This is a genomic window from Nostoc sp. LEGE 06077, assembly GCF_015207705.1.
Classification (GTDB): domain Bacteria; phylum Cyanobacteriota; class Cyanobacteriia; order Cyanobacteriales; family Nostocaceae; genus Nostoc_B.
In genome coordinates this window covers 1-57,671 of sequence record NZ_JADEWI010000033.1, presented here as the reverse complement: position 1 = coordinate 57,671, position 57,671 = coordinate 1, and the positions used below count along the sequence as shown (strand labels likewise).

At 40.7% G+C, this 57,671-nt stretch carries 53 protein-coding genes and 2 pseudogenes; 33 read left to right on the top strand and 22 right to left on the bottom strand.

All coding sequences use genetic code 11. From position 1 onward, the window contains the following. Positions 1–27 precede the first annotated feature (27 nt). From IQ244_RS19805 to IQ244_RS19765, 9 genes and pseudogenes are all read left to right on the top strand, one after another. Positions 28–531, top strand: coding sequence for a GNAT family N-acetyltransferase (locus IQ244_RS19805; RefSeq protein ID WP_193897239.1), 504 nt, complete (start codon positions 28–30; stop codon positions 529–531). Positions 532–620: 89 nt separating this feature from the next. After that, entirely contained in the window at positions 621–2,330 is a 1,710-nt protein-coding gene (locus IQ244_RS19800) for a fumarate reductase/succinate dehydrogenase flavoprotein subunit (RefSeq protein WP_193897237.1), read from the top strand. 2 nt (positions 2,331–2,332) lie between these two features. Beyond that, positions 2,333–3,064, top strand: coding sequence for an HAD family hydrolase (locus tag IQ244_RS19795; protein WP_193897235.1), 732 nt, complete (start codon positions 2,333–2,335; stop codon positions 3,062–3,064). Positions 3,065–3,078: 14 nt separating this feature from the next. Continuing rightward, the gene (locus tag IQ244_RS19790) at positions 3,079–3,774 is read left to right on the top strand and encodes an HAD family hydrolase (protein WP_193897233.1); all 696 of its coding nucleotides are present in this window, start codon (positions 3,079–3,081) and stop codon (positions 3,772–3,774) included. A gap of 27 nt (positions 3,775–3,801) precedes the next feature. Continuing rightward, positions 3,802–4,587: a class I SAM-dependent methyltransferase gene (locus tag IQ244_RS19785; protein ID WP_193897231.1), complete on the top strand. Its 786-nt coding sequence runs from the start codon at positions 3,802–3,804 to the stop codon at positions 4,585–4,587. A gap of 12 nt (positions 4,588–4,599) precedes the next feature. Continuing rightward, positions 4,600–5,061, top strand: a complete 462-nt coding sequence (locus IQ244_RS19780; RefSeq protein WP_193897229.1) for a GNAT family N-acetyltransferase — start codon at positions 4,600–4,602, stop codon at positions 5,059–5,061. Between the two features lie 31 nt (positions 5,062–5,092). Beyond that, the gene (locus tag IQ244_RS19775; protein ID WP_053455107.1) at positions 5,093–5,320 is read left to right on the top strand and encodes a 4Fe-4S dicluster domain-containing protein; all 228 of its coding nucleotides are present in this window, start codon (positions 5,093–5,095) and stop codon (positions 5,318–5,320) included. Positions 5,321–5,379: 59 nt separating this feature from the next. Further along, positions 5,380–6,351, top strand: a complete 972-nt coding sequence (locus IQ244_RS19770) for a HEAT repeat domain-containing protein (RefSeq protein ID WP_193897227.1) — start codon at positions 5,380–5,382, stop codon at positions 6,349–6,351. 22 nt (positions 6,352–6,373) lie between these two features. Continuing rightward, positions 6,374–6,502: pseudogene (locus IQ244_RS19765) on the top strand (DUF4058 family protein); the annotation flags it as partial. 4 nt (positions 6,503–6,506) lie between these two features. Here the strand turns inward: IQ244_RS19765 and IQ244_RS33015 are convergent. Continuing rightward, positions 6,507–6,638 carry a hypothetical protein gene (locus tag IQ244_RS33015; RefSeq protein ID WP_265578939.1) on the bottom strand — a complete coding sequence of 44 codons (132 nt, stop codon included), beginning with the start codon at positions 6,636–6,638 and terminating at the stop codon, positions 6,507–6,509. Positions 6,639–6,686: 48 nt separating this feature from the next. Next, complete coding sequence (locus tag IQ244_RS32570; protein ID WP_228059029.1) at positions 6,687–6,944, bottom strand: NUDIX domain-containing protein; 258 nt, start codon at positions 6,942–6,944, stop codon at positions 6,687–6,689. 111 nt (positions 6,945–7,055) lie between these two features. Here IQ244_RS32570 and IQ244_RS19755 point away from each other — a divergent pair, with 111 nt between their 5' ends. Together IQ244_RS19755 and IQ244_RS19750 are read left to right on the top strand one after the other, a co-directional pair. After that, positions 7,056–7,751 carry an HAD family hydrolase gene (locus tag IQ244_RS19755; protein ID WP_193897225.1) on the top strand — a complete coding sequence of 232 codons (696 nt, stop codon included), beginning with the start codon at positions 7,056–7,058 and terminating at the stop codon, positions 7,749–7,751. A 21-nt stretch (positions 7,752–7,772) separates the two neighbouring features. After that, positions 7,773–8,816, top strand: coding sequence for an Mrp/NBP35 family ATP-binding protein (locus IQ244_RS19750; protein WP_193897223.1), 1,044 nt, complete (start codon positions 7,773–7,775; stop codon positions 8,814–8,816). Positions 8,817–8,913: 97 nt separating this feature from the next. On the opposite strand, the gene IQ244_RS19745 is transcribed toward IQ244_RS19750, so the two are convergent. After that, a complete protein-coding gene (locus tag IQ244_RS19745; protein WP_193897221.1) occupies positions 8,914–10,224 on the bottom strand; it encodes a PPC domain-containing protein in 1,311 nt (436 codons plus the stop codon). A gap of 337 nt (positions 10,225–10,561) precedes the next feature. Between IQ244_RS19745 and IQ244_RS19740 the strand changes: the two genes are divergently transcribed. Continuing rightward, positions 10,562–12,577: a serine/threonine-protein kinase gene (locus IQ244_RS19740; protein WP_193897219.1), complete on the top strand. Its 2,016-nt coding sequence runs from the start codon at positions 10,562–10,564 to the stop codon at positions 12,575–12,577. Positions 12,578–12,865: 288 nt separating this feature from the next. On the opposite strand, the gene IQ244_RS19735 is transcribed toward IQ244_RS19740, so the two are convergent. The 4 genes from IQ244_RS19735 to pheT form a co-directional block, all read right to left on the bottom strand. After that, positions 12,866–15,511 (bottom strand): chloride channel protein, encoded by a 2,646-nt coding sequence (locus IQ244_RS19735; RefSeq protein WP_193897217.1) that lies wholly within the window; start codon positions 15,509–15,511, stop codon positions 12,866–12,868. Positions 15,512–15,676: 165 nt separating this feature from the next. Beyond that, positions 15,677–16,990 carry a TldD/PmbA family protein gene (locus tag IQ244_RS19730; protein ID WP_193897215.1) on the bottom strand — a complete coding sequence of 438 codons (1,314 nt, stop codon included), beginning with the start codon at positions 16,988–16,990 and terminating at the stop codon, positions 15,677–15,679. Between the two features lie 260 nt (positions 16,991–17,250). Continuing rightward, a complete protein-coding gene (locus IQ244_RS19725) occupies positions 17,251–18,114 on the bottom strand; it encodes a Tab2/Atab2 family RNA-binding protein (protein WP_193897277.1) in 864 nt (287 codons plus the stop codon). Positions 18,115–18,325: 211 nt separating this feature from the next. Continuing rightward, positions 18,326–20,761: a phenylalanine--tRNA ligase subunit beta gene (pheT, locus tag IQ244_RS19720; RefSeq protein WP_193897275.1), complete on the bottom strand. Its 2,436-nt coding sequence runs from the start codon at positions 20,759–20,761 to the stop codon at positions 18,326–18,328. 308 nt (positions 20,762–21,069) lie between these two features. On the opposite strand from pheT, the gene fusA reads away from it, so the two are divergent. Both fusA and IQ244_RS19710 read left to right on the top strand, forming a co-directional pair. Continuing rightward, on the top strand, positions 21,070–23,073 hold the full coding sequence (gene fusA, locus IQ244_RS19715) for an elongation factor G (protein ID WP_193897213.1): 2,004 nt from the start codon (positions 21,070–21,072) through the stop codon (positions 23,071–23,073). Positions 23,074–23,427: 354 nt separating this feature from the next. Beyond that, entirely contained in the window at positions 23,428–24,324 is an 897-nt protein-coding gene (locus tag IQ244_RS19710) for a bile acid:sodium symporter family protein (protein ID WP_193897211.1), read from the top strand. A 96-nt stretch (positions 24,325–24,420) separates the two neighbouring features. On the opposite strand, the gene IQ244_RS19705 is transcribed toward IQ244_RS19710, so the two are convergent. The 3 genes from IQ244_RS19705 to IQ244_RS19695 are packed head-to-tail and all read right to left on the bottom strand — an operon-like array spanning position 24,421 to position 25,963. Then, on the bottom strand, positions 24,421–24,741 hold the full coding sequence (locus IQ244_RS19705) for a helix-turn-helix transcriptional regulator (RefSeq protein WP_193897209.1): 321 nt from the start codon (positions 24,739–24,741) through the stop codon (positions 24,421–24,423). Next, the gene (locus IQ244_RS19700) at positions 24,742–25,473 is read right to left on the bottom strand and encodes a lipoate--protein ligase family protein (RefSeq protein ID WP_193897207.1); all 732 of its coding nucleotides are present in this window, start codon (positions 25,471–25,473) and stop codon (positions 24,742–24,744) included. A 10-nt stretch (positions 25,474–25,483) separates the two neighbouring features. Next, a complete protein-coding gene (locus IQ244_RS19695) occupies positions 25,484–25,963 on the bottom strand; it encodes a YbjN domain-containing protein (protein WP_193897205.1) in 480 nt (159 codons plus the stop codon). A 262-nt stretch (positions 25,964–26,225) separates the two neighbouring features. On the opposite strand from IQ244_RS19695, the gene IQ244_RS19690 reads away from it, so the two are divergent. Beyond that, positions 26,226–27,278 (top strand): aromatic ring-hydroxylating oxygenase subunit alpha, encoded by a 1,053-nt coding sequence (locus tag IQ244_RS19690; RefSeq protein WP_193897203.1) that lies wholly within the window; start codon positions 26,226–26,228, stop codon positions 27,276–27,278. Here the strand turns inward: IQ244_RS19690 and IQ244_RS19685 are convergent. Next, positions 27,257–27,895, bottom strand: coding sequence for a hypothetical protein (locus tag IQ244_RS19685; protein ID WP_193897201.1), 639 nt, complete (start codon positions 27,893–27,895; stop codon positions 27,257–27,259). The genes IQ244_RS19690 and IQ244_RS19685 overlap by 22 nt on opposite strands. Positions 27,896–28,140: 245 nt before the next feature. Between IQ244_RS19685 and IQ244_RS19680 the strand changes: the two genes are divergently transcribed. The 3 genes from IQ244_RS19680 to IQ244_RS19670 all read left to right on the top strand — a co-directional run bounded on the left by IQ244_RS19680 (position 28,141) and on the right by IQ244_RS19670 (position 29,370). Further along, the gene (locus tag IQ244_RS19680; protein ID WP_193897199.1) at positions 28,141–28,455 is read left to right on the top strand and encodes a hypothetical protein; all 315 of its coding nucleotides are present in this window, start codon (positions 28,141–28,143) and stop codon (positions 28,453–28,455) included. Next, positions 28,445–28,813, top strand: coding sequence for a pentapeptide repeat-containing protein (locus tag IQ244_RS19675; protein ID WP_193897197.1), 369 nt, complete (start codon positions 28,445–28,447; stop codon positions 28,811–28,813). Before IQ244_RS19680 ends, IQ244_RS19675 begins: the two co-directional genes overlap by 11 nt. 80 nt (positions 28,814–28,893) lie before the next feature. Next, positions 28,894–29,370, top strand: a complete 477-nt coding sequence (locus IQ244_RS19670) for a GNAT family N-acetyltransferase (RefSeq protein WP_193897195.1) — start codon at positions 28,894–28,896, stop codon at positions 29,368–29,370. Positions 29,371–29,448: 78 nt separating this feature from the next. On the opposite strand, the gene IQ244_RS19665 is transcribed toward IQ244_RS19670, so the two are convergent. Beyond that, complete coding sequence (locus IQ244_RS19665; protein WP_193897193.1) at positions 29,449–30,264, bottom strand: DUF1838 domain-containing protein; 816 nt, start codon at positions 30,262–30,264, stop codon at positions 29,449–29,451. An 85-nt stretch (positions 30,265–30,349) separates the two neighbouring features. After that, complete coding sequence (locus IQ244_RS19660; RefSeq protein WP_193897191.1) at positions 30,350–31,210, bottom strand: GGDEF domain-containing protein; 861 nt, start codon at positions 31,208–31,210, stop codon at positions 30,350–30,352. Positions 31,211–31,739: 529 nt separating this feature from the next. Here IQ244_RS19660 and IQ244_RS19655 point away from each other — a divergent pair. Further along, positions 31,740–32,063, top strand: coding sequence for a hypothetical protein (locus tag IQ244_RS19655; RefSeq protein WP_193897189.1), 324 nt, complete (start codon positions 31,740–31,742; stop codon positions 32,061–32,063). A gap of 229 nt (positions 32,064–32,292) precedes the next feature. Here the strand turns inward: IQ244_RS19655 and IQ244_RS19650 are convergent, their stop codons facing one another. Further along, on the bottom strand, positions 32,293–33,108 hold the full coding sequence (locus IQ244_RS19650) for a M15 family metallopeptidase (RefSeq protein WP_193897187.1): 816 nt from the start codon (positions 33,106–33,108) through the stop codon (positions 32,293–32,295). A 100-nt stretch (positions 33,109–33,208) separates the two neighbouring features. Between IQ244_RS19650 and IQ244_RS19645 the strand changes: the two genes are divergently transcribed. Beyond that, the gene (locus IQ244_RS19645) at positions 33,209–34,126 is read left to right on the top strand and encodes an AEC family transporter (RefSeq protein WP_193897185.1); all 918 of its coding nucleotides are present in this window, start codon (positions 33,209–33,211) and stop codon (positions 34,124–34,126) included. A gap of 58 nt (positions 34,127–34,184) precedes the next feature. Here IQ244_RS19645 and IQ244_RS19640 read toward each other — a convergent pair whose 3' ends face one another. Next, positions 34,185–34,703: a phosphoribosyltransferase gene (locus IQ244_RS19640; protein ID WP_193897183.1), complete on the bottom strand. Its 519-nt coding sequence runs from the start codon at positions 34,701–34,703 to the stop codon at positions 34,185–34,187. Between the two features lie 69 nt (positions 34,704–34,772). Here IQ244_RS19640 and IQ244_RS19635 point away from each other — a divergent pair, with 69 nt between their 5' ends. The 3 genes from IQ244_RS19635 to IQ244_RS19625 all read left to right on the top strand — a co-directional run bounded on the left by IQ244_RS19635 (position 34,773) and on the right by IQ244_RS19625 (position 42,641). After that, positions 34,773–36,215 (top strand): MFS transporter, encoded by a 1,443-nt coding sequence (locus IQ244_RS19635; protein WP_416209785.1) that lies wholly within the window; start codon positions 34,773–34,775, stop codon positions 36,213–36,215. Between the two features lie 187 nt (positions 36,216–36,402). Next, positions 36,403–37,170 (top strand): class II glutamine amidotransferase, encoded by a 768-nt coding sequence (locus IQ244_RS19630; protein WP_096580561.1) that lies wholly within the window; start codon positions 36,403–36,405, stop codon positions 37,168–37,170. Between the two features lie 1,514 nt (positions 37,171–38,684). Then, positions 38,685–42,641 carry a beta strand repeat-containing protein gene (locus IQ244_RS19625; RefSeq protein ID WP_193897181.1) on the top strand — a complete coding sequence of 1,319 codons (3,957 nt, stop codon included), beginning with the start codon at positions 38,685–38,687 and terminating at the stop codon, positions 42,639–42,641. Between the two features lie 87 nt (positions 42,642–42,728). On the opposite strand, the gene IQ244_RS19620 is transcribed toward IQ244_RS19625, so the two are convergent. From IQ244_RS19620 to IQ244_RS19610, 3 genes are all read right to left on the bottom strand, one after another. Next, positions 42,729–43,514 (bottom strand): FHA domain-containing protein, encoded by a 786-nt coding sequence (locus IQ244_RS19620; RefSeq protein ID WP_193897179.1) that lies wholly within the window; start codon positions 43,512–43,514, stop codon positions 42,729–42,731. A 40-nt stretch (positions 43,515–43,554) separates the two neighbouring features. Continuing rightward, positions 43,555–44,730, bottom strand: a complete 1,176-nt coding sequence (locus IQ244_RS19615; RefSeq protein WP_193897177.1) for a DNA double-strand break repair nuclease NurA — start codon at positions 44,728–44,730, stop codon at positions 43,555–43,557. Between the two features lie 73 nt (positions 44,731–44,803). Then, a complete protein-coding gene (locus IQ244_RS19610; protein ID WP_193897271.1) occupies positions 44,804–45,589 on the bottom strand; it encodes an HAD family hydrolase in 786 nt (261 codons plus the stop codon). Between the two features lie 346 nt (positions 45,590–45,935). Here IQ244_RS19610 and IQ244_RS19605 point away from each other — a divergent pair, with 346 nt between their 5' ends. The 9 genes from IQ244_RS19605 (at position 45,936) to IQ244_RS19565 (ending at position 53,558) form a co-directional block, all read left to right on the top strand. Continuing rightward, entirely contained in the window at positions 45,936–46,481 is a 546-nt protein-coding gene (locus IQ244_RS19605) for a peroxiredoxin-like family protein (RefSeq protein WP_193897175.1), read from the top strand. A 660-nt stretch (positions 46,482–47,141) separates the two neighbouring features. Beyond that, entirely contained in the window at positions 47,142–47,585 is a 444-nt protein-coding gene (locus IQ244_RS19600) for an ATP synthase subunit I (protein WP_193897173.1), read from the top strand. A gap of 60 nt (positions 47,586–47,645) precedes the next feature. Beyond that, entirely contained in the window at positions 47,646–48,407 is a 762-nt protein-coding gene (gene atpB / locus IQ244_RS19595; protein WP_015112743.1) for a F0F1 ATP synthase subunit A, read from the top strand. A 153-nt stretch (positions 48,408–48,560) separates the two neighbouring features. After that, positions 48,561–48,806 carry an ATP synthase F0 subunit C gene (atpE, locus tag IQ244_RS19590; protein ID WP_015112744.1) on the top strand — a complete coding sequence of 82 codons (246 nt, stop codon included), beginning with the start codon at positions 48,561–48,563 and terminating at the stop codon, positions 48,804–48,806. 176 nt (positions 48,807–48,982) lie between these two features. Next, positions 48,983–49,414 (top strand): F0F1 ATP synthase subunit B', encoded by a 432-nt coding sequence (locus tag IQ244_RS19585; RefSeq protein WP_193897171.1) that lies wholly within the window; start codon positions 48,983–48,985, stop codon positions 49,412–49,414. 331 nt (positions 49,415–49,745) lie between these two features. After that, positions 49,746–50,315: a F0F1 ATP synthase subunit B gene (locus IQ244_RS19580; protein WP_193897169.1), complete on the top strand. Its 570-nt coding sequence runs from the start codon at positions 49,746–49,748 to the stop codon at positions 50,313–50,315. After that, positions 50,315–50,869 carry an ATP synthase F1 subunit delta gene (gene atpH / locus IQ244_RS19575; RefSeq protein WP_193897142.1) on the top strand — a complete coding sequence of 185 codons (555 nt, stop codon included), beginning with the start codon at positions 50,315–50,317 and terminating at the stop codon, positions 50,867–50,869. Before IQ244_RS19580 ends, atpH begins: the two co-directional genes overlap by 1 nt. Positions 50,870–50,956: 87 nt before the next feature. Beyond that, positions 50,957–52,477, top strand: coding sequence for a F0F1 ATP synthase subunit alpha (gene atpA / locus IQ244_RS19570; RefSeq protein WP_193897140.1), 1,521 nt, complete (start codon positions 50,957–50,959; stop codon positions 52,475–52,477). A gap of 133 nt (positions 52,478–52,610) precedes the next feature. Next, positions 52,611–53,558: a F0F1 ATP synthase subunit gamma gene (locus IQ244_RS19565; protein ID WP_193897138.1), complete on the top strand. Its 948-nt coding sequence runs from the start codon at positions 52,611–52,613 to the stop codon at positions 53,556–53,558. A 190-nt stretch (positions 53,559–53,748) separates the two neighbouring features. Here IQ244_RS19565 and IQ244_RS19560 read toward each other — a convergent pair whose 3' ends face one another. From IQ244_RS19560 to IQ244_RS19550, 3 genes are all read right to left on the bottom strand, one after another. Continuing rightward, complete coding sequence (locus IQ244_RS19560; RefSeq protein WP_193897136.1) at positions 53,749–54,318, bottom strand: retropepsin-like aspartic protease family protein; 570 nt, start codon at positions 54,316–54,318, stop codon at positions 53,749–53,751. A gap of 265 nt (positions 54,319–54,583) precedes the next feature. After that, the gene (locus IQ244_RS19555) at positions 54,584–55,366 is read right to left on the bottom strand and encodes a nucleoside phosphorylase (protein WP_193897134.1); all 783 of its coding nucleotides are present in this window, start codon (positions 55,364–55,366) and stop codon (positions 54,584–54,586) included. 55 nt (positions 55,367–55,421) lie between these two features. Next, on the bottom strand, positions 55,422–56,588 hold the full coding sequence (locus tag IQ244_RS19550; RefSeq protein WP_193897132.1) for a helix-turn-helix transcriptional regulator: 1,167 nt from the start codon (positions 56,586–56,588) through the stop codon (positions 55,422–55,424). A 312-nt stretch (positions 56,589–56,900) separates the two neighbouring features. Here IQ244_RS19550 and IQ244_RS19545 point away from each other — a divergent pair, with 312 nt between their 5' ends. Further along, on the top strand, positions 56,901–57,491 hold the full coding sequence (locus IQ244_RS19545; protein WP_193897130.1) for a hypothetical protein: 591 nt from the start codon (positions 56,901–56,903) through the stop codon (positions 57,489–57,491). Between the two features lie 13 nt (positions 57,492–57,504). On the opposite strand, the pseudogene IQ244_RS19540 reads toward IQ244_RS19545, so the two are convergent. After that, positions 57,505–57,671, bottom strand: a pseudogene (locus IQ244_RS19540) (IS701 family transposase); the annotation flags it as partial.

Genomic DNA, 57,671 nt, shown 5'->3' with positions numbered 1-57,671 from the left:
CCACACCCTTTTTCAAGGCAGAAGAATATGAATAAAGTTGTGAAGTCAGATATAAAAGTACGAAGTTGTCTGCCATCAGATGCAGAGAGCGTCTTAAAGGTACACCGAGCGGCGATTCATGAAACTGCTTCATCGTGTTATCCAAAAGAAATTATTCAAGATTGGGGATCTCCAATTACGCCCTCTAAAATCGAAGCTTTTGCAGACAACACTGTTGTTGGGGAAGAAACCCGAATTGTGGCAGAAATTAATGGTCAAATTGTAGGCTTTGGTGCAATTGTTGTCAGTAATAGCGAACTACGTGCTGTGTACGTGTCTCCAAGTTTTGGTCGTTCTGGAGTAGGAACTGCAATACTTCAAGAGTTAGAGCGATTAGCACGTGAGCAAGAATTGTCGGAATTACATCTGAACGCTTCGCTCAACGCTGAACCGTTTTATCAAGTTAATGGTTATATGAATGAAGGTTTTGAAGAACATACCCTACGTTCCGGTCGAAAAATGCCATCTATTCGGATGAGAAAAAAATTGTAATTAGAGGATCTGAAAATTCAATTTGTAATTTACAAAGATCCATCTCTCTCATTCTCCTTATCTTCCCTATTCCCCACTCCCAAAAGCTTATGGACATCAACACCCAACAGATAAAAACAGATGTACTTGTCATCGGTGGCGGTACAGCCGGAACGATGGCTGGAATTAAAGCCAAACAAGCAAATCCTGATGCAGAGGTGCTGATTTTAGAAAAGGCTAACATACGACGCAGTGGCGCGATCGCAATGGGTATGGATGGCGTAAATACCGCAGTCATTCCTGGCCATTCCACTCCAGAACAATACGTCCGTGAAATCACTCTAGCTAACGATGGCATTCTCAACCAAAAAGCTGTATATCAAACAGGCAAATTAGGTTACGAAGTCATCCAAGAATTAGAAAGCTGGGGTGTGAAATTTCAAAAAGATGCCCAAGGCAACTATGACTTAAAACAAGTGCATCGTGTAGGGAAATATGTCTTACCCATGCCAGAAGGTAAAGACCTCAAAACAATTCTTACCCGCCAAGTCAAACGCCACAAAGTTAAAGTTACAAACCGCGTCATGGCAACTCGTGTGTTAGTCAAAGCCGGACGTGCGATCGGTGCGGTAGGATTTGATGTCAGAAACGGCGATTATATAGTTATTCAAGCCAAAGCCGTTATCCTTTGTACAGGTGCTTGCGGCAGATTAGGATTACCTGCTTCCGGCTACCTTTACGGCACTTACGAAAATCCTACCAATGCCGGAGATGGCTATTCAATGGCTTATCATGCGGGCGCAGAACTCAGCAATATTGAATGCTTTCAAGTTAATCCTTTAATTAAAGATTACAACGGCCCTGCCTGTGCTTATGTTGCCGGGCCATTTGGCGCACATACAGCCAACGCCGAAGGAAATCGCTTCATTAGTTGCGACTATTGGAGTGGTCAAATGATGTTGGAAATCTGGAAAGAATTAAACTCAGGGAAAGGGCCAGTCCAACTGAAAATGACCCATCTTGATGAAGATACAATTGCCGAAATTGAATCCATACTTTGGGCAAATGAACGACCAAGTAGAGAACGTTTTCACCAAGGTAGAAATGAAGATTACCGTACCCACGCCGTAGAAATGCACATTTCCGAAATCGGCTTATGTAGTGGTCATAGTGCTTCTGGTGTATGGGTAAACGAAAACGGGCAAACAACAGTTCCCGGTTTATATGCAGCCGGAGACATGGCCAGCGTTCCCCATAACTATATGATTGGCGCATTTGTTTTCGGTCGCATAGCCGGAACTCATGCGATTGAATATATCCAAGATTTAGATTTTATCGAACCAGATGCAGAGTTTGTAGAAGCAGAAAAAACGAGAATTTATGCCCCATTAACTCGACAAAATGGCATACCACATACCCAAGTAGAATATAAACTCAGACGCTTAGTTAATGATTATCTCCAACCACCAAAATCAGGTAATAAAATTGAGATTGGTTTAAAACATTTTGTTCAATATCAACAAACATTAGATTTAATGGGTGCGCGTGACCCCCATGAATTAATGCGTTCTTTGGAAGTACATTTTATTCGAGACTGTGCAGAAATGGCAGCCAGAGCATCATTGTATCGTCAAGAAACTCGTTGGGGTCTGTATCATTACCGTTTAGATTATCCAGAAAAAAATGATGATGAATGGTTCTGTCACGTCAATTTAAAAAAAGATGAGTCAGGACAAATGATATTGTTTAAGCGTCCTGTAGATCCTTACATTGTGGATGTAAATTTACATCATGAAGTTTATGATATAGCAGTTAAATAAAAATGAAATATTTATTTTGGGATTTCGATCACACACTAGGTTATCGTGACGGAATGTGGAGTGAAACTCTGCATTCAATATTGCAAAGTCATGGAATCCATAATATAGATGTAGAAGATATTAGACCATTCGTGAATATTGGCTTTACTTGGCACTCTCCTGAAACTCCTCATAGTTTATTGTTGAATGGTAAAACATGGTGGGAGTATATGAATGAATATTTTGCAGAAATCTATGAAAAAGTGGGAATAAATAGAACTCAGGCAATACAATACGCTTCCCAAGTCCAGAATGAATATAAAAATTTAGAAAAATGGCATTTATATGATGATGTGATTTCTACTTTACAAGATGCAATTAAAAATAATTATAAAAATATAATTCTCTCAAATCATATACCTGAACTCTGGGAAATCATAGATCAATTAAATATTACAGAATACTTTGAAGGAATATATACATCAGGAAAAATTGGACATGAAAAACCAAGCCTCAAATTTTATGATTATGTCATCAATGATTTAAATATTGAAAAGAAAGAATGTGTAATGATAGGTGACAGTTATCATGCTGATATTGCTGGAGCATTACGCGCAGATATTCAAGCGATTTTAGTCAGGAAGCCTAATGATAAAAATTATAAATTTTATAGTCAAGATTTAAGAGAAATACTAAAAATTATCAGAAAAATTTCTTCTAAAGCAGAAGACAAAAGGAAAAAGGTGTTTTCGTAATTTAAAAATTAAAAATGAGTTATCAAGCCATAATTTTTGATCTCGACAATACAGTATTAAATTTTGAACTATGTGAACGTCAAGCAATTATTGGAGCGTTGAAAGCGTGTTCAGTATCCTTAGATTTATATGGGATAAGTGAACCTAGTTTTTTACAAGTATTTGAAACATATAATTCTCAATATTGGAGAAAGAGAGATATTTTATCTCCTATCGAAATAACCGAAATGTCTTATAAAAATACACTTGCTCATTTAAATATTCAAACAGATAAAATTAGCCATCTTAGTCAAAGCTTTTGGCAGATTTTTAATCATTCAGCCGTAACAGAATCTGGTGTATATGAACTTTTAACAGTCTTGGAACGCAATTATCGGTTAGCAGTGATTACGAATGGTTTTGTGTCAGCACAACTACCAAGAATGCAGGCTGCGGGAATTGATCACTTTTTTGAGGAGGTGGTAGTTTCAGAAGCAATTGGTTTTGCCAAACCATCGCCTGAAATATTTAATTATGCGTTATCAAAATTAGATTTAATACCAGCACAAGTCCTTTATGTTGGAGATTCCCTAAGCCATGATTATGCAGGTACAAAACAAGTCAATATTGATTTTTGCTACTACAACAGAAAAAATCAAGCTTTACCAAAGGAAGTTAAACCAAAATTTATCGTAAATCAACTTTTAAATTTACTAGAACTAGTTCAGTAATTTTGAAACATTGAATATTTCAAAAAAATGCCTATTTATAATTCCATTGGTAAACAATATTCCCAAACTCGCGTTCCTGACATTCGCATCGTCAATGCAATAATTAATCTACTCAATTTACCAAAGGGTAGCGTTATCGCTGATATTGGTGCTGGTACTGGTGGTTATAGTGTAGCCTTGGCTAACCAAGGATTGTTTGTTTATGCTGTTGAACCTTCTATTGTGATGCGACAGCAAGCAGTTGTACATCAACAAGTTGAGTGGTTTACTGGCTATGCAGAAAATTTAGCTTTACCAGATAAATCTGTTGATGGTGTTATCAGTATTTTAGCGATACATCACTTTTCTCATCTCGAAAAATCTTTCCAAGAAATGCAAAGAATTATTAGAGATGGAACAATCGTTTTACTAACTTTTGATATTAGACTCGCGCAAAGAATTTGGCTTTATGATTATTTTCCCTTTTTGTGGGAAGATGCTTTACGATTTTTACCGTTAAACGAACAAATTAATTTACTTCAGCAGAATACTAAAAGGCGCGTTGAAGCCATACCTTTTTTGTTACCACATGACTTGTCTGATTTATTCGCCGCCGCAGCTTGGAGAAGACCAGAATTATATCTGAAAGCCGAAGTACGTGCGGGTATATCATCTTTCGCATTAGCTAATCAAGATTTAGTAGGAAAAGGATTAGAGTTACTTACAGCCGATTTAAATAGTGGAGAATGGATAAAAAAATATGGTGAAATTCATAATCTGGAAGAAATTGATATAGGCTATCGCTTTATTTATACAACACTCGATAAATCATGATGGGTAATAATTATGGTAAATAAAGTTGCTTTAGTTAAAGAAGTTACAATTAAACAAGCTAATATTAAAGATGCAGAAAGAATTACTACCCTTGGTGAACAATTAGGATATTCCCTCACAATTCAACAGGTAGAGCAACGTCTGAATAAAATTCAGAATGATGCAGAACATATTGTTTATGTTGCAACTTTAACAGATGAATATGTAATTGGTTGGGCGCACGCTCACATTTGTGATTTACTCATTATGCCAAAGCAAGCAATTCTTTTAGGCTTAGTGGTAGATAAAGATTATCGTCATCACGGAATTGGTCGTTATTTAATGCAGTATATCGAACAATGGGCTGTATTAAAAGAATGTGATGGAGTAATATTACGTTCTAATATTAAACGCAAAGAGGCACATTTATTTTATGAGAAAATTGGTTATACCAATATTAAACAATCATTAGCTTTTTATAAGCAATTAATTTAATATCTAAATTACAAAATTGGGGAATGATGTTATGGCTTTAATTAATCAAAGAGTAGATGTTCCTGTAATTGTTGATGAATCAAAATGTTTAGAAAAATGTACGGCTTGTATTGAGGTTTGTCCTTTAGATGTTTTGGCTAAGAATCCAGAGACAGGGAAAGCTTATATGAAATATGACGAGTGTTGGTTTTGTTTACCCTGTGAAAAGGAATGTCCTACTAACGCTATTACGGTGCAGATTCCTTTTTTGTTGCGGTAATTATGTAAGTTTATATCACTCAGAGGCGCGGAGAGTAGGAGTTGGAGGGAGGATTAAATATGTCTAGAAGTGCTAATTCTGAATTAAATCAATGGTTGGAAATGTTGCGATCGCCTGATGTTAATGACCGCTTAGTAGCTGTCAAAACGTTGCAACATCTCGGCGAAGAAGAGACAATTGATGCTTTAATTATCGCTCTTCAGGATGAAAATATTGCTGTCCAGAAAATAGCTATATCTGCTCTTTGGGAAATTGCTAACCCGATAGCGATTCCTGCTTTAATCGAATGTCTTAGTTCACAAGATGAAGATATTCGGATTGAAGCTGCATCAGCTTTAAATGAGTTAGTTAGTCAAGATGATTTATTACTTTTATTAGATAAACTACAAATTGATGATATCAATAAACAACTGAATATTTTAGTCCTGCTGCGTAAAATTCATGATATTCAATCTTTACCCTATATATTACCATTTTTACAATCAAAAAATCCGGAATTAAGAGAAGCTGCAATAACTACATTGCGCTATCTTAATCAACTAGAAAAATGCCCCGAAGCTTTAAATTTAATTTTTGATGAATCAGCCGTTGTGCGTCGTGCTGCTGCTTTAACTCTGGGACATTTGCAAGATACAGAAGTAATTACTAAACTCAGTCAAGCACTCACTAATGATAGTGACTGGCAAGTACGGCGTAATGCGGCTAAATCTCTAGCTATTCACGCAAATCATCAAGCAATTTTTGCCTTAGAAACTGCTTTAAGTGATGAACATTGGCAAGTCAGGAAAGCAACAGCACAAGCTTTACAAAAAATTTCCGATATACAAGTTATGCCGAAATTAATTCAAGCTTTAACAGATGAATATGCAGATGTTCGCAAAGAAACTGTAATTGCTCTTGGTAATTTAGGTCATACTGATGTTATTAACCCTCTGCAACAAGCTTTAGATGACCCTGATAGGGAAGTTGCTATTCAAGCACAACGAGCGATTAACAAGATGCAAACAGATAAAATAGTATCAAGGGAGTAGTCAATAATTAGGGGAAAACGCAATGGTAAATCCATTTCCTGGAATGAACCCGTATTTGGAACAGCCTGAACTTTGGCATCAAGTTCATAATCGTTTGATTGTCGCTATAGCTGATGATTTGACTCCTCAAATCGCGCCTAAATACAGAGTGTAAATTACCAACCATACTCGCTATAAAAGATTCCTTTTTTTATATTTTCAATTGCTTGTCTTACGTATTGAACTATATTTTTAGGAAGAGCTTCAACTTCAAACCAACCTAAATCATCGCATTTTTGAGGCTCCATATTTTCAGGTTCATATTTCTATGTATTTGCCAAGATAAAAGCATCAATTCATTCTTCCCCTGAATCCTTGCGATGAATAATATGAACTACTTCCAAATCTTGTATATTTAAATCTATTCCTACTTCTTCTTTTGCTTCTCTAACTACAGCCTGTACAAAAGTTTCATTTCCATCTACTAAACCTGCAACAACACTGTAGTTTCCATCTTCATATCCTGTATTAAAACGTCTAATGAGTAATATTTTTTCATCCTTAATCAAAATTAAATAAGAGTCAGGTATCAGCTTAAATGGATTATTTGTCATGAGATTTATATTGATCAATGATTAAAACTGAGAGAACCTTGGGTTTTGCAAATCCTCAAACAAACCTACAATTATTAGCTAGGAATTTAAGTTTAAATCTGGAGTTTGTCTATGATTAACGCCGTACTTTTTGACCTCGATGATACACTTGTAGATCATGATACAGCAATTAGAAATACAGCAAGTACATTGTTTAATAAAATTATTCCTAATAGTAACTATGAGTTAACAGCATTTCAAGAACAGTGGATATCTTTAACTCGAAAATGGTACAAAAAGTTTTTTGCTAAACAAGTCTCATTTCAGGAATCTGGTAGAGGGAGATTAAGAGAAGCATTCTCGAATTATGGATATGAATTTTCAGATATTGATGCGGATAATTTGTTATCAGAGTATTGGGCAGATTATATAAGTAAATGTCAATTATTCGATGATGTGGTTGAGTGTTTTAGACAATTGCAAAAATATAAGATTGGTGTACTTACAAATGGTCAAGAAGTGCAGCAGATTGAAGTAATTAAAAGCTGTAAAATTCACCCCATTCTAGATGTTGTTGTTACTTCTGAAGCAGCAGGATTCGCCAAACCTGAACCCCAGATTTTTCAGTATACTTGTGCAAAACTAGGTGTAGAACCAACGCAAACTGTTTATGTGGGGGATAACCTTGAATTAGATGCGATCGCCGCCAATAATGCTGGTTTAATAGGAATTTGGCTTAACCGTCGTTACAAAAATTCAGAGACACATTTTCCCATTATAAAACAAATCAATAATTTGAATGATTCACTCAAATTACTTGATAAATAAACTCTGAGAGAATTGGTGATAATGGTACAATCAGAATTTCCTTCTTATCAACAAGAAGTAGTTGAACTGCTCAAACAGGTTATCGAACCAACTTTAAAAAATGACATTGTAAGTTTGGGAATGGTGCGAAATCTCCGCATAGTTGATGACTATGTTTACTTGCGTTTATATATTGGTTCTCATCAGCAGCCATTACAGTCAGAGGTTGAAGCTAAATTATCAGCTTTATCTTGGTGTAAAAAGACTTATATTCAAATTTGTACAATTCCTGGAGTAAAAATAACTCTAGGAATTTCTAGTGGTAAAGGTGGTGTAGGTAAATCAACCACTGCTGTAAATATAGCCGCAGCTTTAAGTTTACAAGGTGCAAAAGTTGGCCTATTAGATGCAGATGTTTACGGGCCGAATGTGCCGCAAATGTTGGGTTTAGGACAAGCTGACGTTGAAGTGATTCATACTCCTACTGGTGATAAGTTTTTACCTTTAGAAGTGCAAGGAATAAAATTGATGTCGGTGGGTTTACTTGCGGAAGCAAATCGTCCTTTGGCGTGGCGAGGGCCTGTACTGCATAAAATTATTACCCAATTTATAAATGATGTGGAATGGGGCGAATTAGATTATTTATTGATAGATTTACCACCAGGTACAGGGGATGCTCAAATTACGATTATTCAAGAAAGCCCAATTTGTGGCGTGATTTTGGTGACGACTCCCCAACAAGTTGCGATCGCAGATGTTCGACGTAATATATATATGTTCCGCCAAGTCGGTGTTCCGGTGCTGGGAATTGTGGAAAATATGAGTTATTTAAGCTGTGGCGATTGTGGTTCACGCACCTATATTTTTGGTAGTGGTGGTGGTGAACAACTCGCAGCCGAATTACAAACGCCTCTACTCGGAAAAATCCCCATTGATCCGCGTATTTGTAGCGGTGGTGATAGCGGAAATCCCATCGCCATCAGTGAATCAGCTTCGCCAGCTAGTGAAGTTTTTAGGAATATTGCGATCGCCATAGGCTTAAGCTTCGCTTATCGCACTTCACACAACTTTCAATTCAATGGATAATTCATAATTTCACACTTCAGCCTTTTTGGACTATCGCAATCCTCAATGATTTACAAATATCTATCCTATTTTCTTGATCAAATAGGGCTGCTATAACTTAAAACAAAGTCAATCTATAAGCACCGCGTTGGGTTGAACTACTAGAGGTCACAACTATATAATAAGTACCATCTTCAGGTAATCTTGCTCGGTCAATGAGAGCGCTATATTTACCATCGCGATCGCTATTAGCTGCAATCCTCTGTCCTTGAGCATTAAGCAAAACTATATAAGGCGAAAACGCTTCATTCACGCTATCTACACGAATACTCACGAGTTGATTTTTTGTGCCTTGAAATTGCGTCACATTGTAGGGTGTACCATTTTGTTTGAGGACTAAGTTTTGCTGACTCAGTTCTCCTGATTCATCTAAAATATAGCTGGCTCGATCATCGCGGATCGCCAGACTATAACGGCCTGTATCTCCAGGATTTTGGCTAGTCACAGCAATGGTATATGTACCCGCGACAGGTAATCGCGCAAAGATAAAAGCATCTCTATCTGTTTCGCCACCGCCTCTTTTGAGGATAACGTTATTATTGGGGTCGAGTAGCAACATATAAGGACGTAAATTTAAGTTGTTAGAACGTCTTTGATCTGCACTACCTACTAGCCGAATTTGAATCAGTTGGTTTTCCCTCCCTTCAAATTGGTAAAAATGATATGGTCTCCCTTGAGATTGAAAATCTCTTTTATTCAAAATACCAAAGGCAATATCAACAAAGTTTATTTTTTTATAAGCAGGTGTTCCAGAGGAAGCAGCAGCTACACCCCTAGAATTTGGGTTTCTGCTTCTACCTGAATTAGTGTTTGGTGTTTGTCTTCGCCCTGGAGTTGGCGATACAGAACGGTTTTGTGATGGTTGTGGTATTGGGTTGGTTTCTCCCGGAGTAGACCTCACAGGTGCGGGTTGTGGTGTTGAGTTAGTTTCTCTTGGAGTAGATCTTACAGGTGCGGGTTGCGGTGTGGGGTTAGTTTCTCTCGGTGTGGGATTAACTGGTGATGGTTGCGGTGTGGGATTACTTTCTCTCGCTGGAGATGGTTCGGAAATAGAATTAGCTGGTGCTGGTTGGGGATTTGAGTTAGTGTTTTCAGGTGGGACACGCTGTGGTAGAGGCGAATCAATCGATTGAGTGCGTTGTGGAGTTATAGGTGGTTCCACAGCCGGAATTTGCTCAATCCCTTGTTGTACTGCTTCTGGCTGGCGTTCATCGGGGGTTTTCGCTAGTTGGAATTGTCTAGAGAGTGTGGGGATTTCTAAAGCACTGATTGGTAGGTTATGGCTGGCGATCGCTAAACTACTGCTAATAGAAACAAGTAAAGTTAAATTCATCCTCAAGCGAGATTTTTGATTGCGTTTTCCTACCATAATTCACTCCTCTTGATGATTAGTCGTTATTTTTTCTACCTGTAGATAGATACTTTTATTTAATGAATAATGATTAAAAAATAACTTAATTTTTTGTTTGATTAATTACTCAGTAATATTTTGATGATATATATAGAAGATACAATTTAGACATTACAAATTATCAACAGTAATTATCATACTATCAATCAGCCAGAAAAATAGACTATGATAAATTTATCATTACTGATATAAGTGTATATTAATAATTTAATTTACAGGAAAACTTCTAGCAACTTGATAGCAAAATTATACGTCATCAACTAACATATATACAAACAGAGAATGGATTCCCAGTATGGTCTGCTGCTTGAATCCCGATTGCCCTGAGCCTTTAAATGCCGATGGTAACCAGTATTGCCAAAGTTGCAATACACCATTAGTAAGATTATTGAGAGGGCATTATCGTGTCATTAAAGTAATATCAGATGAAGGTGGATTTGGCAGAACCTATCTTGCGGAAGATGCAGATAAACTCAATGAATGGTGTGTAGTTAAACAATTCGCCCCAAAAGTTCAAGAAACTGCTGCTATCAAGAAAGCAATTGCATTATTTCAAGACGAAGCACAACGATTGCAACAATTGGGAGAACATCCCCAAATACCTGCATTATTAGCTTATTTTGAGCAAGACAATTATCTATTCTTAGTCCAACAATTTATCGATGGACAAAATTTGCTCCAAGAATTACGTCAAGGAGTAACTTACAACGAAACTCAAGTTATGAGAGTTTTACTAGATTTACTTCCTGTACTGAAATTTATCCACGATCGCGGCGTAATTCATCGAGATATTAAACCACAAAATATTATTCGTCGTCAGAGTGATGGCAAATTAGTCTTAATTGATTTTGGCGCATCTAAGCAATTAACAGCCACAGTTCATACTAAATTAGGCACAACCATCGGCTCACATGGTTATACTCCTATTGAACAAATGCAGGATGGTAAAGCTTATCCAGCCAGTGATTTATATAGTTTGGGTGTAACTTGCTTTTATTTGCTGACGGGAAATGCACCATCCAAATTATGGATGCAACAAGGCTATAGTTGGGTAAAATCTTGGCGGCGATATCTACCAAACACACATACAGGTAGGATAACCATCGGGTCAAAGTTAGGTCAAGTTCTAGATAAACTGCTAACTACAGATATCCGCCAACGTTATCAAGGAGCGGATCAAGTCATCAAAGACTTGAAAAAACACTCCTTAGTATCTCCATCATCAACAAGCTTATTAACAGCAGCGCCAACTTTACTAACATTTCCTGCAACCCAGCAGAGGCTATTTGCACTCAAACTCAATGATAAGTTTCAAAAGTTGTTGCTCGCTAATGTTGTCATTATACTATTGGGATTAGGCGGAATTTGGTATTTTCAGTCTTTACCCAAGCTAAATACTATCGAAGTCTCAGAAAGCGCAGACCAACCCAAAACCTTCAGGGGACATGCTAGTGATGTTAATTCTGTCGCTTTTGCACCCAATGGACAAATTTTAGCTAGTGGTAGCGATGACAAGACAATTAAACTGTGGAATATCGCCACGGGAACAGAACTTCAAACCCTCAAAGGACACTTGAAATGGATTTGGGCGATCGCCTTCCATCGTGATGGTAAAATTCTCGCTAGTAGTAGTGCAGATAAGACAATTAAACTCTGGAATCTGGCTACAGCCGAAGAAATTCGCACTCTCACAGGACATACGGAGGGAGTTGCGACTGTGGCTTTCAGTCCCGATGGTAAAACTCTTGCTAGTGGTAGCTTAGATCAGACTATCAAACTCTGGAACTTGGACACAGGTAAATTAATTCGCACACTCACAGGACATAACCAAGCAGTTGCGACAGTAGCTTTTAGTCCCGATGGCAAAACTCTTGCTAGTGGTAGTTGGGATAAAACTATTAAACTCTGGAATGTGGCAACTGGTAAACAAATTCGCACTCTTGAAGGCCATACAGAATTAATTCTTTCTCTAGCCTTCAGTCCCGATGGTAAAACTCTCGCCAGTGGTAGTAAAGATAAAACAATTAAACTCTGGAATTTAACAACAGGCGAGACAATTCGCACTCTGAGACGACATTCTGATAAAGTTAATTCCGTCGCTTATAGGAAAACTGCCAACGGAGTGATTCTGGCGAGTGGTAGTAGTGATAATACAATCAAATTGTGGAATCCCGCGACTGGCCAAGAAATTCGCACCTTAAAACGCGATTCTGGTTATATTTATTCTGTCGCCATTAGTGCAGATGGTAAAGCGATCGCCAGTGGTGGTAGTGCTGAAAATATTATTAAAACTTGGACTATATCGCAGTAGAAAGGTTTGATTACTAGCTTGGATGAATCGCCTCATTCAATTGGCTTGGGCAAGGATAATTTTTTATTTTACCAAAGCGTAGGCTTTGCCTGTCGTAGACATCGCACAATTCAATTTTGGTGTATTGATGAATTCTAATGTGGAGACAAAAACCTACTTAACTTTTCTTATAATATTTCCAATAAAACATTTATGATTAAAGCTAACGCAGTAACATAGAGGTACAAAGAATTTTTATGTCTGTTGATAATAAATAATTAGGCAGAAGTTATCTAAAATTTGACTGCTTTAATTATTAATTGCACTGCGGACTAAGATGACTGTACTATCTACACCAGAGGCGATCGCTTCGGGAATATTACCTTGAATTGCTTGTTGCAATAATCCTTCGCGGGTAGCGCCTAAAACGACAACATCAAAGCCTTCTTTTTTCACTAAGTTAATCACACCTTCAGAAACGGAGTCAGCTTGCACTGGTGTAGCCACAAAGACAGTACTAGATAATTGACGGTGGCGCATCAGTTGATGGATAGCTTGGTCTAAAACCTGCATATTCGGTTTCAACTCAGAAGTTTTGAATACTTGCGTTAAGTGAACTTCGGGGTCATTTCCCAAGGTCAATAATGCAGGTAACAATTTCATGGCGAATTTAGCATTAGGGCCGCCAGCTGTTGGAATTAACCAGCGGTTGAATTGGGGAGTCAGGGTAATTTCTGACAATTGATTCTTGACAATTGTCTCTTGATGATTAGTCAGTTTGACTAGGATAACTTCACAGGTGGCTTGACGAATGATGGTATCGACAATGTTGCCAAAAATCCTCCCTGGAGTGGAAGTATTACCTTTCCAACCCATTAAAACCATGTCGATGTTGCGTTCATTGATTGTTTCTAAGATTGCTTGGGCGGGATCATGGGCGACACGAATTTGTGTATGTAGGGGAATGCGCCACTTTTTGGCTAAGACTTCCGCGTGTCGCAATAAGCGCCGACTTTTGGCAGTTCTCACAGGGGTTTCACATGGGGAACTGTGGCGTGATACTAACATGATCTGAACACACTCTATTTCATAGTGGCGATCGCGGGCAATAGCTGCGGCCATTTGTAATAAAGTAGTGGTAGTGTCTGGATTCGCTATTGGTACTAATAATCTACCTCTGCCAATACTCGGCGATCGCGTTTGGTAAACTATGTAAGAGGGTTCTGCTTGGGGTGTTGGGGTAACATTTCCCCCGTTGAGATGATCGGCTTCGGCGCGAATAATGTCTGCACGGGTAATAATCCCAATTAATTTTCGCCTATCTACTACTGGTAAACGACTGATTTGATAGCGGTCAAGTAAATACAGTACATTACTTAGGTTATGTATAGGTGTTACCGTTATCGGGGCAGGGTTCATAATTTCTTTTAACAGAGTCTCATTTGGCAAGTTGCGATTAGGTGTTTTTGTCAAATCTGATTGAGTGACAATCCCAACTAACTTGCTATTTTGGACAACAGGGAACCCCCGATGATGAGAACTAGAAAATGCCTGTTTTGTTTCTTCTAAAGTCATGTCTGCATCCAGGGTTTCTACCTGGTGTTGCATCACATCTTTAGCGGTTAATGTTGTTAAGATAGCTTCGGCTGAGGCGACTTTTGAAATGCTAATACCTTTCAATTGCAAAAGTGTATCATAAAGCGAACCTGGCATCACCTTATCTGCAACTAGGTAAGCGACTACAGCCACAATCATTAAGGGTAAAACCAAATTGAAGTCGGTTGTCATTTCAAAGACAATCACAATTGCCGTGATGGGGACTTTAGAGACGGCGCTAAAAAATCCTCCCATTCCCGCTAAAGCATAGGTAGGTAGAGAACCTATACCTAATAAATGAGATTCCCAAACACCCACGACGTGTCCTAAACAAGAACCTAAGATCAGACTAGGTGCAAATAATCCACCCGGCGCACCAGATCCAAAGGCAATTAAGGTGAGAATAAATTGAGCAATAAACGCGATCGCCGCGACAGAGGCGTGAGAATCACCTGTAATTATATACTCCCTCAAGCCAGTATTATTACGGAAATATTCAGGGAGAATTGCTACTACTATCCCAGAAATCAATCCGGCTAAAGCCACTTTTAATGGCAAGCTAATATGTAACCTTTGATAAAATTTGATGCTAAAAACTATCCCGCGATTAAATAACGCACCGAGTAAACCTGCTAAGACTCCTAATAATAAAAAAAATGGCAATTCTGGCAGAGAAAATTGACTCGAAAAGTGAATCAATTGCAAATTTAATTGCAAACTGCGACCACCCAACAACCGCGATACTACACCGCCAATAAATGAAGCAATGATGGCGGTTCCTAAAGTTATGCCAGATAAATCTTGCAGTAATTCTTCAATAATAAATATGACACCAGCTAGGGGCGCATTAAAGGCAGCGGCTAAACCTGCACCTGCACCTGCGGCTATCATCTGTCGCCGATGATCTGGGGAAGTGGGAACCAAGCGACTCATCCCCGCGGCTAAACTTGCGCCGACTTGCACAGTGGGGCCTTGTCTGCCTAAAGTTATACCCGAACCAATGACAATCATGGCACTGAGTAACTTAACAGCTGCTACCCGCCAAGATAATTGCGTTGGGACATTGGCTAGAGTAGCTTTGACTTGGGGAATCCCACTACCAGCTGCTTCTGGTGCAAACCTTTGTACCAACCAACCCGCCAAATAGCCAAACACTAAACCAACTATTGGTAAAGCTAACCATGCCGGGAAAACGTGGGAAGTGTGTACGCGCCATGCTCCCAACCATCCCGATCCAACTTTTAACAATACCGCAGATAAAGCCGCTACAATCCCAATAATAGAAGCTTCAGCGATCGCTAAACCCTTTCGAGGCTGCCACCAACGAAGCAAACGCTGACTCAGCACAGGAAGCGACATACACAATTTATTGATAATTTCTGTTCATAGTTATAGCGTAAAAGGGAACAGGGGATTTTCTATCTACTGATGATCGGCTAACAATAAAATGCGCCCAAAAAATTCAACTCTATCTAGTTGGATAGAATTGGTGGTGCTATTGGCAAAATTCATTATTTTGGCTGTTTAATGATTTCTGCTATTGGTAGATAATCCTTCGACAATTAAAGAGGGAGTATAACAAGAACCATTCCAATCAGCATCATTACCTAATTCTACGACTTGTTTTAAGGCTGTGTAAACATTACCAGCAACCATTGTGTCTTTCACACGGCCAATTACTTGACCATTTTTCACACGGTAGCCTAAATCAATGTTGATAGAAAAGTCACCCGAAATACCCCCGCTACCACCTAACATTTGATCTACAATTAGACCGTTATCTAATTGGCGAATTAAATCCCGCAGTGGTACGGAACCAGGCTGAATCAAGAAGTTAAATAACCCAGGAGTCGGATAACTACCTAAACCGGGACGAAAACCATTACCAGTGGAACCGACACCAAGTTGACGGCCTGTGGTGCGATCGCCATAAAAATGCTGTAATATGCCATCTTTGACAAAAACTAAAGCCGTTGTCGGCGTTCCTTCATCATCAAAAGGGCAACTGTAAGGGCCAGCCTCCGGGTCTTGATACAATGTCAAACAGGGAGCAACGACTTGTTTATTCATCCGTTCCCCCCAAGGAGAAGCGGCTTCTAATACTCTTTTACCATTTAAGGCTGCTTGGGCTGTTCCCCACAGCATATCAGCTGCCTTAGAACTAAATAAAATTGGCACGCGACCGTTAGGCGGGGAAACATTTGCTTTTGCCCAAGCTAACCTTTGTAAAATTTGATAAGCTAACTTTTCTGGGTCGAGGATATTCCGTTGCGTTTGACCATCAGAAACACTCAAAAAATCATCACCCCTCACCCATTCAGCTGACATATAACAGCTGAGGGTAGTATCAGTGTAGTAACAATCTAGACCTTGACTATTTACAAGTCTAGTAGTTTCCACATCACATTCCCAATCACTAGTGCATAGCACATCTGGGTAAGTATCGCGGATAATCGCGATCGCTTCTTTGCCCCAGTTGACTAAAACTTCTATCGGTACATTTTTCCCCAAGTCTGGGTAAGCTGGCTTGGAATTACTCACCAACTCGATTGTTTCGGGCGGATTTAGTTCACTCAACGCAAAAGCCCGTTCCACCATCGCTTGGGGTGAAACATCACCGTAAGCTACAGTTAGTCCTGGACGACCATTGCGCCATAACCGCAGCGTTGTACCTTCAGATTGACTGGTTTCTAGCTGTTTGAGTCGGTTAGCCTCAAAAAAGACCGGGCGAGAAAGCGATCGCGACTGATACACTTCAGCGGCTTCGGCTCCCGATTGGATGGCTAGTTCCAGCAGTTGTTCTGCTAGTGTATCGTGTGAGAAATTTTCAGAACCCATGACCCTTGGTGAATTGTGGATTTCGGATTTTGAACTGCAAGTAAACGCAGATAATTATCCCAAATCATTGGTGCCTATCTGCACAAATCAGCAATTTGCTTTTGATAACGGAGATAGACGCAGATAATTATCCCAAATCATGGGTATTTATCAGCGTTCTATCAATGCAGAGAATTCCCCAAAAATCATCAGTATGTATCAGTATGTACCAAGAGGTGAGAGGCTAGAAGTAAATATGCTTCACTCAGCACTCAGCACCCTCAAGGCAAATTCACTTCTTGCAACAACCAAAACCCCGCAAAAGATTCTGCTTGGGGACTTGACTGTACACCAATAAAATGCACTCCATTGGCTTGTTGTTTAGCTGCGGCAAAACCTTTAGCTTCTACTAAAATTTGGGGATTTTTGATATTTGCCAAAATCCAACTTTCCGTAGCACCAGTTTCCAGAATTAACCTTGTACCAACACTCTGATCAACTCTTAAAAAAGCTAACTCTAAACCAGACATCCAACCAGCTAAAGGTAAAGCCCTGGGCGAAAAAATCAAAACTCCCGGAATGCGGGTTTCTGGGGATAATTGCGCCATTTCTAAGGGGAAAGCCTCACCAAAGCCAATATCCCAATCTGGCATTTCAGCTAACTCCGCTGCGGATAAACTGACAAATACCCATTGTTGACCTTCCAAAGCATCAGGTAAACGCTGAGGTAAAGGACTGTCTAAACGTACTGAAGGGTTAGTTCCGCCTTGATAACCCGGTTCTTGAGGATAAACTTCCTCCATCCGCTGTTGTAGCCATTGGTTAAGCAACAAAGTGCGACGACTGGGTTGAGCCGGAATTCCCAAATCTTCGCAAGCTTTAGTAATCATGTTGTTCATTTGGCGGCGGAAAAAGCGAATTTTAATTGGGGCTTCTCCGGCTTTGTTAATTGCTTCCTGCAACGCCGTCCGCAACCAACCCGAATTGACTTGGGTGCTAGGACAATATTGAGCATAGCGAAATAACGCATCTATTGACGATCGAATATCCAATGGACTTTCGCAGATGACAACTTCCCAAACTTTTTTTTGATTTTCATCCAAAATTGGACGAGAGTAAAAATCGATTTCCCAAATACTGCCCATGTTATGCCGTGAAAATCTGGCGACTTTATATTTTGCTGATATCTTGATCATACGAGGCTTAGGGCAGCAGGGAAACCAGCATTATAGAGGAGAATTCAAAATTCAGGAGTCAGAATTCAGCAGAAGATATCACCTTTAAACCGGTGTTTTTTCCGAGTATAGCCCCAGACTTGAGTCTGAGGGGCTATTTACCGAAGTGGATGTACCCTGTTTAACTTCTCAAATTAACGCCGAATTTTTCTACTAAGGCTTCACGAACTTTATTGTGTACAGGTTCAACTTCGGCATCGGTTAGAGTGCGATCGCTTGCCCGATATACTAGACGGAATGCTAAACTCCGTTGTCCTGGGAGGACATTTTCACCACGATATTCATCAAAGATTTCCACAGATTCCAGCAAACCTTTACCGGCTTTGGTAATGGCTTTTTCAATTTCTCCCACAGAAATTTTTACTGGAGCGAAAAAGGCGATATCGCGATCGCTGGCTGGGTAAGTAGAATAAGATTTGAATGTGGGAATGAGAATTTCATCTTGATCCAACGCATCCAACAAGACATCTAAATCTAATTGGAATAGATATACAGAATCGGGTAAATCTTTTTCGCGGCGTAGTTGGGGATGCAGTTGACCAAATACACCCAGTCGGTTTCCGCCTATCCACAGCGAAGCGGTGCGTCCGGGATGTAAACGCTCATCACGACAATCTGGTTGATATTCTACTTGGATTCCCAATTGTTGAAAGACGCTTTCGAGAATGCCTTTGGCTTCAAACCAAGTCATCGGTTGTTCCCGTCCACCTTTTGACCATTTGCCCAGGTTTCTATCTCCTCCTAAAATACCAGCGATCGCATCAGCTTCGCGCAAACCGTCTTCTTCTCGCTGGAAAATGCGCCCAATTTCAAAGCCGTTGAGAGAACCGTTACCTTGTTCTAAGTTGTATTGAAAAGCATCAATCAACCCAGAAATTAAATCGGTACGTAATGCCGAATATTCAGTAAATAAGGGGTTACTTAATACTATCTGGCGATCGCTTCCTGGTTTAACTAAAGAATACTGGATTAATTCTGTCAAACCTTCCGCCCTGAAAGAAGCACGCAATTTCCGCACCAATTCTTGGTCTATGGGCAAATATCCAGCTTCAGCTTTTTGGGGCAAGGTATCGCAGAAATGATCATAGCCGTAAAGACGAGCAATTTCTTCAATTAAATCAATTTCTCGTTCCAAGTCACGGTAACGATAGGGAGGAACAGCCACATTCCAAGTCCGTTCTTCGGTTGGTGTTAGCTGACATCCCAAGGCAGTTAAAATTCTGACAACATCACTTTCTTGTAATTCGCCTGTGTCTTCACCTAAATCCACAGGCCCTAGTATTTCATTGACTCTATCTAACCGCAGTGCAATAGAACGACTCCAGGTCGCTGGGTCGGGACGGGTATCAGCAATTTCTTGATGAACAATTACACCACCAGCTAATTCGTTAATTAAAGCTAAAGCGCGGCGACAAGCAATTTCTAATTCCGCCCGGTTTACACCTCGTTCATACCTCCCGGAAGCTTCACTGCGTAACCCCACACTCCGAGAAGAACGGCGAATAGCCACGGAATCAAATAAAGCTGCTTCTAAAACTAAGTTTTGTGAACCTTCATGGACTTCCGTTTCTTCTCCCCCCATAACTCCAGCTAAAGCCACAGGTTTTTCATTAGCGGTAATTAACAAATTCTGTGTTATCAAGGTGCGAGTTTGTCCATCTAAGGTTTTCAGAGATTCCCCTTGATTCGCAAACCGCACACCAATAGTTAAATTGCCATTACCAGCAACAGTTTGTAACCTGTCTTGATCAAAGGCGTGGAGTGGTTGTCCCCATTCCAACAAAACATAGTTAGTAATATCAACTACATTACTAATTGGGCGCACCCCCGCAGCCCGTAACCGCTGTTGTAACCACTCAGGCGACGGGGCAATTTTCACCTGTTCAATGACTGTACCAATGTATGCAGGGCAAGCTTGGGTATCGCCAATTTTTAAACCTAACTTACCTGGATTTTGCGTAACTGCCACTTCCCCAGGTGCAGGAATACTCAATTTACCACCAGTCAGTGCGGCAACTTCCCGTGCTATGCCTACCATACTCAAAGCATCAGCACGGTTAGCAGTGGCACTGACATCTAAAATGACATCATCTAACCCTAACAAGGGGCGGACATCACTACCCACAGGTAGATTTTCCTCTGTAAAAATATGAATTCCGTCTACCTCGGTAGGCAAACCCAGTTCTTTTAAAGAACAAATCATGCCTTGGGAAGGGACACCGCGCAGTTTTGCTGGTTTAATTTTTAAATCGATGTTCGGTAAATAAGTACCAACGGTGGCGACTGGGACATAAATATCTGCGCGGACATTAGCTGCACCGCAGACAATATTTAAAGTCTCCGCCGCACCGACATCTACTTGACACACACTTAATTTATCAGCGTTGGGGTGGGGTTGACGCTCAAGCACTCTCCCCACTACAACGCCATTTGCCCAAGTGCGGCGGTCTTCAATATCTTCTACCTCAAACCCCGCCATTGTCAGAGTATGAGCTAATTCTTCTGGGCTTAGTTTGACTTCTACTAGTTCCCGCAGCCAGTTGAGAGAGATACGCATGGAATGTGCTTGTTTTGAGAAATCGTCTTTTGCTTCAATTTTAGGGTGTCTGATGGCGTAGACGCTTTGCGGCTTGCCGTTAGGCATCGCTAATCAACTGCATCAGGCTAACCCATTCACTTGAATGATCCTACTACGTTGCACTTCAAAAGTCTCTTTGATTAGTGCTGGGAGCGATCGCACTTGATCAATCCCAATCAAATTTCTGGATGATCAGCCTTGTCTTTTTTATGTATTACAAATATAATACATAAGTATATTACCACTTCAGTGGTAACTATTTGTCGCTTAAACAAAAAGGAAAGGTTATGATTCCCCGAACACGCGTCCGCAATATTGGTATTTCTGCCCACATCGACTCTGGTAAAACTACGCTATCAGAGCGAATTCTCTTCTACACAGGCAGAATCCATACTATTGAGGAAGTAAGAGGCGGCGGGAAGGGGTCAACAATGGACTTTATGCCGGAGGAAAAGCTACATGGTATTACCATTACCTCTGCTGCAACAACTTGTCAGTGGCACGATACCCAAATCAATTTAATTGATACACCAGGTCATGTTGATTTCACGATTGAAGTAGAGCGTGCCTTGCGGGTGCTGGATGGGGCTGTGATGGTGCTGTGCGCTGTGGCGGGTGTGCAATCCCAATCCATCACAGTAGATCGCCAGATGAAACGCTATCGTGTACCGCGTATAGCATTCATTAACAAAATGGATCGGATGGGTGCAGATCCATTTCGTGTCGTCCAGACAATCCGCGATCGCTTGCAATTAAATGCTGTGTTGCTGCAATATCCCATCGGTAGTGAAGATAACTTCCAAGGTGTGATTGATTTAGTGACAATGCAGGCGCACTACTTTGAAGGCGAAAATGGCGAAAATTGGGTAAAACAACCAATTCCTGAGATTCTTGTAGTCGCAGCACAACAGGCGCGGGAAAAATTGCTAGATAGCTTGTCTTTGTTCTCAGAAGAGATGACTGAAATGCTGTTGGCAGATCAAGAAATTCCCTCGGAACTGATTTGGCAAGTTATCCGCCAAGCAACCTTGAGGCTAGAACTCACACCAGTACTGCTGGGTTCTGCATTCAAAAACAAAGGCGTGCAGAATCTTTTAGATGCGATCGCCCTTTATTTACCATCCCCCATAGATAGGGAAGTAGTCAAAACCGCAGAATCAGTCAGTGTTTACCCTGACCCTAATGCTGACTTGGTAGCTTTGGCATTTAAACTTACCGTTGAATCTTTTGGACAGCTAACCTACACCCGCATTTACTCTGGCACTTTAAAGCCAGGCGATACCGTTTATAACTCTCGTACCGAACAACGAGTGCAAATCGGTCGCTTGGTGAGAATGCACGCTAACAAGCGCGAAGAGGTAAAAGTGGCAGTGGCTGGGGATATTGTGGCTTTGTTGGGTGTGGATTTTGCCTCTGGTGATACATTCTGTACCGGAGAAACACTAGTATCTCTGGAAAGGATGTTTGTGCCGGAACCAGTAATTACACTGGCAATTACGCCTAAAAAACAGGAAGATAGCGATCGCCTAGCCAAAGCCCTCAACCGCTTTCAACGGGAAGACCCCACCTTTCGCTTGAGTATTGATCCCGAATCAGGCGCAACTTTGATTTCTGGAATGGGTGAACTGCATCTAAACATTTACGTAGAACGGATTCAACGAGAATATAATGCGGAAGTTTATGTGGGTACTCCCGCCGTGGCTTACCGGGAAACCATAGGGCAAAAAACTCAATTTGACTACCGTCTGAAAAAACAATCAGGTGGTGTTGGTCTATACGCCCATATTACTGGGTGGATAGAACCAACAGATCAGCCATTTGTGTTTGAGAGTCGGGTAGTTGGCGGTGCAATTCCTAAAGAGTATATCCCCGCTTGTGAGAAAGGTTTCCGCGAGGCGATGACAACAGGAAAACTTTCCGGCTATCCGGTAACTGGGGTAAAAGTCGTGTTGGATGGTGGTTCCTATCATCCGATTGATTCTTCCGAATTGGCGTTTCGTTCCGCGGCTCATCAAGCACTGGAAAATGCGATCGCCCAAGCCAAACCCTACATACTTGAACCAATTATGCTCGTCGAAGTGGAAACACCAAACGAGTTCATGGGTAGAGTTCAGGGCGATATATCATCCCGTCGCGGCTTGCTGTTAGGTTCCGAGACAATGCAAGGATACTCTGTGATTCGTGCCGAAGTACCATTAGTGCAGATGTTTGGCTATTCTACAGAATTGCGATCGCTCACTGCGGGTATGGCGACTTTTTCAATGGAATTCGGCTGTTATCGCCAGTCTTAAATCCACATTGGCAACTAAATATAGAAGGGGAAAGGGTACAGGTGACAGAGTTAAAATGTCACAGTTTTAAGTTTTATCCTTGACTGATATCCTAACTACCTTGCTGACTGCCATATCTTGAATTGGTTATTTAGGGATACAAAATAATTGTGTCCCTTTTATTTTGGCGCTCGGTTTTCCTCGTCGGATGAGTGGCATTAATACTCGCCTATACGCTTGTAAAGAAAGCAATACTGTTTGATAATGTTTCCACATATACCAGCTGTTTGAGATGGAAATCGGCACAAAACAGCGAATAATCTTGTTTTACCGATAACTCTCTCACTCATTGTCTAATTCATATAAATATTCATTATGGAAGCAAGCTTTTTAACTGCGGTTGTTCTACCCATAGCCTTAGCGATTATTATGCTAGGAATGGGTTTATCTCTCACACCAGAAGATTTCCAACGTGTTAAGAAGTATCCCAAAGCTGTCGCCATTGGCTTGATTAGTCAGGTAGTTCTTTTACCGATTATTGGTTTTACTATTGCTAAATTAGTACCCATGCAACCAACCATTGCTATGGGTTTAATCATAATTGCACTTTGTCCAGGTGGGGTATCTTCCAATGTAATTACATTCCTGGCTAAAGGTGATGTTGCGCTGTCGGTGACTTTGACAGCTTTTAGTAGTCTGATTACCGTCTTGACAATTCCAATATTAGCAAATCTCGCATATCAACACTTCATCGGACAAACTGCGGCGATCGCTTTACCTATTGGTGCAACAATAGTCCAAATATTTCTGATGACACTTCTGCCCATAGCTTTAGGAATGGGAGTGCGTCAGGTATTTCCAGAAGTCGCCTGTCGTCTAGAAAAGGTGACTAGCCGTCTTGCAGTTGCTTTCCTGGCAATAATTATTCTCTTATTAATTATTCGTGAGTGGAACCGCCTCCCTGGCTTTATTTTGCAAGTGGGAGTTGGTGTATTGCTATTGAATAGTATCTCAATGCTGGCGGGTTTTTATATTAGCAAACTATTTAACCTCAATCCGCCTCAGCAAATCTGCATAGCCATTGAGGTGGGAATTCAAAATGGTACACTAGCGATCGCCATTACCGCTGGACTACTCAACAATCCTGATATGGCAATCCCCGCAGCGGTTTACAGTTTATTTATGTATGTGACAGGGTTGATTGCTATTAACTACGGCCGAAAGTTAGCTGCAACTACTCCGATTCCCCAACCTCTAGAAAGCAAGGTTTAACATCGTTAGATATCAGGCTGCTGAGTAGCAAATAAATTAACCAGAGTTATTTTCATCTGACTAACTTTCTCTTGCCTAATCCTGAACTCAGGTGATTTATGATTGGTAGACTGTAATAGCGATCGCTACATCCTCACGAGTACCACCTAAAGCCAAAATTGTTCTAATTATCAAATCCAAAGATACAGAAGTATCTCCAGCTTCCATTTTGGCGACACGCGATTGACTAGAGTTGATTTTATTTGCCAACTCCGTTTGAGTCAGATTATTTTTGACGCGCAGTTGTTTTAATTGTCTGCTCAAAGATAGCTTAATTTCAATGAAAGCTACTTCATCAGATGATAATTCCAGAAAGTCGGCTGCATCGCGTATGCGCCAACCTGCTGCTTCCAGTCGTTGACGTTTATTTATATCCATCTAACCTCCCCGTACCTGCGCGTTTAAAATCTCCTCTAACTCCCACTCTGATAATTGCTGCACTTCTATTTCCATATCAAAACAATCTTTTGCAGCAGCAATCAAAGCTGTCATAATTTGTTCGAGACTGTGGGGAAACTGAACGTTATTGAATAACTCTGTACCAAATACTTTCGCAAACAGTTCCGCATCTGGTTGCAAGCGAATAGAACCATGTTGCAAAATTACATCACCGCGTTTGAGTTGGGCGCTACCGATGAGTTTTGCGCCATTGGGTAAAATTAAATCTGCGCCTGTCGCCGTCCCAAAACAGTTAGGGTTATGGATGTAGCCTCGCCCTGCTGTACCGTAGGTTAATTCTACGCCGAGCGATCGCCATCCTTGAATTAAAAACTCACAAATTTTTGTATATGCTTGTAGGCGGTTTCCAGCTAAACCCGATGTAACTACAGTGTATGTTAAATCACCTTGGTGTAATACTGCTCTTCCACCAGTGGGACGACGCACTAAATCTAGTTTTTCACCTTGCCAAGTTAAATTCTCCCACGCTTGGGGATATTGTCTTTGATGATAGCCAAGAGAAATAGCAGCAGGCGACCAAGTATAAAAGCGCAGAGTTGGAGGATGCTTTCTCAAATGGTGTTGTTCTAATAACCATTTATCGATCGCCATCTGCACACTACCAGAGGCTTCTAAGAAAGGAATCAGTCGCCATACCTGCTTGTTAGACATTAATTATTACTTAAGCTGCACCAAACTTAGATTGTAAAGCTTCATCGTTGTTGTCGGCGATCGTGGCAACAATTGTAATTAACCGTGAGACTTCCCCAGGAGACAACTCGGCTAGTGTGCGTGTTGAAATCACCACAACTTTATTTTCGATTATCCCAAAACGAGCTTCAAAAGTACTGGAGCAGTTCATCTCCAGAAGTTGGCGCATTAATTTGGGTTCATCATTGGCGGGTAACTTTAACACCACAGACCACACTGTGATTGTGTCTTCATCGGTTGTCCCCGTCAGTTGAACAAACACTTCCACGCTACCGTAGTTAAACTTCCAGAGATAAGCACCTTCTGGAGTGTGGCTAACCATTGCGCTGTCGTCTTGTTCTAAGGAGTCGATGACGTTTTCAATTACTTCTACATGGTTGATAATCGTTTTCTCCTCAAGTAATTCCTGAATGAATTCATCGTTAGTTAGGGTTTCTGGGTAGTTTGCCATAGAAATTTTCGGTTTAATATGTTTACTGGTTGATCAAAATAGAATTCAGTAGCCAGGAATCACAATTCAGGATGAATAATGTTCAACTAGCAGATGAATAAATGGGTTTAAATGCCCATTTTCCTGGTTTTCGGATTCTGAATCCTGAATTTTGCTGCAACTACACATACTTTATAACTTGTCAGCAAAATTAGTTTTAGCTCCCTAGGTGATAATCTGGTCATCAGTGACCAGACTAACGCGGAAAAGGATAGGCTGAATTATGTCATCTCTCTCTCAAGCTGTGCAAACTTGTGATGTGCGTCAATTAGGGATTAATCCCAATCACTGGTATGTAGTTGCACAGAGTAATGAGGTAACTAATAAACCTGTGGGAGTGATACTTTGGCATCAGGTGATCGCACTTTATCGCGACAGCACAGGTAAAATTCACGCCTTAGAAGACTGCTGTCCCCATCGCCAAGTTAAATTAAGTCACGGCCAAGTTATCGGTAATGAATTGGAATGCGCTTATCACGGTTGGCGGTTCAATTCATCCGGTGAGTGTACAGAAGTACCTTATTTAGCTGCAAATCAAAAATTACCAAACTGTCAAATTCGTCGCTACCCAGTCAAAGAACAAGACGGTTTTATCTGGTTATTTCCTGGTGATGCAGAACCTTCTATCCAACCATTGGGTTTACCAGAATGGGAACATTTGAATTATATTGCTTCCGTTGCAGTGATTAACTGTCAAGCCCATTATTCTTATTTAATTGAAAATTTGATGGATATGTATCATGGGCATTTACATCAAGATTTACAAGCTTGGGCGGCAGCATCTTTACAAGATATTGATGAAGATGATTACCGTGTAGATGCTCATTATACAGCCCAAAGTTATTACAAAATAGATAAAATTTGGTCGATATCCCAGTTATTTTTTCCCGCATTGCGAAAACTACATCCAGAACCATTGGATGTGAGTTATATCTATCCCCATTGGCAATCTACTTTAGGCAAAGACTTTAAAATTTATTGTTTATTGTGTCCTGTAAATGAAACTCAAACCAAAGCCTATTTAATTCATTTCACCTCACTCAACGCTTTTTGGCGATTGCATAAATTACCTGTATGGTTTCGCCGATTTATTAAAGATAGTTTATTTAATGCCGCCCAAAAATTACTTGATGGTTTAGTAGTGCAAGATGTAAAGATGATTGAAGAAGAACAACAGGCATATTTACAAAATCCGCAACGACGAAATTATGAATTAAATCGCGCTTTAGTCAGTGTGCAGAAATTGATGCGGAGTCAAGTTGAGAGATTAAGCTGAGATATCAGTAAATTATCTAATTGTAATTCGCATTGTTGAAAAATATAGTTGACAACAGCAAATAAATTGTCTAATTCATAAATAGTATATAGTGTAATTTTTTTGGTAAAATTTTGTGCTTCTAGTTTACCAAATTGCCAGACTGCACCATTAGAAACAATTCCATAAATAACTACAGACAACTCTTGATTTAGTCTTTGAGCAGCAATCATTTCAGCTAAACATTGCGTCCAACCTGCTTCAAAATTATCTTGCTTGGCTTCTACTAAAATAAAGTATGGTTTATCAAAAACTATTTTCCCTAAAGGCGAACGTTTAGCCAAAATATATTCAGGAAAACCTGGTGATTTCTCATCATAATTTAGTGACTGATGACTCCATAAAGTTAACTTACTGTTGTACTGTTTCCAAACTTCTTTTAAGACTGGATAAATTAAGTTTTCACAAATAGCAAACTCAGAATTATCAACGACACCTTCACGCATAACAATTGCTAAGTCTTCTCGAAAATATGGAGGAATATTAAACTCTGTAGCTAGAACAAAATTAGCTTCTGTGTAGATAATCTGAAATGTTTTGAGAACTTCACTAATAGATTTATAACTACTAAAAGCCATATTTACCTCCTGAAGAATGACTTTACTAGGACTTACGCAAGAACTCTCTCAAACTCTCATAACTTCGTGTCTCTTCGGGAACGCCTGACTGCGAACGGGAAGCCGCTTGCGCGTCTACATTTTTTCATAATTTTGCGTAAGTCCTGTTTACCTTAGCTATATTTTCTAGTTTGCAACAATAATTGTAATGAAGGGCGATCGCCAAGTATCTTAGAAATAGGTTTGATAGTTGTGGAGTGGCGATCGTGAATACTCAGGAATTCCTGCGATTGATCGATAAACAGGTCTCATGTCCGCAAACCCTACCAAAAGCGCTGCAAGCTCTGTGGTATGACAAAAAAGGCAGTTGGAACCAAGCTCACGAAATAGTTCAAAATGCCAGTGATGTTGATAGTGCTTGGGTTCACGCCTACTTACATCGCCAAGAAGGTGATTTGCCTAATGCGCGTTACTGGTATCATCGCAGTAGTCAACCAGAGTTTGTGGGCGAGCTAAACCAGGAATGGGAACACATTACTTCTCTATTACTGAAAAAGGTCAACACTACTCATGGATGCTGAACAACTCAAGCGCAGTTACGCCGCCGGAGAGAGATATTTTCCCGCAGCAAATTTAATTCGAGCCAGGTTAATTTCTGCCTACTTACCCGGAATTAATTTGTGGGGAGCCGATTTAAGTCAAGCGAACCTTGCCAAAGCTAAACTCTGGGGAGCAGACTTAAGTCAAGCTAATTTGGCTAAAGCGAATTTGACAAGAGCTAATTTATGCGGTGTCAAATTAAAAGAAGCAAATCTTCGAGGTGCGAAACTCAACTTCACTAAGCTGTATGGTGCAGATTTAAGTGGAGCTTATTATGATGACAGTACGGTTTTTTCCAGAGGATTCGACCCTGTTAGTAGGAATATGCGGAAGTTTTAATTTAGCTATGTGCATCATGTACATTGGTATGCAGTACAGACACGCATAAATCTGATGAACAGACAGCACTGGAGTTCCCCATGATTCGACCTAGTACGCCCGATGATGCAGCCGCATTAATCGCGATCGCTGTTGCAGCAGAGTTATTCCCCGCAGACGAAACCGAAGAACTGAGCAAAGTGCTGGCGAGTTACTTCAGCGGTAACATCGGCGACGGTCATGTGTGGCTCACTGATGAGGAGAATGGGGAGGCGTGTGGGGTCGCTTACTACGCACCTGCCCCGTTTACAGATGGGACATGGGATTTGTTGATGATCGTTGTGCATCCCAACTACCAAAGGCATGGGCGAGGAAAAGCGCTGGTGAAATATGTGGAAAATGCCTTACGGGCAAGTGATCAACGGATTTTGTTAGTCGAGACTTCGGGGCTTCCCAGCTATGACCGCGCGCGGGCGTTCTACACAAAGTGCGGTTTTGAGGAAGAGGCGCGGATTCGTGACTTCTACAAGGCAGGGGAAGATAAGGTGGTGTTCCGCAAGGCGTTGAATGCGGAATAAACCACACACAGTACTATGGAGTCGGGGAAAAGAAGCTTGAAGCAGAATTTAGCTATTCACAAATTCAGCAACGCCAAATTACAATTCTTCTGCGGCTGGTAAGGGAAAGATTTCGCCGGCTAAGTAAGCGTCAAAATGCTTTTGGAAGTATAGCCAAGAAGTCATATCTTCCCCATCAGCAAATGCTTTGGGTGCTTGTTTATATAAAGGAACGCGGTAGTTAATTTCATCTTGGAGTAGTTGGGGTAATTCTGCTAAACCGCCAACTTTGCTACCCACTGCACTATAAATGAGATTACCAGTGCGATCGCCCATTTTCATCCACGGTAGCCATTGACCAATCCTATCCCAACTCAATTTAAGTTGAGAAACCGAATTGAGTTGTGTATTGAATAAGTCTGCGGTGGGGACAGTTAATTTAAATAATTCTGCGGCTTGGTATGTTTCATAAGGACTATATTCGGCAAATTTGGGATCTTCTGCCAAAGGATTTGGATAAGTTGGAAAAATATCAAAGACAAAAGTTGTAGTCTCTCCCTCAACTTGCGCCGGAAATTTACCTTGAAAATGTCCTTGCACGGGATTATTCGCAACGTGTAACACAGGGACAGTTTCACCAGTCCAAGGATTTTCCCATTTGGGCATAATTTCTTCTGTTTCTGGGTTTAAGTAATAGGTCAGTTCACGAGAAGTAAAATCCCAACTACCTTCTTCTGTAGAAATGCACCTACTTACACTCACTCCAAGTATTTTAAATAAGACTTTTCTTTTCTCTCCGGGAATAAAACTATAAATTTTTCCTTTCCAAGTTAAAAATGTAGATTCACTAGAATCAAGGGAAGAACGAGTTTTGACCCAATGTTGCGCCTCTAATTCTTTCACTTCTGCTACCATTTCGTGTCACCTCATTAACTGACTAAACAAAGAGTAGTCTGAAACAGGACAAATGGCGAGTATATATATTTTTTGCCTTGTTGTACTAAGATTCTTCTACTAAATTGGTTGATAATTCATGGTGGAGTAAGTTTTTACCCTTTTTTTTGGCGCTATACATTAAGTTATCGGCTCTTTCTATCATTTCAGTTACCGAAGATGGTGGTTTAATAAAAGTAATTGCACCAATACTAAATGTTACAGGCCAATGTTGTTCCTGCATAGCAGATGATAAAGTTCTTTGTAATCTCTGTAAGACTATTTCGGATGCGTCATAACCAGTGCGTGGTAATAAAATGGCAAATTCATCACCACCAATTCTGGCAATTATATCAATTTTTCGCAGATTATTTTTAGCATTTTCCGCTACTAAACATAGTAGGTGATCGCCTACAGTATGTCCAAATTGGTCATTAACATATTTAAAATTATCTACATCAAAATAAGCAATTGTTAAAGGCTCTTTATGTCTTAAAGATTTATAAATTTCAATATTTACTAATTCTAAAAAAAATGACCTGTTATGCAATCCTGTTAAAGCATCAGTACGAGCCAGTCTCTCTAAATTTTTTAAGGTGATTTTTTGTTGTGATAAAAGATAGTTGGTAAATAAGAAAAAAACTAGGACAACAATTGTATTCCAATAAGGTACTACAGGGTGTAAATAATGAAAATTTGGTCTTTGATTTACTAATAAATTTGTAATTGCACTAATCAATGAAATTAATATTCCACTACACTTATCAGAAAACCACGTAGTAATACCAATGGGAATTAAATAAAAGATTGCTATTAAAATTTCTGGTGGTATCTGGTAGTCTAACCAACCTATCAAGCCTGTTAAGACGGCACTGAGGGATACTACGCACCATTTAGGTTGAATCTCTAATATTTTGATTAAATTCATATTTCCTCGGCTTAACTGCAACATTTCGTGCAGTTCCTTATGGGTTATCAGCTTACCCTTTATTTTTCACCCAATTATATATTTTTTACTTTGTCAATCTTAATAAAATTAATTATAACGATAGAATAATCTATAGTGATGACAATAAATAAAAGTAATAATTCTAGATTAAAAATGCTTGAAAATCTAATGATCAAGCTACTTTATGCAACACCAGTAATTTAATTGTTGAACTACTTTGGTAAGTGATGTCTAGGTTAGCAAGCAACGGGCTTCATGTTTTCTCAAAACTAGGGGCGTAGGCTTTGCCTTACCGCAGGTAAGTCCGTTAAGCCTTAAATTTTTGCTCCTATAATATATAGTTGCAGTTAGGCAACTTCAAGTAAAGCCGCTTATAAAGAGAAACTATCAAAATTTCTGAATTAATTTAGCTTGATATTTAGATAATATCCTTTATTATTGGGCATTTCTCCGGATAAACGAAAAAACCCCTGAAGAATACTTCACATCATTTCTCTACAACAAACCTATGGAACTGCCTCAACGCGTGTCAATTCGCTACAAAGACACTTCCTACAATATTAGTGAGATCCGCCTCAAAACTTTTCAACTTGCATTTAAAATCTGGGAAGAACAAAGTAAACCCAGAAAAACCGAGCTTTACGATTTTATCTTGAACTGCCTCAAACAATTTGACCGTCAAGACCGTTTTGTGGTGTCATATCTATTCTTAGAATTAACAGATATGATCCGTAATTCTTCCTTAGATAGAGGGATGAGGGAGGTATTAATTAAAACAGCTTTTAGAGAGTTTGCTTGTGCATTAACAGATTTTGAAAATGCGGAAAAATAAAGTCATCCCAAAAATTGTTTGTAACTCATAAAAGTTAAGGAGTCAGAATTCAGGAGTCAGGAGTCAGAATTGAATTCTATATTGTCAATTAGTGAGGGAAAATACCAGCCACTAATTTATGCGGAATTCTGACTTCTGAATTCTTTAGGACTTACGTATGTATCTAAAACCCTTACACCCTTACACCCAGTCTTCACAGACAATCTTTGTGCGTAAGTCCTATTGTTCCTCAAGGTGATGCCTTAGCTGGTTTTAAATTTCTGGCTTTATAGAACATTTCTAGACTTTGGCGATCGCCTACGAATCTCCAATGCCAAGGTTCATAACTCACACCTTGCACATTATCTTTAGGGAAAGACATCTCAAAACCAAAGCGGGCTGCATTTGCTTGTAGCCACCCAAACGCTTTGGTTTTATCAAAGTCAGCCTGGAGATTCGTGGCTGGTGCTGATCCGTCTCCTATATCCACCGCATAACCAGTGTGATGTTCACTATGGCCAGGCGGCGCACTGAGGGCGGCTCTTTGGGCTGGGGTTTGATTGCGCTGCGCTCCCACTTCAAAAAATAATTGCTCTTGTTCTTTCACAGCGCGAAAGCCAGAAATCGGTACTAAAATTACACCTGCACTCCGCGCTGCTTGTGTCATGGCGCGAAACTTTTCCGCCGAGGCCTTTCGCATTCTAATGCGGCGATCTGCGGTAATTGGTGCTAACTCCGACTCTGGTGCTTCTGGGTATGCTAAATGTCCCAATACAGCATTATTATCTTGGGGATTTCCAGCACTATTGCCGTTTGGAGGTGTACTTAGAGAATTAGCCGGTGATGATTGAGAATCGGCGGTTTTTTTCGGTGTAGTGAGAGAAAAGAAAAAACCACTAACTACAGCCAGCAGAATAAATCCCACGACTCCCCCAATGAGCAAAACCAAAGGTTGTAAGGGTGTCTTGGATGCGACATCAGGAGTATCGCGTAAAGCCACTGGAATGTCATCACCTGAATCACCTGACGAATTTGGGGGTTTTCCAGAAAACCCAGCTTTATTCAAGGGTTAACTCCTGCTTTTGTTCAAAATTCATAACAGACTGTAGACTGGACAGAGATTAGCATATTCGGTACATTTTACATCTGTCTTTGTTAGCGAAATTTTGGCAAACCTCCTAGAACTATACGTCAAACTGGTAGGCTTAATCTCAATCGGATTTTTCCTGGGACGGAAACTGCCTGCTACAGTTCCAACACGTTTGGGTCAGTTGCTTTTTTGGGTAGGAGTACCTGTAAGTATTGTTGCTTTTTTACGTCAAGCGGATTTATCCGCACAGATTTGGATTGCACCAGCGATCGCCCATTTAGCCATTTTTTTGGGCGCACTGTTGGCTTGGTTAACTATTAAAGGCCAAGCGTATCTAAGAAATACAACTTTCCAGCACCCAACTCAGGGAAGTTTTATTTTAGCGGCAATGGTAGGCAACACTGGTTATATCGGCTTTCCTGTGACTTTGGCAATGGTAGGCCAAGATTATTTTGCCTGGGCTTTATTTTACGATTTACTAGGGTCATTATTTGGCGCTTATGGTTTGGGTGTAGCCTTAGCATCTCGTTTTGGCGATGGGGGGACAAACTATCGGCAAATGACTCAGGCTATCTTGATTAATCCCGCTTTGTGGAGTTTTGGTTTTGGCTTACTGTTTCGTCAAATTAGTATCCCTAATACTACAGAATTTTACTTAGAGAAATTGGGTTGGTGTGCTGTAGCTTTGTCTCTAGTATTAATTGGAATGCGACTTTCCCTGCTCAATTCTTGGCAAAGAGTCCCACAAGCAGCCGTCAGTTTGGCAATCAAAATGCTACTAGTACCTTTAGTCCTCGGCAGTACTTTATCATTTTTTGGCGTGACTGGTTCCGCCGCCAAGGTAATTGTTTTACAAATGGCAATGCCGCCAGCCTTTGCCACAATGGTGTTAGCCGAAACCTTCAATCTTGACCGTGATCTTGCTGTGACTTCCTTAGCACTGGGTGTGATACTGTTGCTGGTGACTCTACCTGTTTGGCTGTGGTTGTTTTGAACTAGTCAATATTTAATATTGCTTCTTTGATAGGTATCTCCTACCTCCTGCCTTTTTTTCAACAAAGTTGACTCATTTTTTCTGCCAAAGCAGCGGGATTGGTATGTTCGTAATGTTCAAAAGGCTGATGAATCCAGGGATTATCGGGTAAGTAATCAACGTAATAATCGGGTTTAATGACCGAACAGGCTTTATACCAAATAACTGCGCTGCGGACTTCTTCAATAGGAGAATCAATATTTTCCTTTAACCAAGGAACAGTTTGTTGAAGGGTGATGCCAGAATCTACCAAGTCGTCAATTAAAAGAATGTGGGAACCTAACTGTTCAGTAGTCATTGTCAAATGATTAGAAAAGGTGAGATTGCCTCTCTCTTGCTTACCGGGGCCACTGTAGGATGATGTAGCTAAAATTGCCAGTGGTTTTTGATAAATCCGCGAAATAATATCTCCGACTCGCAGTCCGCCTCTGGCCAGGCAGACAATTTGGTTGAATTCCCAACCAGATTGATACACCTGAACCGCCAGTTGTTCAATTTTATAGTGATATTCTGACCAAGAAACGTAAAGGTCTGGCATAAAGAAAGTGATTTTGAGGTAATACTGATAGCGATCGCAAATTTTTTACTTTAGTACGAGCGCCAAAATATGATGAACGATTCTGCCCAAAATAGAGATTTGAATCCAAAACTAGATTTTAAAACAAAACTAGCTTATGGTGCGGGTGATTTAGGCCCGGCGATTACTGCCAATATTTCGATATTTTTCTTGCTAGTTTTTTTTACAAATGTCGCTGGTCTTCCCCCAGGGATAGCTGGTAGCGTGTTGTTGATTGGCAAAATCTGGGATGCAGTTAACGATCCTTTTGTCGGGACGTTGACTGATAAGACAAAATCTCGGCGTTGGGGTCGTCGGCTTCCGTGGATGTTATATGGTGCGATTCCTTTTGGGATTTTCTTTTTCTTGCAGTGGATTGTACCGCAATTTAGTAGCGATCGCAGTACTAATATTTCGGCTTTGTTTTGGTATTACGTGGTAATTGGGTTGATTTCTCAGGTTTTTTACACTGTGGTGAATTTGCCTTACACAGCCATGACTCCTGAACTTACCCAAGATTATGATGAACGCACCAGCCTCAACAGTTTCCGCTTTACTTTTTCCATTGGTGGCAGTATTTTATCGTTGATTTTGGCACAAATAGTTTTTTCTCAGATTGCTGACCGTCAACAACAGTATTTTGTCTTAGCTGTAATTTGTACTGTAATTTCCGTCATCTCTTTATATTGGTGCATTTTTGGAGTGCGCGATCGCATCTTAGCCTTTGAAGCCAAACGTATCCAACTTGCAGAACCCCCCTCTCTACCATTTTTTGAACAGTTAAAAATTGTTTTTACCAATCGACCTTTTCTGTTTGTGATTGGCATCTATCTTTTTTCTTGGCTAGGTGTACAAATCACTGCCAGTATCATTCCCTATTTTGTCACCAACTGTATGGGTCTGAAAGAAGCAGACGTTCCTACAGTCATGATTGCTGTCCAAGGTACTGCCTTAGTTATGTTATTTGTCTGGAGTCATTTAAGTAAAAAAATTGGCAAAAAACTCGTTTATTTCCTCGGTATGAGTTTATGGATTATCGCCGCTGCCGGATTATTTTTCTTACAGCCTGGTCAATTAGTTTTGATGTACGTCATGGCGATGATGGCTGGCGTTGGCGTTTCTACAGCTTATTTAGTTCCTTGGTCGATGATTCCCGATGTTATTGAATTAGATCAACTCCAAACGGGACAGCGCCGCGAAGGTATATTTTATGGTTTTATGGTTTTGTTGCAGAAATTCGGATTAGCTTTTGGACTATTTTTAGTAGGTAATGCCTTACAATCTGCTGGTTTTAAAGAAGCTGTCGTTGGTCAAACAACTCTACCTATTCAGCCAGAATCTGCACTCACAGCTATTCGTTTTGCTGTCGGCCCTATACCAACTGTTTGTTTAATTTGTGGTTTAGTTTTAACATATTTTTACCCAATTACACGGGAAATGCACGCAGAAATCTTGTTAAAACTAAAAGAACGTCAGGAAAGCCAGGAAAACTAAACATTAACAGAATCCAAAAGTCAGTTTTTTAATAAATGCTTTTCTGCACTATTTGAACTGAAATTATCTACATAGAATGTTTTTAATACTATAGAACAATCAGATAACTGGATTATTCAAGAAGTCGGTTATCTGAATCTTTCAATTTTCACAAAAATAAACATACTCAAACTGATAGTTAGTAACTATGTGCCAACTGCTAGGGATGAACTGCAATGTTCCCACAGATATTTGTTTTTCCTTTGAGGGTTTTTCAGCACGGGGAGGAAAAACAGATGATCATAGTGATGGTTGGGGAATTGCATTTTTTGAAGGAAAGGGATGTCGGCTATTGTTAGATGACAAACCTTCTGTTACATCTCCAGTAGCAGATTTGGTAAGGCGCTATCCCATCCACTCTACCCATGTCATCGCCCATATTCGTAAAGCGACTCAGGGTGAGGTAGCCTTAAAAAACTGTCATCCTTTCCAAAGGGAACTGTGGGGTAGGTATTGGGTATTTGCCCACAATGGCAATTTACCAGATTTTCATCCCCAGAATATGGGTTTTTACGAACCGGTAGGAAATACTGATAGTGAGAAAGCATTCTGCATCATCCTAGAAACTCTGCGAGAAGCTTTTCCTCATGGTAAACCTCCCTTAGACAAACTTAATTTTGTCCTACGTCAAATTACGGCTGAAATAGCAAAAGTAGGTGTTTTTAACTATTTGTTATCGGATGGAGAACACTTTTTTGCCCACTGTTCCACGAAACTCACCTACATTGTTCGTCAAGCCCCCTTTGCAGCCGCCCACTTAATTGATCAAGATATGACTGTGGATTTTCGGGAGTTGACTTCACCAAGCGATCGCGTCGCCGTCATCGCTACTACCCCCCTCACCGATAACGAAGTCTGGACAACAATCCAACCAGGCGAATTGTTGGTCTTCCAAGACGGATTACCCCAGAAATAACCATAAAATAGATATATTTCTCATAAAATTCTTTTTTCCTAGAAATTATGCAGACTCTACGATTTCTTGGCGTTTTTCTCTACGAAACGCTGGGCGAAGACTAATTGGCGGTTTAATAAATTTGGCTTTTTGAGAATTTTTGCGTAAGTCCTGTTTTAATCTAAAGTATAAGTTGTGATCAAAATAATTTAAGCAAAATTTTTGATTTATTTTTCACTTTTACGGTAATTATCTAACACTCAAACTTAGGCTGATATATCAGAGGTTTGGATAATACACAAGTTTCATTCAGAAGTTATAAATTGATTGTAAATTTCCGCCGAAAAATCCCACATCTACAAAAAAATTAACAATCTTTATCAACAGCAAAAAATACCAAAATATTGTCTAGTAATTATAAAGCCTAAACCCTAAAAATAAATAAATAAGTTAATAATATTTTTATTTTTCATTAATCATAGATAACATAATTATCCTGGCAATATCTCACCAAGGCAGCGAACTAAGCCCCGCTTAACTCAAGCAAATTTTTCTATTTACTTCCTTTACCATATTTCTTTGCTATCAAAAAGTGAATAATACACAAACACAGGTATTGCTATGCTTATTGATATACCTTTGGTAATGACTGTAAAGAGTATGTAAAGATGCCTTTGGTGAGAATAGACACCTCAGTGAATATACAGTACAATTTCAATAAATTATTTAGATATTACCTAGCTACTAAGCTAAATAATCACAGGCAACAGCCCATAATGACATCGTGGGAGAGCCTTTCTGTGTCACATACATCTTTACGCTTGATTTGTCGATGCTTTATTAGCGATCATTAATGATCAAAGGATGGTTGAAATAAAGCCTAAATATCAATGTTTGTGTTGGAATTCATCGAGGCACAGAGAGTGCAGAGATAACGGCTAAAAATATCAGACATACCAATTTGAGCAAAACAATACAGCAGATAGCTTGCTAAGAGCATAAATCTACTCTGTGACGGTGATCGAAGAGTGTAGTATTTCGCTTGTCTAAAAGATTAATGTAGAGTCGAGATTATGTAAATTGGGATTGTTTTGATAGTGCCTTTCATCGTCTAGCCATATCTAAGAAAAGTTGTTCAGTTCTAGATAGGTTTGTTCATTCTATAAAAGAACTATATCAGACATTTTTCATAATCATATTCAATCACACTTAGCAATTAAGTGAGGCAATAAATATATTCTCTCTGTGTGTTTTTTGAGAATCATTAGGTAAAACTTTATAAAGAATTACTGTCATTGTATGAGCTAATATGCTTCAGTTAAATATGTTTGTACTTAGTTAATGCGACAGCAAAAGCCAACATTATGTTGCAAATTGTGCCTTGGAAATTTAACCAAATTTTATTGCTTTTACGCTTGTAAAAAATATTCCGAAAGCGCCAATTTCGGAATGTTTTTTATCTCTTAAAACGGCGCAGGCTGTAATTTGAAAATTTTCCAGTTACTGAAAAAATCGATTTATTTTAGGTAAAAGTTATGGCAATTAATGGCACCAATGGCAATGATAATCTCATTGGCACTAGTGGCAATGAGATTATTAGAGGCTTTGCAGGAAATGATTTCCTCACAGGTAATGGTGGGAACGATATTTTAGATGGTGGCGTTGGTAATGATACCCTTTCGGTTTATGGTTCATCTGGTAATAGCATCCTCAACGGCGCAAATGGGGACGATATATTAGATGCGGATGAATCAACCGGCAATAATGTGTTGAATGGTGGTGCTGGTGGTGATTATTTATCGGCAGTTGCTTCCGAGGGGAATAACATCTTCATCGGCGCAAATGGGGAAGATATCTTAAATGTGGATCAGTCCAGCGGCAATAATGTGTTGAATGGTGGCGATGATAATGATTATCTTTCTGCCATTGCTTCATTTGGCAATAACACTCTCCGAGGTGATGCAGGTAACGACAGAATAACTGTGGATTATTCTGACGGAAGTAACCTACTTGAAGGTGGTGCTAATAATGATGAACTGTCTGCTATTGGTGCTGCTGGAAATAACACCCTTAATGGTGGGAATGGTCAAGACACGTTAAACATTGACAATTCTACAGGGAATAACCGACTCAATGGTGGTGCAGGTGATGATTATATTACAGCGATCGCTTCCGAGGGGAATAACATCCTCAATGGTGGTAATGAGGACGATACATTAGATGTGAGCGATTCCACAGGGGATAACCAGCTAAATGGTGACAACGGTAACGATACCCTGACAGCTTATCGTTCATCTGGAATTAACATCCTCAGCGGCAATGCTGGTGACGATTCATTAGATGCGGATGAATCAACTGGAATTAACATCCTCATCGGTGGTGCTGGTGATGACTATCTCTCGGCGATCGCTTCATCTGGAACTAACATCTTCAACGGTGGGAATGGTGACGATATCTTAAACATCGATCAGTCAACCGGTCATAACCTGCTTTTTGGTGGTGCTGGTGATGATTATCTGTCGGCGGTTGGTTCCGAGGGAAATAACAACACCCTCAATGGTGAAGGTGGTAACGACAGATTAATTGTGGATCAATCCATTGGTAACAACCTAGTTGATGGTGGTAGCGGTAATGATCAGCTTTCTGCTGTTGGTACTTTTGGGAATAACATCCTTGATGGCGGTACCAATCAAGACACGTTAAACGCTGACGATTCTACAGGGAATAACCGACTCAATGGTGGTGCAGGTGATGATTATATTACAGCGATCGCTTCCGAGGGGAATAACCGACTTACTGGTGGTGCAGGTGATGATGTCTTAAATGTGAGTGATTCCACAGGGGATAACCTACTCAATGGGAATAACGGTAACGATACTCTAACCGCATATCGTTCATCTGGAGATAACACCCTCAATGGTGGTGCAGATAACGATTCATTAGATGTGGATGAATCAACTGGTAGCAATACTCTCAACGGTGGTACGGGTGATGACTATCTCTCGGCGATCGCTTCCGAGGGGAATAACACCCTCATCGGCGCAAATGGGGACGATATCTTAAATGTGGATCAGTCCATCGGCAATAATGTGTTGAATGGTGGTGCTGGTGGTGATTATTTATCGGCAGTTGCTTCCGAGGGGAATAACACCTTCATCGGCGCAAATGGGGAAGATATCTTAAATGTGGATCAGTCCAGCGGCAATAATGTGTTGAATGGTGGCGATGATAATGATTATCTTTCTGCCATTGCTTCATTTGGCAATAACACTCTCCGAGGTGATGCAGGTAACGACAGAATAACTGTGGATTATTCTGACGGAAGTAACCTACTTGAAGGTGGTGCTAATAATGATGAACTGTCTGCTATTGGTGCTGCTGGAAATAACACCCTTAATGGTGGGAATGGTCAAGACACGTTAAACATTGACAATTCTACAGGGAATAACCGACTCAATGGTGGTGCAGGTGATGATTATATTACAGCGATCGCTTCCGAGGGGAATAACATCCTCAATGGTGGTAATGAGGACGATACATTAGATGTGAGCGATTCCACAGGGGATAACCAGCTAAATGGTGACAACGGTAACGATACCCTGACAGCTTATCGTTCATCTGGAATTAACATCCTCAGCGGCAATGCTGGTGATGATTCATTAGATATAGATCAATCCAGAGGTAATAACACCCTCAATGGTGGTGTGGGTGATGACTTACTTTCGGCGATTGGTTCCGAAGGGAATAACGTCCTCAATGGTGGAAATGGGGAAGATATCTTAAACGTTGATCAATCCAGCGGCAATAACACCCTCAATGGTGGTGCTAATGATGATTATCTGACGGCGGTTGGTTCCGAAGGAAATAATATCCTCAACGGTGAAGGTGGTAATGATAGATTAATTGCAGATCAATCCAGAGGTAATAACACCCTCAATGGGGGTAATGGGAATGATGAGCTTTCTGCTGTTGGTTCATCGGGAAATAACACCCTCAACGCTGGCGAAGGTAACGATACCTTAAACATTGACAATTCCACAGGCAATAACTTGCTCAATGGTGATAGTGGTAATGATGAGCTTTCTGCACTTGGTGTATCTGGGAATAACACCCTCAATGGCGGCGCAGGAAATGACGCGATTTACATCAGTGCCGCATTATCAGAGTTAACAGCAATTGCCGTGCAGACCGTTGATGGTGGAGAAGGAGAAGATACCCTCTCTGTTGATTACAGCCATGCTACAGCCGGCATCACTTCCACATACAATGCTGTTACCAACACTGGTAGAATCACCGCTGGGACAAATCGGGTTAACTACAGCAACATCGAAAGCTTAACGCTGATCGGCACAGCCTACAATGACAATATTGTGGGAACTAACGGCAACGATACACTCTCTGGCGGCAGTGGTGGTGATGATGTCATTAACGGTGGCGCTGGTGATGATTATATTACCGCTATTGGTACATCTGGGAATAATAACCTCAACGGTGGCGAAGGCGACGATACCTTAGATGTGAGTGATTCCACAGGAGATAACCTGCTGAATGGTTACAACGGGAATGATACTCTGGCTGCTTATCGTTCCGAGGGTGATAATACTCTTATCGGTAATGCTGGTGACGATACATTAGATGCAGATGAATCAATCGGCAATAACACCCTTGATGGTGGTAGTGGCGATGATCATCTGTCGGCGATTGATTCATCTGGTAATAATACCCTCAACGGTGGCGCTGGGCGTAATATCTTAAATGTGAATCAATCTAGCGGCAATAATACCCTCAATGGTGATAATGCTGATGATGTACTGTTGGCAGATGCTTCAGTGGGTAATAACATCCTCATCGCCAGAGGTGGTAATGACAGATTAAGTGTGGAGTATTCCGAAGGGATTAACCTACTTGATGGTGGTGTTGGAAATGATGAATTGTCTGCTATTGGTTCTTTTGGGAATAACACCCTCTACGGTGGCAATGGTAGCGATATACTAACTGTGGATGATTCCAGCGGCAATAACCTACTCTCTGGTGACAGTGGGAATGATACTCTGTCGGCTGTGGGTGCGGCTGGGAATAACACCCTCGACGGTGGACTGGGTAATGATACCCTCATCGGTGGTAATGGCAATGATTTTCTCATAGGTGGCAGAGGTAGCGATCTCATCACTGGCGGTAGCGGTGTAGATACTTTTGTTTTTAATAGTTTCAATGAAGGGACTGATACTATTACTGACTTCAACATAACTAATGACATCATTCAGATATCAGCTGCTGGTTTTGGTGGTGGATTATTAGCAGGTTCACTATCGATTAGTCAGTTTACTTTGGGAACATCTGCTAATACTAGTGATCAGCGATTTATCTATAACAACACTACTGGTGCGCTGTATTTTGACCAAGATGGTAATGTTGGTGGATTTAGACAGGTGCAATTAGCACAACTATCTGGTGCGCCTGGACTGAATTTAAGCAATTTCGTAATTGTTTAAAAACTGGCATCAAACCAATTATTTGATAGTCATTTGGCACATTTGAAATAGTTCAGCAAACAAAGGTTATGCGAATAGCGTAACCTTTTATTTATTAATTATTTGTTGTAGCGATCGCCAATCATAACCAAATATTTTACCTGTTGTAAAAAGCAAATATCCTATAAAAAATAAAGCTGAAGTTACTAGTAAAAGTAAGAGGTTAACTGAGGCAAACAGCCGCCCCGTAAATATCATGATAGCGATGCCTAATGCAATCAAAATCCAGCCTAGATTGCGGTTAATTCTTTGTTGGCACAAAACAAAAATTCCGGCAAAACATAAAATTACGCTCGGAAGACCGAAAAATATACCAATTCTAATATTTGCGGTTGAAATCACGATGCTGGCAACTATTAAAGTCAAACCTAATAGCTTAGTTGTTTTATCTACCACAATTGGTTTATTTTGTTCAACTAGTTGGGGTGCAATTTGAGTGCCATTAATATCTGTCAATAAAGCTGGTGAATGTTCTGGGGAATTTTGAAAAATAAAAGTGACAGAATGTCCTTGCCCAAGGTCAATGCGATCGCCTATTTTTAAAGTATGTGTAATTCCCTGTTCTAGCTTGATATCGTTGAGAAAGGTGCCGTTAGAACTACCTAAGTCTTCAATCAAGTAATTACTACCATCCACCATAATTTGAGCGTGAATGCGAGAAACTACCTCTGCATTTGGCAAACTAGAAACATCTATATCAGGCGGATTTTGAGCATTTGACTTACCAATACGAATCACCATCAGGTTTGGGGGTAAATCAAAAACCGTGTTTGTCTGGACATGGAATATCTCTAAACTTAACCTTGTCGTGCTTAATTGATTGATATTTTGCATGGCTTACCGTTGTATCGCTAATTCTATGGTAATTAAGAATTTAAGCAATACTTCCCCGTTTGCGGGCTTCTTTATAAGAAGTACCAACATTTTTTAAGCCAGCTTTAATCATTTGTTTTTCTAAAAGGGCGAAGAACCGCGCTTTATCGCCACCTCTGACCACCGCTTGATTATGGGCTTCGGCGATCGCTACTGGGTAGCCATATCCTTTCTGTACTTGCGCCAGCATTAAACCCAAGGCTTGATCCAACATTGCTGTATTTTCGACAACCCAGGCTGGTAATTCAATTCGGGCAATTTCCGTACCTACATGAACATAGCAAAAATAAATGCTTTGTCCTTCATAAAACTCTAAAATTCGCGCATTACTCCGCCACAAAGGGCCGCGTTGTCCGGGTTGGAGTTGAGTTGACCACAAAGAGGTATCTCGTAGAGGTTCAAAAACTTTGCAAGGAACTTTCTCTAACTGGTTGGGACAGTAACTTACACAGTCAGGGACTGGATGAGGACAAGCCATTAAGCGCAAAAAGTTAATCCCTTCAACATTCCGCGAAGCACTCAGATATCCCATTAACGGGATTCCAGCTTCCCGTAGCTGCTGCCAAGCTTGCAAAATCGGCGGTAAAATGCGATCGCGTGCATCTAAAGGTAACTGTTCCAAAAACCAATAAACTAAGGAACCATCCACCATTGCTAAGGTTGGCGCATCACTTCTAGCCGCACAAGCTAATTCAGCCAATACCGTTGCTTCACTCGCTGTCCGACAAAAACCCATCCATTCTTCTGTTCTAATTCCCCACTGACGTGACGCATATAAATCTTCGGGGCGGTAAAATACCTCTGGTAAACTATCAAGCAGTGGATGGAGGTTTTGACCGTAGTGTAAAACAACTCTGCCGATATTTAAGAGATAGCAATAAGCAATTTCGTGATGGCTAGGTGCAATTTGTGAACCGTCAGTAGCAATCACAGTATGCACCTTGGGCGGCACAGGAATATCAATCCGAGTTTCTAATGGCTCAATTGGGGTAGCATTAGCAAAGAGAATGCGATCGCGCCATTTCTCCTGACGTTCAATTAAATCTTGCTGACACGCGTAAGCATTTATTAAATGTTGTTGGGCTAATTCTAAGCGCTGGCGACCAGCAACAGCTTCTAGTGATAGATGCTGACTTAAACCTTGCATTTGTCGCGCTAATTTTGTCAGGTCAAGCATAGATTTTTAGAGGTTATTCACCTTACTAAAGGCAGTAAATAGAGACGCAAAATTTTACGTCTCTACAACTTGTTTACAACCAATCTGCGAAAGCCTTGGCAAACTGCGACAGCGATAGTAACTCAATCCGCTGATCATCTTGCGCCGCTTTCCTTTCTGGTTGGGTATTATAGCCCCAATCTGCTAAGAAAAGTTTTACATTTTCCAGATCAGCCTGCTGTTGAACTAACTGCAAAGTTTTGATTCGGTCTTCCACAAACCATAAACTAACGGGTTGTTGATTAGCTGTTTGAATTAATTCTCGCAGAATTTCATATTTGGGACGTTTCACTTCTTTGCCAAAAATAGCTGTTTCAGGCAAATTTACCCCTTCTTGTTGCAATAATTGCTGCACAAACCGCCCTTCCTTAGTAGTGACGATGAACAACTGCACATCACTAGCCACAGTCAATTTAATTTTTTCGATCACCCCCGGATAAAATCTATGCAGATTCAGCCAGCCTTGTAAATCTGTCGCAATCCATTCATCCCGGAGGTGATCTAGTTTGGCACCGATTTCTCTAGCCGGCAAATTATTTTTTAACAAAATTTGTGGCGTAATTGTTGTCCATTCCTGAAGAATTTGCTCATCAGACATTCCCTCTAACAAAGCTTTGATTAAAACAGGCATTTCCCAACCTGTTTCAATCACTGGTCTGAGGCGGTAAAATCTCAAAGCCAAGTCATCTGGTGGTGTATCGTTAGTTGGCGACCAAAGTTTACAGTAGGTACGCCATGCTACCTCAAAATATTCAATTAGTCCGTCGCAAATCACTCCGTCAAAGTCTAAGGCTAAAATTGTAGGACTACTGGCCGTCATAGTGTTGAGCATGAAAACTGATTTTGAAAGCTTACCTGAAAAATCAAAATATAGTAGTGATCTTTGTTAGTTTTTTGTCATTTATAATTTCTGTAAAACAGATTCATCTACGGTAAATTATTTTTCTTTTACCTTAATTCAGTGAAAATTGCTAAAATCCGCCAATTTTAATTAAGTTAATCTTGCCTGGAGCAATATCTTTAGAAAAAGAAATTAAAAAAATATTATTTACTTCTTCTCTTTGCACCTTTGCGCCTTTGCTTGAGGTAAATTAATACCCGGATTTAGTTCAACAAGTGCGAGTCAATACTCGACGAAACGCATCTATAAAATTGGTGGCAAAATTATGATTACTCAATCCGAGAAAACGACCTCACCTAAACTAATCATGGGCAATCAGGCTCCTGTTTTGGAAGTCAAAACCTTAGATGGAAACATCTGGAAACTAGCTGACCAAAATCCTGAAAACTACACAATGATTGTGTTCTACAGAGGTCTACACTGCCCTATTTGCGAACAATATATTACTGATTTAGAGCAAAAACTGGATGCTTTCACACAACTGGGTGTAAAAGCGATCGCCATCAGCGGCGATTCCTTGGAAAGAGCGCAACAATTTCAAGCAAAAGCTAACATCCAAAATCTCACCATTGGATATGACTTAACCCCCGATGAAATGCGCCGTTGGGGACTGTATCTCACCAAAGGACATTTTGAAAGTGAACCTGCTTTATTTAGCGAACCCGCTGTATTTTTGATCAAGCCCGATGGTCGTTTATACTTTGCAAACATCGGTACTCATCCCTTCTCTCGTGTAGATTTTGCCTTCTTGCTGCAAGGACTAGAGTACATCATTCCCAGAAACTACCCTTTCCGTGGAACCGAGTGGTAAGTTGTTCTCGCTCTAAGATTGACATCTTTAGAATGGGACTTATGTAGTTAAACGAAAAATCGATGATTTTAGCTAGGCGTGTCAGAGTGTGAGGTGTGTGGGTGTAGTTTTCAAAAGCCTTACACCCAACCTCAAAATATTAAATAGGGTGCAGAAGTCTGGGCTGATTGGGAGAGATGTAGGAGCCAAACAAGCAATTTTGGCGAATCTAATGTAAATTAAGAATGTACACAGCAATGCCCTTTTCCGTGGGTAGTACAAAATCAACAGGCTGAAGTTTAGATAAATTAAGCCTTGGTGTGATGTCTAACGACAAGACGTTCTGCGTCTACGCTCCTCAAGCACCATCTCAATTTTCTCAACCCAGCTTTCCCGAAACATTACATAGGTGATTACACAACGCTTCTGGAGGTCACTTAAATTATCTGAGGAAAAAGCGATTATACATCAATTAGGAATTTTTTAGGCGATCGCATTACATTCTAATTTGCCTAGTTCCTAAATTTACTCTGTGTTTGTGCTGAGAGTTAGTTTGTGTTGCTTTTAGCTAAGAAACAAGAAGTTAATTGTTTTTTTCTAAAGTATTGTTACCGGATCGTGATATGATTCAGCTGACTGAATGTGCAGTCATAATAGTTAGCTGTACTAGTTTCAAGTCCCGTGAGCTTGTCAGAAGAACCAATTGCAACCACTCCGACAACACAACAAGATGCCCCATCTGGTTTTGAGGAAACAGAATCAGTAAACGCTTCTATGCAGGAGTTTCATCAACTCTATCAGAAGTTGTTGGTAATCACACTTGTTTTGACGGGGATTATATTTATCTCTGTGTGGATTTTTTATTCCTTAAACACTGCCCTGAATTATTTAATTGGGGCGTGTACAGGTGTGGTTTACTTAAAGATGCTGGCTAAAGACGTTGAGCAACTCGGCGCTGAAAAAAATCGTTTGAGCAAAAATCGTTTTGCTCTATTTGTTGGGTTGATTGTACTAGCAACTCAATGGCACGATCTACATGTACTGCCCATATTTTTGGGATTTCTCACATACAAAGCCACGCTCCTCGTCTATACGGTGCAAACTGCGTTCATTTCTGATTCTTAAAAAATCAGACTCACAAAGACAATACACCCATCCTCGCTTGTTGGGGAAAATGCTTGAAGAATGCAAATGCTTAGTGTCTTAAACGCCTTTAATTCTTTTCCCCTCGCCGAATTAGAAGTAGGTCAACATTTCTACTGGCAATTAGGCAATCTGAAAATTCATGGGCAAGTTTTTCTCACCTCATGGTTTGTGATTAGCATTCTAGTAGTGGCTTCCATCGCTGCTACTCGCAACATACAAAAAGTTCCCAGTGGTATCCAGAACTTAATGGAATACGCCCTGGAATTTATTCGTGATCTAGCAAAAAACCAACTTGGTGAGAAAGAGTACCGCCCTTGGGTACCATTTATTGGTACATTGTTCTTGTTTATCTTCGTATCGAACTGGTCAGGTGCGTTAATTCCCTGGAAGCTAATTAAGCTGCCATCTGGTGAATTAGCGGCTCCCACCAACGACATCAATACGACGGTAGCATTGGCACTGCTGACTTCCCTCGCTTATTTTTACGCAGGTTTCAGCAAGCGTGGTTTGGGCTACTTCAAGAAATACATAGAGCCAACACCCGTATTGTTGCCGATCGCCATTCTCGAAGATTTCACTAAGCCCCTCTCCCTAAGCTTCCGTCTTTTCGGTAACATCTTGGCGGATGAATTGGTGGTAGCGGTGTTAGTCCTGCTCGTCCCTTTATTTGTACCTCTACCTGTAATGGCCTTGGGTTTATTTACCAGTGCCATTCAAGCCCTGGTGTTTGCTACCCTAGCAGGGGCATACATTCATGAGGCAATGGAAGGACACGGCGGCGAAGAGCATGAGGAGCATTAACGCCCTCAGTTGTTAGCACAGTTCCGACGAGCATCAACGCTCAAAACATCGCAAAGCGCGATTTGCGAGAACTCGGTGCAGCGTGAAAAAACACGTCTTTGACTAGTTAATTTACTTTTGTTTAGTTCTGTAATTAAAGCAAGGAAAATCAACATGGATCCATTAGTTTCTGCTGCTTCAGTTCTAGCTGCTGCTCTAGCAATTGGTTTAGCTGCGATCGGCCCTGGTATTGGACAAGGTAACGCTGCTGGTCAAGCAGTAGAAGGTATTGCCCGTCAGCCAGAAGCAGAAGGCAAAATTCGCGGTACTCTGCTGTTAACCTTGGCGTTCATGGAATCCTTGACTATCTACGGTCTGGTAATCGCCCTAGTACTGTTGTTTGCTAACCCCTTCGCATAAGAACTCAAAGTTTTGATTGTAGAGACGTGAATCATCACGCCTCTACATCTGAAAGACTTTGGGTATTAAGTAGTTTTAATGTCGTCTGACCCTTGTGGCTATGGGTCTCTAAAATACGAAAGGTTGGATAACGTTGCTAGCCATGAAAACTGCTACTCCAGCCAAAGAGGAGAGAAATGTTTGATTTCGATGCTACTTTGCCCTTTATGGCATTGCAGTTCCTGCTGTTGGCAGCCTTGTTGAATGTAATTTTCTATAAGCCACTGACCAAAGTCCTGGATGAGCGTGATAATTACATCCGCACCAATACTCTTGAAGCCAAAGAGCGTCTGGCTAAAGCCGAACGCCTAACTCAAGAATATGAACAGCAACTAGCAGAAGCTCGCAGGCAATCGCAAGCTACTGTAGAAACCGCCCAGGCTGAAGCTAAGAAAATTACTGCCCAGAAAATTGCTGAGGCACAACAAGAGGCTCAAGCTCAACGAGAAAAAGCTGCCGTTGAAATAGACCAACAAAAGCAGGAAGCTATGCGTTCTTTAGAACAACAAGTTGATGCTCTTGGTAGGCAGATTCTAGAAAAACTCTTAGGGCCTAGTCTAGCTAGATAAGCTATAAAGATTATTGGCCTAGTGAAAGTATCCGCGCAACTGGGCATTTGTCCCAGAGCGCTTAATAAAGTGTCAGCCAATTTTAGATTTTGGATTGCCGTTAGCGTAGCGTTAGCGAGTTCACGAGCTTATTTTGGATTGACCGGGCCAATTTTGATTTTGAATTCCAGATTTTGGATTGAAGAGTCTGAAAATCCAGAAATTCAAAATCTAAACTCATGTGTGGCAAGGCATCAAGCAAAAAATCTCAAATCTCAAAATCTAAAATTCGTAGTCACTTTTTTCCTACGGGAACACAAAACTGATTAGCAAGCGAGCAGCGCACTTGTAGATGGGTATCATGGGCACTTTCTTATTACTTGCCGCAGAAGCTCAAGCTGTTCACTCTGAATTGGCAGAAGGCGCAGCAGAAGGTGGTTTCGGTCTAAACCTAGACATTTTTGAAACCAATCTGATAAACCTATTGATTCTGATTGGCATATTATTCTACTTTGGACGTAAAGTTTTAAGCAATATCCTGAACGAGCGCAGATCCAATATCGAAACTGCCATTCAGGAAGCAGAAGGACGCTTAAAAGAGGCACAAACAGCTCTTTCTCAAGCACAAGAACAGTTGACCCAAGCACAAGCTGAGGCACAACGCATCCGTCAAGCAGCCGAAGAAAGCGCTCAGGCAACTAAACAAGCCCTGTTGGATAAAGCAGTGCAAGACGTAGAACGCTTGAAACAAACAGCAGCGGCTGATTTAAACACCGAACGAGAGCGAGCGCTTACCGAATTGCGGCAGCGAGTAGCCGCTTTGGCATTACAAAAAGTCGAAGCACAACTGCGATCAGGTGTTGGTGACGATGTTCAACAGGCACTAATTAACCGTAGCATCGCTCAGGTGGGAGGACGGTAATGAAAAGTAATATCGAAACAGCTGAAATCGCCCAGCCTTATGCACAGGCGTTGATGTCAGTAGCAAAGTCACAAAATCTGACAGAAGATTTCGGTAACGATGCTCGTTCCTTACTAGATTTGTTGCAAAATTCTCAACAACTGCGGAACTTGATCGACAATCCCTTTGTTGCCGCTGACAGCAAAAAAGCGGTAATCACTCAAGTCTTGGGTGAAGGCGGGAATCCTTACTTACGCAACTTTTTGCTACTTCTAGTAGACAAACGACGCATTTTCTTCTTAGACCAGATTTTAAAGCAGTATCTGGCATTGCTGCGGCAGCTGAATCAAACTGTGTTAGCGGAAGTAAGCTCGGCTATTCCTCTTTCATCAGAGCAAGAAGAAGCGATTAAACAGAAAGTCATTGCCATCACCAATGCTCGTCAAGTAGAACTAGAAACTAAAGTAGATAGCGAATTGATTGGTGGTGTGATTATCAAAGTTGGCTCACAGGTAATCGATGCTAGTTTACGTGGTCAACTACGACGCTTGTCTTTGAGCTTAACTAGTGGCTAGGAAGAAGGCAGAGGGCAGGAGTAAGAGAATTACTCAGCACTTTATTACTATCAAATTCGTCCGTGTTGCAAAAGAAAAACATACACTATGAGCATATCAATTAGACCTGACGAAATTAGCAGCATTATTCAACAGCAAATTGAGCAATACGACCAAGAAGTCAAAGTTGCTAACGTTGGTACCGTTCTGCAAGTAGGTGACGGTATTGCCCGGATTTATGGCCTAGAAAAGGCTATGGCTGGGGAACTTTTGGAATTTGAAGATGGCACCATCGGTATCGCCCAAAACTTGGAAGAAGACAACGTGGGTGCGGTACTCATGGGTACAGGTAATAATATCCAAGAAGGTAGCTCTGTCAGAGCTACTGGGAAAATTGCCCAAATTGGTGTCGGTGAAGCCCTAGTTGGACGGGTTGTTGATGCTTTGGGTCGTGCGATCGACGGAAAAGGCGACATCAAATCCACAGAAAGCCGTTTGATTGAATCGCCAGCACCCGGTATTATTGCTCGGCGTTCGGTACACGAACCCATGCAAACCGGGATTACCGCTATCGACTCCATGATTCCCATCGGCCGTGGTCAGCGGGAATTGATCATTGGAGACCGTCAAACCGGAAAAACCGCGATCGCGATCGACACCATCATTAACCAAAAAGGTGAAGATGTTGTCTGCGTTTACGTAGCCATTGGTCAAAAAGCTTCCACCGTAGCTAACGTAGTTCAAACCTTACAAGAAAAAGGCGCAATGGACTACACCGTAGTTGTTGCGGCTAGTGCCAGTGAACCTGCCACCTTACAATATCTAGCTCCCTACACCGGCGCTACTATTGCTGAGTACTTCATGTACAAAGGCAAAGCCACCTTGGTAATTTATGACGACTTGTCCAAGCAAGCACAAGCTTATCGCCAAATGTCCTTGCTGCTACGTCGTCCACCAGGACGGGAAGCTTACCCCGGAGACGTATTCTACATTCACTCTCGCTTGTTGGAAAGAGCCGCTAAACTCAGCGATGAGTTAGGTAAAGGCAGTATGACTGCTCTACCCATCATCGAAACCCAAGCTGGTGACGTATCCGCTTACATCCCCACAAACGTAATTTCTATCACTGACGGTCAGATCTTCTTATCTTCTGACTTGTTCAACGCTGGTGTTCGTCCTGCTGTAAACCCCGGTATCTCCGTATCCCGTGTAGGTTCGGCGGCGCAAACTAAAGCTATGAAAAAAGTTGCTGGTAAGATTAAACTCGAACTAGCACAGTTTGACGACCTCCAAGCCTTCGCGCAATTTGCTTCAGACTTAGATAAAGCTACCCAAGACCAGTTGGCACGAGGTCAGCGTTTACGGGAATTGTTGAAACAATCCCAGAACGAACCCTTGTCTGTAGCTGAACAAGTGGCAATTCTTTACGCTGGGATTAACGGTTACTTAGATGATATCGCTGTAGATAAAGTAACCACCTTCACCAAAGGTTTCCGGGAATACCTGAAAACTGGTAAATCTCCTTACTTCCAAGCAGTACAAAGCAAGAAAGTACTCGCTGATGATGAAGAAGCAGCATTGAAGGCAGCCTTAGACGATTACAAAAAGACCTTCAAAGCAACAGCATAATTAAAGTGCTGAGTGCTGAGTGCTGGGTACTGAGAACAGGAATGAAAGTAAGTACAAATACATCCTGGAAAACTTAGTACTCAGCACTTTGAGCCACTCGGAACTCAGGAGTCAGGACTCAGAACTTAAGAATATGCCTAACCTCAAATCAATACGCGATCGCATTCAGTCGGTCAAAAACACCAAAAAAATTACAGAAGCCATGCGGCTAGTGGCGGCGGCAAGAGTACGTCGCGCACAAGAACAAGTTCTGGCTACTCGCCCCTTTGCTGACAGACTAGCCCAAGTGCTATATGGTTTACAAACCCGTCTGCGGTTTGAAGAAGCCAACTTACCTCTGCTGAAAAAACGGGAAGTTAAATCAGTAGGGTTGTTAGTCATTTCTGGTGACAGAGGTTTGTGCGGTGGTTACAACACAAACGTCATCCGTCGTGCGGAAAACCGTGCTAAGGAACTCAAGGCAGAAGGTATCGACTACACATTTGTACTAGTTGGTCGTAAAGCTACTCAATACTTCCAACGTCGTGAACAGCCCATTGATGCTACTTACAGTGGCTTAGAGCAAATTCCTACTGCCGACGAAGCAAATAAAATTGCTGAAGAGTTGCTGTCTTTATTCCTCTCGGAAAAAGTAGACCGCATCGAATTAATCTACACTCGTTTCGTCTCGCTCGTTAGTTCTCGTCCTGTAGTTCAAACTTTGCTACCTCTTGATACCCAAGGTTTAGAAGCAGCAGACGACGAAATTTTCCGGTTGACAACTCGTGGTGGTCAATTTGAAGTTGAACGGCAAAAAGTAACGGCTCAAGTCCAACCTTTAGCCCGCGACATGATTTTTGAGCAAGACCCAGTACAAATTCTGGATTCCTTGCTACCCTTGTATTTGAGTAATCAATTACTACGCGCATTACAAGAATCTGCTGCTAGTGAACTAGCAGCGCGGATGACAGCTATGAGTAACGCCAGCGACAATGCTGGTGAACTAATTAAAAGCCTATCGCTGTCTTACAACAAAGCCCGACAAGCCGCTATTACTCAGGAACTCCTAGAAGTTGTCGGTGGTGCAGAAGCACTGACTTAGGAACAACTCAATTGTTAACTTTAAATAATAGCTAATTGCTGGTAACTTTAAAATCTAGCGATTAGCTATTTTTAGTTTTGGTGATGCTCAGAAATCGGGGTAAAGGCTGCAAAACAAGGTTTATCTGCGGTTAATTATTTTTGCCTTTACTTTACTGCGATGAGAACCGCTATATCAATGATTCTGCTATTTAACGTGCGTGAAATTCCACAGATGTTTGTAAAATTTTGATGTCGTAGTTACCAAAGAAATCGTGACCGAGTAATCCAATACCTGCTTTAGATGCGATCGCTACCTCTACATTATTGGCTACAATGCCACCCGCAGCTATAGACTTCATCTTGCCTGTAGGAAATTTTACTTCACTACCATCGGCAGTTTGAGCATTGAGTATACCTGTGGGTTTGACTTGCAAAGCATTCGCCATTGCTTGCGTAATCAAAGTACCATTAGCACCTGTATCAACAACCATCTCAAAGGTTTTTTGGTTATTAAAGGTGACATCAATTACCGGAGTTCTGCCAAAATGGCGTTTGATAGGTACTCGAAAAACTCTGCCTTCGGAAGTCGTCTTGGCTCTATTTGTATCGTTACACAGCTTTGTTAACTCCACAGTCATCCCAGAAGAAGTCACCATAAAACACTCGCTCGTATCTTCAGCGATTGCTCGGTGTGTAAATGCTGAAAATATCAGCGTTGGTATTACTGCAATCAAAGCTACGTTAATCTGAGTAATTCCCCGCTGCCAAGCACAGTTCATTTGATGCCGTTCTCCAATTTTTTATAAACATGAAAATAAATTTTTATGAGAAATTAATATTAATTTAATTGTTTCCTTAATTTCACTTAAATTTTGAATATTTTTTCGTTTATCCAATCATATTTTTCTGACAAACAAGTTATTTCTTAGGATATATTCATCTGTAAAACACGCAATTTACACCTCATAAATCTATATTATCTAGATTAAGGAAATGCTAACTTAAAGATTACGTAAAGAGTAGATGAAACTACTGAACTCAGATTTAAAGTGAGGGAAAATAATTAGTGATTGCATGGATAGCAGTGGCGATCGCATTTCCCACTGCAACTTCTTTCTGTTCTAAAACTACCTTCTCATCAACAGTACGTTGCGCCACCACACCGCAAACAGCCGCCGCCGCAAACTTATACACTCCTGCCATTTTAAACAGAGTGCCACATTCCATTTCGTAGTTCAAAATATTTAACCGCCGATATTCTTCCGTAATACCACGGAGCGATCGCATTAAATCCGGGTTTGCTGAATTAGCACGTTCCTGTCCTTCATAAAAAGTATCAACAGAAGCGGTAATACCTAAATAATGCTCAAACCCTAATTCTTGTGAAGCTTTGACTAAAGCCACCGTCAAAAATGGATCAGCTGCGGCGGGATACTCCACAGGTGCAATGTCATTAGCTGCACCTTGACGACATAAAGCGGCACTACTAATTACAATACTGCCAACTGGTACATAAGGTTGAATTGAGCCACAAGTACCAATGCGAATAATTTGCCGGATTCCCACCTGTACCAATTCATTTACCACAATACTTAAAGAAGGCGCACCCATCCCACTAGTTGCCGATAAGATGGGGCGATGATTCGGTAAGTATCCGAGATAACTATCAAGTCCGCGATTTTCCGACAACAAACGCACATCTTGTAAATAATTTTGGGCAATTAGATGGGTGCGATCGCGATCGCCCGATAATAAAGCAATCTGAGGCGGCGATGCACCTAAATCATCTTGCCCAAAACCAATGTGATACAAGCGTTTATTTGTCATACTAATTTCAAATAACTTAAACAATTTATACTTAGACAAAATTGTCAATTAGTATTTATGGGGCTTGAGAACAATATCTGTCTAGTAATGCACGAGCAAATTCCTGATGTTGTTCAGCTAGATATTGAGGATAAATAAATTGAGCATTGCTCATAAACCGATACACCCAACGACAAAACTCCTCCAGTGATCGCTTAGGCAATTTCACAATATAATCTACGTAAGCAGGTTTGCCATCTTTTCCCGTTAGCCCTGGTTTAATTTCTTGCTTAGGATGTCGCTTTTCGCCCTCTTGGATAAATTCCATAACTTTAGGAAAAAACCGAACTCGCACTTCTACAAGCTCTAATTCTCCACGGATCTCCCTTTGCTGATCTTCTCTTGACCCTAACTGTAAACCCCAACCCGCCTTTAAGAGCCGATGAGCGATACGTAAGCTTTTCCATTGGCAAATTGAGCCTCGGCCTTTGCTATCCAGAACCTTAAAGTGATCACTAAAGCGATCAAGACGTGATACTACGAGATGACCGTTTTGATAGTCCTCCTGCAACAAATACCAGGCAATGTCTGCATAAATCAGCTGTAAGGGATAAACTTTCTCATATCTAATTCTTTGAGGATTGTACGGATTACGAAAGCGGTAAAGCTCAACTGCTTGCCCTTGAATAATTGCCTCTTCAAGTGCATCTATTTTTTCAAATAACGTACCTCGGCTTTGATATTTGCCTTTAGCCATCATTTCCACCGGATCTGTGTAGACAATAACTCGGTCTAATTGAGTTCTCACCGGATAAAGTATCTCATCTTTCGGATTTAAACCTCCTAACCGCCGCATTAATCTTTGATATATCTGGTTAATTTGAGGGTCTTCCTGATACCTTGCCTGAGACTGTAGGGCGTTGAGCGCAACTTGTAACTCCTCTCTACTCATTAGACCTGTACCAAGATAGTAACCCCAGCGGTATGGTCGTCTATCTAAAAGCCCATAGCGGCGAAGAGTCTTCAAATCACTTTGGATGGTGTGACGTGAACAAGGCGGTAGCTCTACATTCAATTCAGTTGCTACCTTATGCAAATACATTTGTACTACCTGTAAGGTATCATGATTACTAGGGTCAGATTGCATAGGATCATGACAACCAACTCCTGGGTTTCGGGCAAACGTAGCCATTAACAGTAATAGTCTCTCGAAGGCAGGAAGACCAGCGTAAGAATGCCCCATAAACTATATTTCACCTAGTCAATAATAAGAAAGTATTAGCCTGTAATATATATAAACTTTAGGACTATTGGTAAATATACTTTCTAAAGATTTCATTTTTTAGCCTCCAATACTGCAAAATAGTCGCACTCTATCTGAACTTCTTTGTAAGATGCAGTTCAAATAGAGTTTTGGAGACTAAAAAATATGCAGACCTGCCCTTCCTGCCAACATCCTTTACTTAGCACAGGGTTCTATTGCTCAAACTGTCTTCAGCAAATTCGGTGTAAAAACTGCCTTGAAACACTCCTTCCTGGTGCAAAAGGGTGTGTAATGTGCGGAACCCCAAGAGGTGAAGAGCATAACGGATCTGCATCAAGCAATGGTGGTAGTTTACCTCCGGTAATAAACACTTTAAAGTTCGTTGAAACTAGCAAGGGCTATTCACGCGAAATTCAAGCAGAACTCACCAATGAAGTAGGTATTAACTGGGGTGGTGCGATCGCGGCAATCATTGGTGGACAAATAACACCCGGAAAACAACCTACTGGTCGTCCGGTGATTCGTGATGTAAGTAATGCCAAACCTCAACAACTTTCCCTATTCAACTACGAACCCAGTGCCGAGAACAACGAAACTACCATTGATGCAGTTGCTCAACTTCCCGCTGCTCATGAAGGCGATACTGACAAGTTAAGACAGATTTTTCGGCACAACGGTGAACAACTACAGCTAATGGACAAGAAGAGGCTCAAAGCTGCAAACAAGAAAGATGCTGCACGCAGGTTGACTTTTTTGGTTCTCCTATATTCATTAGAAGTTGATAGACGTGAGGCAATTCCTCGTACTGAGTTGAATGACATTCTCAAAAGAGAAAAATTCCATGATAACCCTCTTCTGTCACTTTCCGAAATAAGCAAGTAGTAAATAAATGAAATTATCCAGAAGAGAAAAAAGGTTTAAATTGGTTCATTGTAAAAATTAGGTGATTAAATCCAAGCAATAAATCGGAATTGGGAAAAACATTTAGCCAGGGATAAATCAACCAAAATAATAAAAGAGGTTGAACAATTAAACGAAGATTATTTAAAGTATTCTTCCATC

Excerpts from the sequence above, each read along its gene's own strand:
- atpA (WP_193897140.1), top strand. The coding sequence starts at position 50,957 with ATGAGCATATCAATTAGACCTGACGAAATTAGCAGCATTATTCAACAG.
- IQ244_RS19805 (WP_193897239.1), top strand. The coding sequence starts at position 28 with ATGAATAAAGTTGTGAAGTCAGATATAAAAGTACGAAGTTGTCTGCCA.
- IQ244_RS33015 (WP_265578939.1), bottom strand. The coding sequence starts at position 6,638 with ATGGAGCCTCAAAAATGCGATGATTTAGGTTGGTTTGAAGTTGAAGCT.
- IQ244_RS19665 (WP_193897193.1), bottom strand. The coding sequence starts at position 30,264 with ATGGTAGCAGAAGTGAAAGAATTAGAGGCGCAACATTGGGTCAAAACT.
- IQ244_RS19690 (WP_193897203.1), top strand. The coding sequence starts at position 26,226 with ATGTCATCTCTCTCTCAAGCTGTGCAAACTTGTGATGTGCGTCAATTA.
- IQ244_RS19660 (WP_193897191.1), bottom strand. The coding sequence starts at position 31,210 with ATGAATTTAATCAAAATATTAGAGATTCAACCTAAATGGTGCGTAGTA.
- IQ244_RS19560 (WP_193897136.1), bottom strand. The coding sequence starts at position 54,318 with ATGAACTGTGCTTGGCAGCGGGGAATTACTCAGATTAACGTAGCTTTG.
- IQ244_RS19640 (WP_193897183.1), bottom strand. The coding sequence starts at position 34,703 with ATGCCAGACCTTTACGTTTCTTGGTCAGAATATCACTATAAAATTGAA.
- IQ244_RS19795 (WP_193897235.1), top strand. The coding sequence starts at position 2,333 with ATGAAATATTTATTTTGGGATTTCGATCACACACTAGGTTATCGTGAC.
- IQ244_RS19735 (WP_193897217.1), bottom strand. The coding sequence starts at position 15,511 with ATGTCGCTTCCTGTGCTGAGTCAGCGTTTGCTTCGTTGGTGGCAGCCT.
- atpE (WP_015112744.1), top strand. The coding sequence starts at position 48,561 with ATGGATCCATTAGTTTCTGCTGCTTCAGTTCTAGCTGCTGCTCTAGCA.
- IQ244_RS19620 (WP_193897179.1), bottom strand. The coding sequence starts at position 43,514 with ATGCAAAATATCAATCAATTAAGCACGACAAGGTTAAGTTTAGAGATA.
- IQ244_RS19745 (WP_193897221.1), bottom strand. The coding sequence starts at position 10,224 with ATGGTAGGAAAACGCAATCAAAAATCTCGCTTGAGGATGAATTTAACT.
- IQ244_RS19710 (WP_193897211.1), top strand. The coding sequence starts at position 23,428 with ATGGAAGCAAGCTTTTTAACTGCGGTTGTTCTACCCATAGCCTTAGCG.
- IQ244_RS19550 (WP_193897132.1), bottom strand. The coding sequence starts at position 56,588 with ATGGGGCATTCTTACGCTGGTCTTCCTGCCTTCGAGAGACTATTACTG.
- IQ244_RS19730 (WP_193897215.1), bottom strand. The coding sequence starts at position 16,990 with ATGGGTTCTGAAAATTTCTCACACGATACACTAGCAGAACAACTGCTG.
- IQ244_RS19780 (WP_193897229.1), top strand. The coding sequence starts at position 4,600 with ATGGTAAATAAAGTTGCTTTAGTTAAAGAAGTTACAATTAAACAAGCT.
- IQ244_RS19675 (WP_193897197.1), top strand. The coding sequence starts at position 28,445 with ATGGATGCTGAACAACTCAAGCGCAGTTACGCCGCCGGAGAGAGATAT.
- IQ244_RS19705 (WP_193897209.1), bottom strand. The coding sequence starts at position 24,741 with ATGGATATAAATAAACGTCAACGACTGGAAGCAGCAGGTTGGCGCATA.
- IQ244_RS19585 (WP_193897171.1), top strand. The coding sequence starts at position 48,983 with ATGTTTGATTTCGATGCTACTTTGCCCTTTATGGCATTGCAGTTCCTG.
- IQ244_RS19580 (WP_193897169.1), top strand. The coding sequence starts at position 49,746 with ATGGGTATCATGGGCACTTTCTTATTACTTGCCGCAGAAGCTCAAGCT.
- IQ244_RS19785 (WP_193897231.1), top strand. The coding sequence starts at position 3,802 with ATGCCTATTTATAATTCCATTGGTAAACAATATTCCCAAACTCGCGTT.
- IQ244_RS32570 (WP_228059029.1), bottom strand. The coding sequence starts at position 6,944 with ATGACAAATAATCCATTTAAGCTGATACCTGACTCTTATTTAATTTTG.
- IQ244_RS19755 (WP_193897225.1), top strand. The coding sequence starts at position 7,056 with ATGATTAACGCCGTACTTTTTGACCTCGATGATACACTTGTAGATCAT.
- IQ244_RS19740 (WP_193897219.1), top strand. The coding sequence starts at position 10,562 with ATGGTCTGCTGCTTGAATCCCGATTGCCCTGAGCCTTTAAATGCCGAT.
- IQ244_RS19630 (WP_096580561.1), top strand. The coding sequence starts at position 36,403 with ATGTGCCAACTGCTAGGGATGAACTGCAATGTTCCCACAGATATTTGT.
- IQ244_RS19770 (WP_193897227.1), top strand. The coding sequence starts at position 5,380 with ATGTCTAGAAGTGCTAATTCTGAATTAAATCAATGGTTGGAAATGTTG.
- atpH (WP_193897142.1), top strand. The coding sequence starts at position 50,315 with ATGAAAAGTAATATCGAAACAGCTGAAATCGCCCAGCCTTATGCACAG.
- IQ244_RS19615 (WP_193897177.1), bottom strand. The coding sequence starts at position 44,730 with ATGCTTGACCTGACAAAATTAGCGCGACAAATGCAAGGTTTAAGTCAG.
- IQ244_RS19790 (WP_193897233.1), top strand. The coding sequence starts at position 3,079 with ATGAGTTATCAAGCCATAATTTTTGATCTCGACAATACAGTATTAAAT.
- IQ244_RS19700 (WP_193897207.1), bottom strand. The coding sequence starts at position 25,473 with ATGTCTAACAAGCAGGTATGGCGACTGATTCCTTTCTTAGAAGCCTCT.
- fusA (WP_193897213.1), top strand. The coding sequence starts at position 21,070 with ATGATTCCCCGAACACGCGTCCGCAATATTGGTATTTCTGCCCACATC.
- pheT (WP_193897275.1), bottom strand. The coding sequence starts at position 20,761 with ATGCGTATCTCTCTCAACTGGCTGCGGGAACTAGTAGAAGTCAAACTA.
- IQ244_RS19610 (WP_193897271.1), bottom strand. The coding sequence starts at position 45,589 with ATGACGGCCAGTAGTCCTACAATTTTAGCCTTAGACTTTGACGGAGTG.
- IQ244_RS19695 (WP_193897205.1), bottom strand. The coding sequence starts at position 25,963 with ATGGCAAACTACCCAGAAACCCTAACTAACGATGAATTCATTCAGGAA.
- IQ244_RS19800 (WP_193897237.1), top strand. The coding sequence starts at position 621 with ATGGACATCAACACCCAACAGATAAAAACAGATGTACTTGTCATCGGT.
- IQ244_RS19565 (WP_193897138.1), top strand. The coding sequence starts at position 52,611 with ATGCCTAACCTCAAATCAATACGCGATCGCATTCAGTCGGTCAAAAAC.
- IQ244_RS19725 (WP_193897277.1), bottom strand. The coding sequence starts at position 18,114 with ATGGGCAGTATTTGGGAAATCGATTTTTACTCTCGTCCAATTTTGGAT.
- IQ244_RS19685 (WP_193897201.1), bottom strand. The coding sequence starts at position 27,895 with ATGGCTTTTAGTAGTTATAAATCTATTAGTGAAGTTCTCAAAACATTT.
- IQ244_RS19555 (WP_193897134.1), bottom strand. The coding sequence starts at position 55,366 with ATGACAAATAAACGCTTGTATCACATTGGTTTTGGGCAAGATGATTTA.
- IQ244_RS19605 (WP_193897175.1), top strand. The coding sequence starts at position 45,936 with ATGATTACTCAATCCGAGAAAACGACCTCACCTAAACTAATCATGGGC.
- IQ244_RS19625 (WP_193897181.1), top strand. The coding sequence starts at position 38,685 with ATGGCAATTAATGGCACCAATGGCAATGATAATCTCATTGGCACTAGT.
- IQ244_RS19545 (WP_193897130.1), top strand. The coding sequence starts at position 56,901 with ATGTGCGGAACCCCAAGAGGTGAAGAGCATAACGGATCTGCATCAAGC.
- IQ244_RS19655 (WP_193897189.1), top strand. The coding sequence starts at position 31,740 with ATGGAACTGCCTCAACGCGTGTCAATTCGCTACAAAGACACTTCCTAC.
- IQ244_RS19635 (WP_416209785.1), top strand. The coding sequence starts at position 34,773 with ATGATGAACGATTCTGCCCAAAATAGAGATTTGAATCCAAAACTAGAT.
- IQ244_RS19750 (WP_193897223.1), top strand. The coding sequence starts at position 7,773 with ATGGTACAATCAGAATTTCCTTCTTATCAACAAGAAGTAGTTGAACTG.
- IQ244_RS19670 (WP_193897195.1), top strand. The coding sequence starts at position 28,894 with ATGATTCGACCTAGTACGCCCGATGATGCAGCCGCATTAATCGCGATC.
- IQ244_RS19775 (WP_053455107.1), top strand. The coding sequence starts at position 5,093 with ATGGCTTTAATTAATCAAAGAGTAGATGTTCCTGTAATTGTTGATGAA.
- atpB (WP_015112743.1), top strand. The coding sequence starts at position 47,646 with ATGCAAATGCTTAGTGTCTTAAACGCCTTTAATTCTTTTCCCCTCGCC.